Here is a 53,560-nt window from a genome sequence, read left to right as displayed (position 1 = left end):
CGCGATGAGCCTCTCCAACCTCGGGCCGGGCGGCTTTCAGTCGCCGCTGTGGCGGTGGCTGATCGAGCGCGTCTGGCGCCTGGAGCACGCGTTCGAACGCTCGCGCGCCGCCGCCAAGCCGGAAGACGACACGCGCATCCGCATCTTCCTGGTGATGGGCTTCTTCTCGCTGTGCTTCGTCGGCGTGGCCGTGGGCGCGACCTGGGCGGCGCTGTTTTCGCACGCGGGGCAAGGCAACGGCTATGCCCAGGGCGTGGACGGCGCGCGCGGAGACGTGGTCGACCGGAACGGCAAGCTGCTGGCCGTCGATCTCGCCCACTACGCGCTCTACGTCGATCCCAAGGAGATCTGGGACCTCAGGGAAACCCGCGTCGCCCTGGGCAAGGCCCTGCCGCAGGTGCCCCCTAAGCGCCTCGACAAGGCCGTCTTCGGCGATCACCGCGCCTTCGTGCTGGGCGGTCTGACGCCGGACGAGAAGGACGCGATCTTCAACCTCGGCCTGCCCGGCATTTCGTTCGAGGAGCAGGAGCGGCGGATGTATCCGCTGGGGCCGACGGCCGCGCACGTGATCGGCTTCGTCGACAGCGGCGGCAAGGGCTTGGCCGGCGCCGAACGCGCTCTGGACGATCCGATCACCAAGGCCGCGGCGGGCGAGGGCGGCCCGACCCAGCTGTCGATCGACGTGCGCGTGCAGGCGGCGCTGGAGGACGAACTACGCAAGGCTTGCGAGGAGTTCACGCCCAAGGGCGGCGTCGGGGTGGTCACCAATGTCCACACCGGCGAGGTCCTGGGTCTGGCCAGCTACCCCGACTATGACGCCAACAAGGCCGGCGAGGCCACGGACGAGCAGCGTCTGAACCGCGCGGCGGCGGCCGTCTACGAGATGGGCTCGACCTTCAAGGCCTTCACCGTGGCGATCGGTCTGGACACCGGCGTGGCGACGCCGACCTCGACCTTCGACGCGCGCCAGCCGTTCAAGCTGGGCTACCGGACGATCCACGACTACCACGCGACCCACAAGATCCTGACCCTGATCGAGGTGTTCCAGCACTCGTCGAACATCGGCACCGCGATCCTGGCCGAGAAGATCGGCGGGGAGCGCCTGTCGCGCTACTTCACCGCCCTGGGCCTGACCAAGCCGGCCCAGATCGAGCTGCGGGAGTCGGCGCGACCGCTGACCCCGCGCAAGTGGGACATGGACGCGGTGGCCTCGACCTCGTTCGGTCACGGCATCAATGTCAGTCCGCTGGCCCTGGCCCAGGCGATGGGCGCGTTGCTGAACGGCGGCGAGCTCTTGCCGCTGACCATCAAGAAGATGCCGCCCGGCGTGCGTCCCCAGGGGCCGCGCGCGATCTCCGAGGCGACCTCGACCGAGATGCTGAAGATCATGCGCGCCAACGTCCTGCCCGGCGGCAGCGGCGGCAAGGCCAATGTCCCAGGGCTGTCGGTCGGCGGCAAGACCGGCACGGGCGAGAAGTATGATCCGGCCATTCGAGGCTATAACCACGACCGGCAGGTTTCCTCGTTCGCGGCCACCTTCCCGACCGAGGCGCCGGTCGAGGCGGATCGTTATTTCGTTCTGATCCTGCTGGACGAGCCGCACCGCGATCCCAAGACCGGCCTGTCCACCGGCGGCTGGGTGGCCGCGCCGGCCGCCGGCCGGGTGATCGAGCGCATCGCTCCGTTCCTGGGCGTCAAGCGCAAGACCGAACTGGTGACCATCGCCGCTCCCACCAAGAACGCCGCTCCGGAGGCGGGCCTATGACCAAGCGTCTGTCCGAACTGTTCAACCGTCCCTTCGCCCACGACCCGGTGATCGCGGGCGTCACCGCCGACAGCCGCAAGGTCACGGCCGGCTGGCTGTTCGCGGCCCTGCCTGGGACCAAGGTCGACGGTCGCGACTTCGCGGAGGGCGCGGTGGCCAAGGGCGCCGCCGCCATCCTGGCCCCCGAGGGCGGGCTGGAAGGCCTGGGCGTGCCGGTGGTGCGTTCCGAAGACGCCCGCCGCGCCTACGCCCTGGCCTCGGCCGCGTTCTGGGGCAAGCAGCCGGCGATGTGCGTGGCCGTGACCGGCACCAACGGCAAGACCTCGGTCGCCGGCTTCTGCCGCCAGATCTTCGCCCAACTGGGCCACAAGGCCGCCAGCATGGGCACGCTCGGCGTGGTGGTCAGCGAGGCGGGCCAGCCCGACCAGCAGCTGACCCCGCCGGGCCTGACCACGCCGGACGCTGGCGACGTCGCCGAAATGGTGGCGCGCCTGGCCGACATGGGCGTCACGCACCTGGCGCTGGAAGCCAGCTCGCACGGCGTCGACCAGCGCCGCGTCGACGGCGTCAAGCTGCGCGCCGCCGGCTTCACCAACTTCACCCAGGATCACCTCGACTATCACGGCTCGATGGAGGCCTATCGCGCCGCCAAGCTGCGGCTGTTCGACACCCTGACGCCGGGCGGCGCCACGGCCGTGCTGAACGCCGACAGCGAGGCCTTCCCCAACTTCGCCGCCGCCGCCGTCACCTCGGGCCAGAGCGTGTTCTCGGTCGGCGAGGACGGCCAGGGTCTGCGGCTGATCTCGCGGACCCCGACCCCGGCCGGCCAGGACCTCGTCATCGAGGCCGACGACGTCGTCCACCATGTCAAGCTGCCGCTGGCCGGCGCCTTTCAGGCCTCGAACGTGCTGGTCGCCGCTGGCCTTTGCATCGCGGCCGGCGAGGATGTCGGCAGGGTTCTGAAGGCGCTGGAACGGCTGGAGGGCGCGGCCGGGCGGCTTCAGCGCGTCGGTCGCGGCCCCAAGGGCGGCGAGGCCTATGTCGACTACGCCCATACGCCCGATGGCCTGCAAACGGTGCTCGAGGCGCTGCGTCCGCACACGCGCGGCAAGCTGATCGCGGTGTTCGGCGCGGGCGGCGATCGGGATCGCGGCAAGCGTCCTTTGATGGGCGCGATCGGCGCGAAGCTCGCCGACATCGCCATCGTGACCGACGACAATCCGCGCTCGGAAGACCCCGCCTCGATCCGCGCCGCCATTCTCGAAGCCGCGCCGGGCGCGCGCGAGATCGGCGATCGCCGCGCCGCGATCCGCGCCGCCGTGGACCTCATGGGCGAGGGCGATGTGCTGGTGGTGGCCGGCAAGGGCCATGAGCAGGGGCAGATCGTCGCCGGCGTGGTCCACCCGTTCGATGATGTGGCCGAGACGCTGCAAGCGCTGGAGGGCGTGGATGCCTGACGCCCTCTGGACCGCCGAGGAGATCGCGCGAGCCACCCGCGGCAAGGTCGCCGGAGACTTCGCCGTGACCGGCGTCTCGATCGACACCCGCACGGTCGAGGCGGGGGACCTCTTCGTGCCGCTGGTCGGCGCGCGCGACGGTCACGACTTCGTCCAGCAAGCGGTCGCCAATGGCGCGGCCGGCGTGCTGGCGGCCAAGCCGGTCGACGCCCCGGCGGTGATGGTCGAGGACACCTTCAAGGCGCTGGAAGCTCTGGGCGTCGCCGCGCGCGAGCGGGCGCCCCGGTGCAAGCGCGGCGCGGTGACCGGCTCGGTCGGCAAGACCAGCGTCACCCGCGCGATCGAGGCGGGCCTCCGCTTGGCGGGCAAGGCCCACGCCTCGGTCAAGAGCTACAACAACCACATCGGCGTGCCGCTGACCCTGGCGCGGATGCCGCGCGACACCGAACGCGCGGTGTTCGAGGTGGGCATGAACCACGCCGGCGAGATCGTCCCGCTGTCGGGGTTCGTCCAGCCGCACGCGGTGGCGATCACCACGGTCGGGCCGGTCCACATCGAGAACTTCCCGGATGGCGAGGCGGGCGTGGCCCGGGCGAAGGCCGAGATCTTCGCCGGCCTGCGACCGGGTGGCGTCGCGGTGCTTAACGCCGACAATCACTGGTTCGACTTCCTGAAGGGCGAGGCCGAGAAGGCCGGCGCGACGGTCTGGAGCTTCGGGTCTTCGCCCGACTGCACGGCCCAGTTGGTCTCTTTTTCCTCCGACCCTCCCGGCGAATGCCGGGATCCAGACGACAGGGCGGTGAGCGCCCAGGATGGATCCCGGCATTCGCCGGGGAAGTCGGTGGTTAAAGCCGTGATCAAGGGCGAACCCGTCGAATTTTCCCTTCTTCAAACCGGCGTTCACTGGGGCCCCAACAGCCTGTGCGTGCTGCTGATGCTGGAGGCGCTGGACGTGCCGCGCGAGACGGCGCTCGCGGCGCTGGCGGTCTTCGCGCCGATCGAAGGGCGCGGGGCCGAGAAGACGATCCGCATCCCAGGCGGGACCTTTACCCTCGTCGACGAGAGCTACAACGCCAATCCGATCTCGATGCGGGCCGCGCTGAAGACCCTGGGGGGGCGCGCCGTGTCTGGCCGCCGCGTCGTGGCGCTGACCGACATGCTCGAACTGGGCGAGGACAGCGACCGCTTTCACGCTGAGCTTGCGGCGCCGATCGCCGACGCGAACGTCGATGTCGTTTTTGTCGCGGGCGTCCACATGAAATCGCTGTGGGAGGCGCTTCCGCCGACTCGGCGGGGCGGCTACGCGGAGGTTACCGAAAAGTTAATGGCGACGCTGGCGGACGCGATCCGGCCGGGCGACGTGGTGATGGTGAAGGGGTCCAACGGCTCCAAGGCTGGGCGGCTCGCTCAAGCCTTGGCGGCGCTCGACCTTGGGGAACAGGGCTGATGCTGTACTTCCTGTACGAATGGCTGGCGCGCTCCGCCGAGCACGTGCCGCTTCTGAACCTGTTGAAATACCTGACCTTCCGGTCGGGTATGGCCATGCTGACCGCCTATATCGTCGCGGTGGCGATGGGCTCGCGCTTCATTCGCTGGATGAAGACCAAGCAGGGCAAGGGCCAGCCGATCCGCACCGACGGTATCGCCCGCCACGTCACCGAGAAGGCCGGCACGCCCACCATGGGCGGCTTCATGATCCTGGCCGGCCTGTTCGTCGCCGCCCTGCTGTGGGCCGACCTGCGCAACGTCCATGTCTGGGTCGTGCTGCTGGTCACGGGGAGCTACGGCGTTCTGGGCTTCATGGATGACTACGCCAAGGTCACCAAGCAGACCACGGCCGGTCTTTCCAGCGTCCAGAAGCTGGTGGCCCAGTTCATCGTCGCGATCATCGCCACCGTGATCCTGATCGTTTTCGCGCCCAAGTCGCCGATGACGCCGGGCATGGAGACCAGCGTGGTCTTCCCGATCTTCAAGGCGCTGGTGATCAATCTGGGCTGGTTCTACGTGGCCTTCGCGGCCGTGACGATCGCCGGCTTCTCGAACGCCGTGAACCTGACCGACGGCCTCGACGGCCTGGCCATCGTGCCGGTGATGTTCGCCGCCTCGACCTTCGGCCTGATCGCCTACCTCGTGGGGAACTACAAGTTCGCCGACTATCTGAACCTGCACTTCGCGCCCGGCGTCGGCGAGCTGGCGGTGCTGTGCGGCGCGATCATCGGCGGCGGCATGGGCTTCCTCTGGTACAACGCGCCGCCGGCCAAGATCTTCATGGGCGACACGGGCTCGCTGGCTCTGGGCGGCGCGCTGGGCGCGATCGCCGTCTGCGCCAAGCACGAGCTCGTTTTGGGCATCGTCGGCGGCCTGTTCGTGGCCGAGGCGCTCTCGGTGATGATCCAGGTCGCCTACTTCAAGAAGACCGGCAAGCGCGTCTTCCTGATGGCGCCGATCCACCACCATTTCGAGAAGCTGGGCTGGGCTGAATCCACCGTCGTGGTGCGGTTCTGGATCGTTTCGATGATCCTGTCCTTCGTCGGCCTCGCCACCCTGAAGCTGCGCTAGGAGGGGCCAGACCATGATCCCGGTTCGCGGTTTCGAGGACAAGACCGTCGCGGTGTTCGGCCTAGGCCGAACCGGCCTGACGGCGGCGCGCGCCTTGATCGCGGGCGGGGCGAAGGTCGCCCTCTGGGACGAAAAGCCCGCCAGCCGCGAGGCCGCGGCGGCCGAGGGCTTTCCGGTGGTGGACCTGCAGGCCGCCGACTGGCGCCAGTTCGACGCCCTGATGCTGTCGCCGGGCGTGCCGCTGACCCATCCCAAGCCGCACTGGACGGTGGAAAAGGCCAAGGCCGCCGGGGTCGAGATCCTGGGCGACGTCGAGCTCTTCGCCCGCACGGTCAACGCGGCCCCGGTCCACAAGCGTCCGAAGATCATCGCCATCACTGGCACCAACGGCAAGTCGACCACGACCGCCCTGATCGGTCACCTCTGCGCCTCGGCCGGTCGTGACACCCGGATCGGCGGCAATATCGGCCTGGGCGTCCTGGGGCTGGAAGACATGCACGGCGGCGCGGTCTACGTGCTGGAGCTGTCGTCGTACCAGCTGGATTTGACCTCCAGCCTGAAGCCCGACGCGGTGGTGCTGCTGAACATCTCGCCCGACCATCTGGACCGTCACGGCGGCATGGACGGTTATATCGCCGCCAAGCGCCGGATCTTCCTGAACCAGGGCAAGGGCGACACCGCGATCATCGGGGTCGACGATCCCTGGTGCCAGCAGATCTGCACCGAGATCACCGCCGCCAACCGCCGGACCATCTGGCCGATCAGCGCCGGCAAGGCGATGGGCCGGGGCGTCTACGCCCTGCAGGGCGTGCTGTACGACGCCACCGGCGAACGGGTCGTGGAGGTCGCCGACCTGCTGCGCGCCCGCAGCCTGCCGGGCCGCCACAACTGGCAGAACGCCGCCGCCGCCTACGCCGCCGCGCGGGCCATCGGCATCTCGGTCTCCGACGCGGTCGACGGCCTGATGACCTTCCCGGGCCTGGCGCACCGGATGGAGACCGTCGGCAAGCTGGGCAAGGTCCGCTTCGTCAACGACAGCAAGGCCACCAACGCCGACGCCGCCCGCCAGGCGATGTCGAGCTATCCCAAGTTCTATTGGATCGCCGGCGGCGTGGCCAAGGCGGGCGGCATCGAGGACCTGAAGGATCTCTTCCCGCGCATCGCCAAGGCCTATCTGATCGGCGAGGCGGCCAATGTCTTCGCCGTGACCCTGGCCGGCAAGGCCGAGGTCAAGATGAGCGGCACGCTGGATAGGGCCGTGCAGCAGGCCTATGCGGACGCGGCGGCCAGCGGCGAGGACGCCATCGTCCTCCTGTCGCCCGCCTGCGCCTCGTTCGACCAGTTCAGCGACTTCGAGGCCCGAGGCGAAGCCTTCCGGGCCGCGGTCAACGCTCTGGCGGGCGGCGCCGGCAAGGCGGCCGTCGCCTAAGGCGCGCCATGAAGGATCCGCTGGAGACGCCAACCCCGGATCCCTCGAAGCCGACGATCCACAGTTGGCGACGCGTGCTGCGGACCTCGCTGATCGAGAAGGCGGCCTTCCGCAACGCGGGGCGCACGGCGCTGCCGTGGCTGGCCTGGCTGCGCCGGCGCACCCGTTCCTCCGAACTGTGGCTGATCGCCGTCGCCACCGTCGCGGGCCTAGCGGCCGGCGCCCTGGCCGTGACCCAGGCCAAGATCGCCCATGGAACCCAGGTGGCCCTGTTCGGCTTCGATCCCGACGAGCGGCTGAGCGCCCAGACCTTCGTGGCGCCGCTGCGGCTGCTGGCCATTCCGATCGGCGGGCTGGTGCTGGGCCTCTTCACCGCGGCGGTCCTGCGCTTTCGTCCCAACCACGCCGTCGACCCCGTGGAGGCCAACGCCCTGCACGGGGGGCGGCTTTCCTTGCGCGACAGCGCCTTCATCTGCGGTCAGACCCTGATCTCGAACGGCTGCGGCGCCTCGGTGGGACTGGAGGCGGCCTACGCCCAGGCGGGCGGGGCGGCGGCCTCGTGGATGGGGCGCGCCTTGAACCTGCGGCGCGGCGACCTTCGCACCCTGGTGGGCGCGGGGGCCGGGGCGGCGATCGCGGCGGCGTTTGGCGCGCCGCTGACCGGCGCCTTCTACGCGTTCGAGATCGTCATCGGCGCCTATACGGTCGCCAACATCGCGCCTGTCGCGGCGGCGGCCCTGGCCGGGGTGCTGGTGGCCAAGGCGCTGGGCTCGACGCCCTATCTGATCAAGACCTCGGTCGTCGCCATCTCGTCCTGGAGCGACTACCTGCTCTACGGCCTGCTGGGTCTGGTCGCGGCCCTGTTCGGCGTGGCCCTGATGCGGACGGTGGCGGTGGCCGACCGGTGGGCGGCCAAGGCGCCGCTGCCGCGCTGGTCGCGGCCGGCGATCGGCGGGATCGGCCTGGCCTGTCTGGCCCTGTCCACCCCGCAGACCCTCTCCGGCGGACATGGCGCCCTGCACCTGGATCTCAACGCCGATCTCTCGTTGAAGGTGCTGCTGATCCTGCTGCTGATGAAGTCGGCGGCCTCGATCATCTCGCTCAGCTTCGGCTTCCGGGGCGGCCTGTTCTTCGCGGCCCTGTTCCTGGGGGCGCTGATGGGCCAGGCCTTCGCCGATGTCGTGAACCTGATCGCCGAAGCGGAGCGTCTGGATCCCGTCGCCGCCTCGCTGGTCGGCATGGGCGCCCTGGGCGTGGCCATCGTCGGCGGGCCCTTCACCATGTCGTTCCTGGTGCTGGAGGCGACGGGCGACTTCACCATCACCGCCGCGACCTTGGCCGCGTCGCTGATCGCCAGCGCCACGGTGCGCGAGACCTTTGGCTATTCGTTCTCGACCTGGCGGCTGCATCTGCGCGGCGAGACGATCCGCAGCGCCCACGACGTGTCCTGGATGCGCAACCTGACCGCCGGCAAGATGATGCGTCGGGACGTCAAGACCGCGCCCGCCCAGACCGGCCTCGTGGAGTTCCGCCGCCGCTTCCCGCTGGGCTCGACCAAGCGCGTGGTGCTGACCGACGAGACGGGCCGCTACGCCGGCATCGTCGCCACGGCCTCGGCCTACGCCCAGCCGCCCGAGAGGGATGTTCCGTTGTCGACCCTGGCCGTCAATCCCGAGGTGTCCCTGACGCCGGAGCTGTCGATCAAGGCGATCATGACCGCCTTCGACGAAACCGGCGCCGACGAGCTGGCCGTGGTCGATGACGGCGGCGAGGTGATCGGCCTGATCACCGAAGCCCACGTCACCCGCCGCTACGCCGAAGAGCTGGAAAAGGCTCGACGCGAGTTGACGGGCGAGGTGGCCTGACCGGACCTTAAGCGGCCGCCTGGGCGTATCCCAGCTGTTGGTTCAGCTGTTCCAGCAGCTCGATCGCTGCTTCGGCGACGACCGTGCCCGGCGGGAAGATCGCCACGGCGCCGGCGTCGCGCAGGGCCTGGAAGTCCTGGGGCGGGATGACGCCGCCGACGACCATCAGGATGTCGCCGCGTCCCTGCTTTTCCAGCTCGGCCTTGAGCTCTGGCGTCAGGGTGAGGTGGCCGGCGGCCAGCGAGCTGACGCCCACCACGTGGACATTGTTCTCCACCGCCTGGCGGGCGGCTTCGGCGGGCGTCTGGAAGAGAGGTCCGATATCGACGTCGAAGCCGAGATCGGCGAAGGCGGTGGCGATGACCTTCTGGCCGCGATCGTGGCCGTCCTGGCCCATCTTGGCGATCAGGATGCGCGGCGGCCGCCCGTCCGCCTGCTTGAACGCCTCGACCATCGCCTTGGCGCGGGCGGTGGTCGGGTCGGCGCCGGCCTCCTTCATGTAGACGCCCTGGATCGACTTGATCTCGGCGCGGTGGCGGCCGAACACCTTCTCCAAGGCGTAGCTGATTTCGCCGACGGTGGCCTTGGCGCGCGCGGCGTCGACAGCCAGGGCCAGAAGGTTGCCATTGGCGCGCGCGCCAGCCTCCAGGGCGTTCAGCGCCGCCTCGGTCGCGGCCGGATCGCGCTCGGCCTTCAGGCGCGCCAGCTTTTCCAGCTGGGCGGCCCGGACGGCGCTGTTGTCGACCTTGAGCATCGGGATCTCGTCGGCGACCTCGGGCTTGTAGCGATTGACGCCCACCACGCTCTGGCGATTGGAGTCGATGCGCGCCTGGGTCTTGGCGGCGGCTTCCTCGATACGCAGCTTGGGGATGCCTTGCTCGATGGCCTTGGCCATGCCGCCGGCCGCCTCGACCTCCTGGATATGGGCCAGGGCCTTCTGGGCCAGTTCGTAGGTCAGCCGCTCGACATAATAGCTGCCGCCCCAGGGGTCGGCGACGCGGGTCGTGCCGCTTTCCATCTGCAGGAAGAGCTGAGTGTTTCGCGCGATCCGGGCCGAGAAATCGGTCGGCAGGGCCAAGGCTTCGTCCAGTGCGTTGGTGTGCAGGCTCTGAGTCTGGCCGTTGACGGCCGCCATGGCCTCGACACAGGTCCGCGAGACGTTGTTGAACACGTCCTGAGCCGCCAGCGACCAGCCGGAGGTCTGGCTGTGGGTGCGCAGGGAAAGCGAGCGATCGTCCTTCGGATCGAACTCGCGTTTCATCAGGCGGGCCCAGAGCAAGCGCGCGGCGCGCATCTTGGCCACTTCCATGAAATAGTTCATGCCGATGGCCCAGAAGAACGACAGGCGCGGCGCGAACTGGTCGATGCTCATGCCCGCCGCGACGCCGGCGCGGGCGTATTCGATGCCGTCGGCCAGGGTGTAGGCCAGTTCCAGGTCGGCCGTCGCCCCGGCCTCCTGCATGTGATAGCCGCTGATCGAGATCGAATTGAACTTAGGCATGTTCGCCGAGGTGTAGGCGAAGATGTCCGAGATGATCCGCATCGAGGGCGCGGGCGGATAGATGTAGGTGTTCCGCACCATGAACTCTTTGAGGATGTCGTTCTGGATCGTCCCCGAGAGCTTGTCGGGGCTGACTCCCTGCTCCTCGGCCGCGACGATGTAGAGCGCCAGGATCGGCAGCACCGCGCCGTTCATGGTCATGGACACGCTCATCTTGTCGAGCGGAATGCCGGAAAACAGCGTGCGCATGTCCAGGATCGAGTCGATGGCCACGCCCGCCATGCCGACGTCGCCCTTCACCCGCTCGTGGTCGCTGTCATAGCCGCGGTGGGTGGCCAGGTCGAAGGCCACCGACAAGCCCATCTGACCGGCGGCAAGGTTGCGACGGTAGAAGGCGTTGGAGTCCTCGGCCGTCGAGAAGCCCGCGTACTGCCGCACCGTCCACGGGTTGGTGACGTACATGGTAGGGTAGGGGCCGCGCACGAACGGCGCGACGCCGGGATAGCCGCTGGTGAAGTCCAGGCCCGCCACGTCGTCGGCGTCATAGGCCGGCGCGACGGTGACGCCCTCGGGCGTGTTCCAGGCCTCGCCCTCGGGGGCGGGCGTTGACGCGACTTCCGCGAAGTCGATGGTGGTGAAGTCGGGGAACTTGCTCATGATCTCAGGCGCCTTCGAAGGCGGCGGCGAAACGCACGGGCGTCAGGGCCGGGCAGTGGCTGTCGGGTCCGGGCAGGCGGACATCGGGCGCGGCGACGGCGAAGGCGGACGCGTCCGGCGTCTCGACCTCAGGCGTCTTGTCGTCGGCGTTGGGGAAGACCGTGACCCCAAGGATCTTGCGGGATTTGTCGGCGAAGGCCGCTTCCTGGGCGACGCGGGCCTTGGTCACGGCGTCGGCGATCCCGCCGCTTTCCAGCGCCTTGATCAGCCCCCCGGCGGTCTCGATGGCCTGGAAGCCGTTCCAGGCGGCGCGGGCCAGCTGGTCCGTCAGGCTGTCCAGATACCAGGCCCCGCCGGCCGGATCGGCGACGCGGCCCAGATTGCTCTCTTCCATCAAAACGAGCTGGGTGTTGCGGGCCTGGCGGCGGGCGAACGCGGTGGGCAGGCCGACGGCGTCGGTGAAGGCGTCCAGCACGATGGCGTCAGCGCCCCCGACCGCGCCGGCGAACCCAGCCGAGGTCAGGCGCAGCAGGTTCGTCCAGGCGTCGGCCTTGGCCAGCATCCGCCGCGACGAGCGGGCCTCGATCCGGGGCGGGACGGCGACCCCGCAGGCCTGGGTCAGGCGCGCCCACATCGCCTTGGCCGCGCGGACCTTGGCGACGCCGGTGAAGTATTCGCCGTCCAGGCTGACGCCGAGCACGATACGACCGAAGGCGTCTTCCATCGAAAGGCCCGACCGCACCAGGGCCTTGGCGTAGGTCAGGGCGCTGGCGGTCATCATCGCCAGCTCCTCGGTGTTCGAGCCGCCGGCCTCGTGGGCCGCGCGGCCCGTCGCCAGGAACAGGCTGGCCTTGACGTAGGTCTCGGCCAGACGCGACGCGACGGTGGCGGCGTTGAAGACGTGGCTCTCGATCGGACCCGGGCTGGCGCCAGCCTGAGCGAAGGCCGTAAGCGGATCGAGATGGAGGGTCAGGGGCGCGTTGGGCGCCGCCTTGGCCAGGGCGCCCAGCCAGTCCGCGGCCTTGGGGCCCAGGAAACCGGCGTCCAGGGCGACCGGCGCGAGATCCAGCATCACGCCCGATAGCGCCCGCGAAAGATCGTTCGCCGAGCCGATGGCGACGCCGTCGACGCCTGTCGGATCGATCCGCAGCAGAACCGAGGCCGCGCCGTTTTCCAGATCGGTCAGAATCTCCTGGGCGGCGCGTTCGGGATCGGGATGAGCGGCGCGGGTCCGCACGTCCCAGGGACGGTCGATATCGCGGGGCCGCAGGTCGCGGGCCACCGCCACGCCGTCTCGCGCGGTGTAGAGCGGCTGGATGGTCAAGCCATCGGGCGTCGTGACCGTCAGGGCCTCGTCGAAGCTCTGCCCCTTCAAGGTCTTCTCGACCAAGGCCATCCAGCGAGCGCGGGCGGCCTCGTCGCCTTCAGCGCCAAATTCCTCGGCCAGTGGCGTCGCGATGGTCAAGGCGCCTCTCTCCTGCATTGCAGCATTCTTGTCTTTCGCAACGAGATGCGCCGCTGCCGTTGGGGCCGTCAAGCCTCGCGCCGGCGTCGCCGCGCCTTGCATCGAAGCCAAACGCGCGTTTAATCTGATCGCCGTTCATATATTCGGCGTTTCAAGCCGAACTCCAAAGGGGAGCCCCTACATGGCCTTGCCGCCGATCCTGCGCGACCGCCTGCGTCTTCCGGTCATCGCCTCGCCGCTGTTCATCATCAGCAATCCGGACCTGGTGATCGCCCAATGCAAGGCTGGCATCGTCGGGTCCTTCCCGTCGCTGAACGCCCGCCCCATCTCGCAGTTGGACGAGTGGCTGGCCCGGATTACCGAGGAACTGGCGGCCTATGACAAGGCCCATCCGGAGGCGCCGTCGGCGCCGTTCGCCGTCAACCAGATCGTCCACAAGACCAACAACCGGCTCGAGGAGGACATCGAGCTGTGCGTGAAATACAAGGTTCCGGTCATCATCACCTCGCTCGGCGCCCGCGAGGACCTGAACCAGGCGATCCACGCCTATGGCGGGATCACCCTGCATGACGTCATCACCGACCGGTTCGCCCGCAAGGCCATCGAGAAGGGCGCCGACGGCCTGATTCCCGTGGCCGCCGGCGCGGGCGGCCACGCCGGCACCCTGTCGCCGTTCGCCCTGATCCAGGAGATCCGTCAGTGGTTCGACGGCCCGGTGGCGCTGTCCGGCTCGATCGCCTGCGGACGTTCGATCCTGGCCGCCCAGGCCATGGGCGCGGACCTGGCCTATATCGGCTCGGCCTTCATCGCCACCGAGGAGGCCAACGCGGTCGAGGGCTACAAGCGCGCCATCGTCGAGGGGCAGGCCGACGGCATCGTCTATTCGAACCTGTTCACCGGCGTGCACGGCAACTATCTGCGCTCGTCGATCGTCGCCGCGGGCCTCGATCCCGACAACCTGCCCCAGAGCGATCCGTCCAAGATGAGCTTCGGCTCGGGCGGCAACCAGGAGGCCAAGGCCTGGCGCGACATCTGGGGTTCGGGGCAGGGGATCGGCGCGATCAAGGACGTGCTTCCAGCCGCCGAACTCATCGCCAAATTCTCCGCCGAGTACGAGCAGGCCAAGGCCGAACTGGCGGCCAAGACGGCCCTGACGTCCGGAAATCATTTGGCTTTCGCCGCCGAATAGGCGGGCGAACCACGGGGACGGGCGGCCGCCTGTCCCCGGTCTTCGCGGCGGTCGGATGCTGGAGCGATCTCGAACTCGCTCCAGGAGCCGCGCCCCAATGTCCGACCCGATCTTCGACGACGTCACGCCCCGCCTGGGCCTGCCCTATGTGGTCGCCGCCCAGGCCCAGAAACACATCCCGATCAACGAAAGTCTCGCGCGGCTGGACGGGCTGGTGCAGTTGGCCGTCGAGAGCCGTGGCGTCGCTGCCCAGCCTGCCACCCCGGTCGCGGGCGGCGTCTGGATCTTGCCGGCCAGCGCCACGGGCGCGGCCTGGGCCGGCCAGCCCGTTGGAACCCTGATGCGCTTCGAGTCCGGCGCCTGGGAGCCGCTGGCTCCGGCCGAAGGCGTGCTGGCCTGGGTGAAGGACGAGAACCAAATGGTCGTCTTCGACGGATCGGCCTGGACGCCGCTGTCGGCGACGTTTCGAAGCCTGACCGCCGCCCAGACCCCCAATCTCGCCAATACGCGGCTGGAGATCCTGGAACAGGAAGTGACCCTGTCGGGCGCTTCCACCGCGACCAGCATCGCCATTCCCAGCCGCGCCATCGTGCTGGCGGTCTCGACCCGGACCACGGTCGCCGTGACCGGGGCGGCGTCCTACAATTGTGGCGTGTCGGGCGAGACCAGCAAGTTCGGCGGTTCGCTGGGCGTGGCCAGGAATTCCAGCAATGTCGGCGTTGTCGGCCCGACGGCCTATTACGCCGATACGCCGGTGGTGTTGACCGCGGTCGGCGGCAATTTCGTCAGCGGAAAGGTGCGGGTGGCGATCCACCTGATGCGCTTCGACGCGCCCCAATCCGTCTGATCCCTCCCCCTTGATGGGGGAGGGTAGGGTGGGAGTGATCTACGACCTGTGTGGCTGAACCGCCGCATCACCCCCATCCCCCGCCCCTTCCCCCATCAAGGGGGAAGGGAGATTGACCCGGGGATCGCTAGAGGCTAAACGCCGCTCACCTTTGGGGAGTAGCCACCCGCGCCTATCAGCGGGTCCCGTCGTCAACACACTTGGTCTCTTTTCTTTCGAGAGGGAGCCATGGCGCGGGGAAGGGAAGCGGACTTGCAGCTTCCTTGGCGAGACCAATGGCGCCGATCTCTATCCGGGCCGGGTGGGGCATCGACGCTATTGGCATGCGCCCGGCCCGGAGGATTATTTCAGTGGAAGCCCTGCTCGCCTCGACCCTGGTCGTCGCCATCGCCGAGATCGGCGACAAGACCCAGCTGCTGGCCATCATCCTGGCCACGCGTTTCAAGAAGCCCGTTCCGATCATTCTGGGCATCCTGGTCGCCACCCTGTTCAACCACGCCCTGGCCGCCACCGTCGGCTACTGGGTGTCGGACTTCCTCAGCGGCGCCTGGTTCAAATGGGCGCTCGCCGTCTCGTTCATCGCCATGGCCGCCTGGGCCCTGATCCCGGACAAGGCCGATGACGAGGAGCAGAAGGAACCGGGCCGCTACGGCGTCTTCCTGACCACCGCCGTGGCCTTCTTCCTGGTCGAGATGGGCGACAAGACCCAGATCGCCACCGTGGCCCTGGGCGCCAAGTTCCACTCGATCGCCTGGGTCGCCGCCGGCACCACCCTGGGCATGATGCTGGCCAACGTCCCGGCCGTCTATCTGGGCGAGGCCGCGACCAAGATCGTGCCGCTGAAGTATGTCCGCATGGGCGCGGCGGCGATCTTCCTGCTGCTGGGCGTCTGGCAGGTGGCGGAGTTGACGGGGCTGTTGAAGTAGGCGGCCCAGCCGCTATGAGGGGACGGAGCCAAGGAGTTCCGTCCCCTCATGAGCGCCACCGATCAGCAGCCGCGCGGCTGGGAGTTCTGGATCGATCGCGGCGGCACGTTCACCGATATCGTCGCGCGGCGGCCGGATGGATCGCTGGTCACCCACAAGCTGCTGTCGGAAAATCCCGAACGCTACGCCGACGCCGCTGTGGCGGGTGTTCGCGCGCTGCTGCCCGAGGGCGCGCGCGTCGACGCGGTCAAGATGGGCACCACCGTCGCCACCAACGCCCTCCTGGAGCGTAAGGGCGAGCCGACGGTCCTGGCGATCACCGCTGGCCACGCCGACGCCTTGCGGATCGGCTACCAGGCGCGGCCGAAGCTCTTCGAGCGCCATATCGTCAAGCCGGAAGCCCTCTACGACCGTGTGGTCGAGATCGACGAGCGGATCGGCGTCGAGGGACAGGTTCTGCGGCCGCTGGACGAAGCCGCCGCGCGGCGAGACCTCCGGGCCGCCTACGACGCCGGCTTCCGCGCGGTGGCGATCGTGCTGTTGCATGGCTTCCGTTTCACCGACCACGAGGGGCGCGTCGCGGCGATCGCCCGCGAGATCGGCTTCACGCAGGTCTCGGTCAGCCATGAGGTCAGCCCGCTGATGAAGCTGGTCGGGCGTGGGGACACCACGGTCGTGGACGCCTACCTCTCGCCGATCCTGCGGCGGTATGTGGACCAGGTCTCGACCTTGCTGGGCCACGACACGCGGCTGCTGTTCATGCAGTCGAACGGCGGCCTGACCGACGCGCGGGCTTTTCGGGGCAAGGACGCCATCCTGTCCGGTCCGGCCGGCGGCGTGGTCGGCATGGCGCGGACGGCGGCCGAGGCCGGCTTCGAGCGCGTGATCGGCTTCGACATGGGCGGCACCTCGACCGACGTCTGCCACTATGCCGGGGAGTACGAGCGGGCCTTCGAGACGGTGGTCGCCGGCGTGCGGATGCGCGCGCCGATGATGAATATCCACACGGTGGCGGCTGGCGGCGGCTCGATCTGTTCGTTCGACGGCGCGCGCCTGCGCGTGGGGCCGGCCTCGGCCGGCGCGGTCCCAGGACCGGCCGCCTATCGCCGGGGCGGACCGCTGACCGTCACCGACTGCAACGTCATGCTGGGCAAGCTGCGGCCGGAGTTCTTCCCCAAGGTGTTCGGGCCCGACGCCGACCAGCCGCTGGATGTCGACGCCGTGACGCGCGGCTTCGAGGCGATGGCGGGCGAGATCGCGGCGTCGACCGGCAAGGCCATGACGCCTCAGGAAATCGCCGAGGGCTTCGTCACCATCGCCGTCGAGAACATGGCCAAGGCCGTGCGGCAGATCTCGATCCAGCGGGGCTACGACGTCACCCGCTATGTGCTGGCTTGCTTCGGCGGCGCGGGCGGCCAGCACGCCTGCCTCGTCGCCGACGCCCTGGGCATGACCCAGGTGATGATCCATCCGTTCGCGGGCGTTCTCAGCGCCTATGGCATGGGCCTGGCTGACCTGCGCCTGATCCGCGAGGAGACGGTCGAGCGGCCGCTCGACGACGCGGGCGATCTGGCCGCGCGAGCGGCGGTCTTGGCCGGGGAGGCCGAGGCGGCTTTGCGGGCTCAGGAGGTGCCGATCGCTTCGGTGGAGGCGATCGCCAGCCTGCGCGTGAAGTACGCGGGGACCGATACGCCGCTGGTCGTCCCGTTCGATGACATCGCCGCCGTTCGCGCGGCCTTCGAAGATCAGCACCAGCGTCGCTTCGGCTTCACCTCTCCGACAACGCCGCTGGTGGTGGAGACCTTGTCCGTGGAGGCGATCGGCCGCTCGGACGCGGGCTCCGAACCGGATTTTGAGTCCGGCTCGTCAAAGGGAGTCCAGGCGCTCGCGACCGTCGAGGCCCGCATGGCCGGCGCGCTTCACGCGACGCCGGTGTTCGACCGCGAGGCCCTGCCGATCGGCGCTGAAATCCTGGGTCCCGCCATCATCCGTGAAGCCACCGGCACGACCGTGGTCGAGCCGGGCTGGCGCGCGAGCGTCGATCCTCGCCTGAATCTGATCCTCGATCGCGTCGTCGCCTTGCCGGCCCGCAAGGCGATCGGGACCGAGGCCGACCCGGTCATGCTGGAGGTGTTCAACAACCTCTTCATGGCCGTCGCCGAGGAGATGGGCTTCGCCCTGCAGAACACCGCCTATTCCGTGAACATCAAGGAGCGCCTGGACTTTTCCTGCGCCCTGTTCGACCGCGCCGGCAACCTGATCGCCAACGCCCCGCACATGCCGGTCCACCTGGGCTCGATGGGCGACAGCGTGCGGGCCGTCCGCGAGGGACTTGAAGAAAGCGGGCGCGGCTTGAAGCCCGGCGACGTCTACATGCTGAACGCCCCCTACAACGGCGGCACCCACCTGCCGGACGTGACGGTGGTCATGCCGGTCTTCGACCAGAACGCGGCCTTGATGTTCTACGTCGCCGCGCGGGGCCACCAGGGCGACATCGGCGGCGTGACGCCCGGCTCCATGCCGCCGACCAGCAGAACGGTGGAGGAGGAGGGGGTTCTCATCGAGAACTTCCTGCTGGTCGAGGACGGCCGCTTCCGCGAGGCCGAGACCCGGGCTCTGCTGGCCTCGGGCAAGTGGCCGGCGCGCAATCCCGACCAGAACATCGGCGACCTCAAGGCCCAGGTCGCCGCCTGCGCGCGCGGGGCCGAGGCCCTGACCGCCATGGTCGCCGAGTTCGGCCAGGCGGTCGTTGAAGCCTACATGGCCCACGTCCAGGACAACGCCGAGGAGGCGGTGCGCCGCGTGCTGGCGACGATGAAGAGCGGATCGTTCGTCTACGAACTGGACGATGGGGCGGTGGTCCGCGTGTCCATCGACGTGGATCAAGCGGCCAGAACGGTGTGTGTCGACTTCACCGGCACGAGCGACCAGGTCCCGACCAATTTCAACGCGCCGGCCTCGATCTGCCGGGCGGCGGCGCTCTACGTGTTCCGCACCCTCGTCGACGACGAGATCCCGATGAACGACGGCTGCCTGCGGCCGGTCGAACTCATCATTCCCGAGGGCTCGATGCTGCGGCCGCGCTATCCGGCGGCGGTGGTGGCCGGCAATGTCGAGACCAGCCAGGTGGTGGTCGACGCCCTTTACGGCGCTCTGGGCGTCATGGCGGCCGCCCAGGGGACGATGAACAACTTCACCTTCGGCGACGACCGGCGGCAGTACTACGAGACCATCTGCGGCGGCTCGGGCGCGGGACCGGATTTCGCCGGGACCGACGCGGTCCAGACCCACATGACCAACAGCCGCCTGACCGATCCGGAGGTGCTGGAGACGCGCTATCCGGTGCTGGTCGAGGCTTTTTCGATCCGGCGCGGCTCGGGTGGAGCGGGCGCCCGGCGGGGCGGAGATGGCGTCACGCGCAAGATCGGTTTCCGCGAGCCGATGACCGCGACCTTGCTCTCCAACCGTCGGCGCGTCCCGCCCTTCGGGCTGGAGGGCGGCGGGCCCGGCGCGGTGGGCGGGGCCTGGGTCGAGCGCGCCGACGGGACGGTCAAGGCGCTGGCCGCCACCGATCTAGTCGAGGTCGGCGCGGGCGACGCGATCGTCATCGAGACGCCGGGCGGCGGCGGTTGGGGGAGGGCGTGATGGCCAAGGCCGCGGTTCTGTTCGTCTGCCTGGGCAATATCTGTCGCTCTCCCCTGGCCGAGGGCGCCTTTCGGGCCGAGGCCGAGCGATGCGGCCTGGACGTCGTCGTCGATAGCGCCGGCACGGGCGGTTGGCACAAGGGCGAGCCGCCCGATCCGCGCGCCATCGCCGTGGCGCGCCGCCATGGCGTGGATATTGGCGGCTTGAGAGCGCGACAGGTGAAGCCGGACGACTTTCGCGTCTTCACCCACATCTACGCCCTGGACCACGACAATCTGAGCGGGCTGCGTCGGATCGCCCCGGCCGACGCTGCGGCCGAGGTGGATCTGCTTATGAACCTTGTAGCCGGGCGGCAGGGGCGCGCAGTGGCGGATCCATATTATGGCGACGAAGCCGGGTTCGATGTGACCTGGAATGAGGTGAGGACGGCCTCGAGGGCCCTGGCGACGCGGCTGGTCGAAGAGGGCTGGGCGAAGCTCTAATGCAGGGTGGGACGAGCGGGCGTCTCCGGCTCGTCGAACCGCATCGGCAGGGCCATGCCGTCACGGGCCAGGGCCGTGTTCAGGAAGCGCGCCATCACCGTCACGGCCTCGGGCTGGATCAGCATCGCCTCCAGCAGGCGCTGGGCGATCTCGGGCGAGGCGGGGCAGACGCCGCAAGCCGTGATCAGTCGCTGCTCATCCTCGGCATAGTCGCCGCAACCGGGCGAGGACACGCAAAGTGGACGCCGAATCTGGCCTTCCAAGGCGGTCATCATCAGGAGGAAGGCCGTGGCCACGCCGGGCGAAACCAGGGATCCGGCCGTCTTCGACAGGCGCGCCTTGGGCTCCTCGCCCAGCACCCGGGCCGCCACCCACTGGCGCAGCATCCACAGCAGGATCCGCTCGCCCTCGGCCAGGCCAGCGGGGCCGCAGTGAGGGATAGACTGATGGAGGAAAGGATCGGGCCGCACGCCTGAAATCTCCTCGCCGAAGCAGGGGGCCGACACCCGCCGTCGACGAACCGATCTCGGTGAGCGGCCCGATGCGTCTTGCGAACGCTTCGCAATTAAGCGCGAGGTCTAGTTGAGAGTCAATCGCAATTTATCGGTCAGTTCTAACCGCCGAAGCCGCCCTTGAAGCCCCCGCTGGAATAGCTGCGGCCGCCGCCGAACCCGCCGCGCGAGACCACGGAGGTGCGGGTCTGGACCTTGGGCGGCGCGCTGCGAATGGCGTCGGGCGGGTCGATGCTCTCGCGCGTGATGACCGTGCGGCCGGTGCTGTAATCGCGGTCCAGCCGTCCGCCCCAGGTCGAGTAGTAGCCGCCGCCGCCGTAGTCGTCATAGCGGCGATAGAGGCCCGCGCCGTGGTAGCCATCCATCATCCGGCCGATCACGAAACCGGCCAGCAGCGGCGTGAAGACGTCGTGGCCGCCATAGCTGCGCGGCACGCAGTTGCCCGGGCCGTAGACGTCCTCGCAGGTCGAGCGCGCCTCGTAGCGCGGCGCCTTTTCCTGGTCTTCCTTCTGGGCGGCCGCGTAGGAGGTTTCGCACTGCTGGACCGGGACCTCGCCGGCGTCCTTGCACTCCTGCAGGGTCTTGTAGCTGAAGGCCTGGACCTTTTCGCCCTGATTGGGATCCCAGCTGGCCTGCCCGCCATTGTGGTCGTCGCAACCGGCCAGGGTCAGGCTGGCCGCGCCGGCCAGCATGGTGGTGAGCTTGAGCGAAGCCGAGCGCTTGCGTGTGGTCATGCGAGATCTCACGAGGTCATGCAGGCGGCGTTCAGCACGCCGACGGCGATCGCGACACCGGCCAGATAGACGCCGATGGCTATCTCGCCGTTCTCGATCCGGGTCTTGACGTCTGGCAGGGCGATCAGGCGCACGCCGGTGAAGGCGGCGATCTGGATGACGCCGGCCAGGGTCGCCCAGGCCGCGAATTCCGGAAGGCTGACCGTGTGGGTCAGGGCCGAGCCGAGCGGCAGGACGTAGCCGATCAGCGCGCCGACCAGGGCGACGGAGGCGGCGGTGTTGCCGCTCCGGATCAGGGCCTTCTCGTCATAGGGCGTCGCCCATTGATAGACGGCCTTGAAGACGATGGTGAACAGGCCGGCCACGACGAAGGCCAGCAGGAAGGCGAGGGCGCCATCCTTGAAGCCGATGAAGTCGAGCATCTTCTCTCCCTAGGCCTTGAACTCGCCCACCGACAGCGGCAGGCCGATCATCGTCTCGTGCGTGACCTCGCCATCCTCGGGCTCGAGGGTCAGCGCCAACAGCAGTTCGCGGCCGTCGGCCGGAAGGTCGCGGTGGAACAGCATGGTGGTCTGGAAGAGCCGTTTGTCCGGCTCCTGGGACTCGCGATCGTAATAGACGTTTTCCCACAGGGTCACGGGGTCCTGCTCGACCGCGTCCTCGCCGAACCAGAAGCGGCGGTATTCGGGCAGGCCGTTGGGCTGGAAAGACCGCGCCCGCAGGCGGGCGTTCCAGGAAAAGCCGCCATCGCCGCTGCCCGGATAGTCGCTGGACCAAGGCAGGAACAGGGTGAAGTCGTTGGCCTTCTCGCCGGCGCGGTCGTCCGAGACGATCTGAAACATCACCTCGTCGTCGGTATAGAACCGATGGACGAAGACCCCGTCGCTCAGTTCGATCAGGCCTTGGGCGGTGATCTCCAGCGTGTCGCGGTCCAGGGCGAAGCGGGTCTCGGCCCCGAAGCGTCGCCAGGCCAGCGGGTCCAGCACGACGGTGCGGCCGATCGTGACGTTGCGAATGACCGGCAGGATGGAGCGGGGCTCCTCCGCCTTGCCGCCGAACAGTTTTCCGAACATCGAAGAATTCGCTCCCGCGAGCCCTCTAGCAACCCTTCCGCGTCTTCTAGCCGAAGAACGACGCGGCGTCCCCCAAGACCGCGCTTGCCCTCGGGTGAACTCGGTCGCAGGATGACGTCGGTCGGCGCCTTGTCAAGCGTACATGTTATGCGTACATGTAACGGATGCCTGCCAAGATCACCAGGGGCGCTCAGGCCGCCGAAAGAACCCGCGCGTGGCGTGAAGCCCGCCGGCAAGCCGGCTTCGTGAAGATCGAGGTCTGGGCTCCGGCGGCGTGCAAGCCCGACATCCTTTCGGCCGTCCAGGCGATCGTCGTGGAGTCGGTCCGCGGACCGGCCTTGCGGGCCAATCCCAATCCTCCCCGAGGCGTCAGACACATGGATTCCGTTATCGACACCGCCTGGACGATCAAGAGCCTGCGCGACGCGCTGGTCGAGACCAACCTGGTGCGCGAAGGCGAGATGAGCGCCGCGATCATCGAGGGCGTCGAGCCTGTCCTGCTGGTCACCATGCACGAGTTCGGCGATCTGCCGGTCTATGTCAGCGGCGGAGCGTTGCAGATGGTGGCGTCGACCATCCTGTGGCCCTGCGACGAGCAGAACGACCGCTCTGCCTTCAATGAGTTCCTGCTGAAGGCCCAGAAGGTCGTGCCCCTGTCGAACTTCGGCATTACCACCATCGACGGTCGTGACTATTACGAGCTGATGGGCGAGATTTCGTCCAAGACCACCCTGCAGACGCTGGTGATCGAGCTGCGCACCCTGGCGGCCAACGCCATCGCCGCCGCCAGCGACCTGCGTGAAACCTTCGAGAAGAGCCGCGTCGCGGCCGCCTGAAAGACAGAAGACCGGAGACTGACCTGATGTCGATGTGGAGCAAGCTCTCGGCCCTGTTCCGAGGTTCCGTTCACGACGGCGCCCAGACGGTGGTGGACGCCAACGCGCTGCGGATCCTGGACCAGGAGATCCGAGACGCCGACGCCGCCCAAGGCAAGGCTCGCGACGAGTTGGCCAAGATGGTGGCGCGCCGCCGCGCCCTGGAGACCGAGGTCGGCCAGCTGAACGATCAGGTGCGCAAGTACGAGGCCTCGGCCCGCGCCGCCCTGGCCAAGGGCGATCAAGCGCTCGCGCTCGAAGTCGCCCAGCGGATCGCCGATCTCGAAAAGGAGTCGACCCAGAAGGGCGGCCAGATGACCGAGCTGCGCGCCGCCGAGGACAAGATGCGCGGAGTCATCACCCAGACCGACACCAAGATCGAGGCGCTGCGGCGCGAGATCGACATGGTCAAGGTCAACGAGAGCGTCCAGAAGGCCCAGTCGGCGGTGATCTCGCGTTCGGGTTCGGCCAGCGGCGTCGTCGGTTCGGCCGCCGACAGCCTCAAGCGCATCAAGGAGCGCCAGGCCGTCCGCGAGGAGCAGTTCCGCCTGCACAACGAGTCCGAGGATCGCCGGACCGGCGCTGATCTCGACGCCAAGCTGGCGGCGGCGGGCATTCTGCCGGGCGGCGGCGGAGCCGAGGACGTGCTGGCTCGCCTGATGGCGCCCAAGGACGAGGCCCTGCCGCCGCCGGCCCTGGCCATCGAAGACAAGGCCAAGGTCGCCAAAGACGGCTCGAACGCCTGATGCGTCGCATCGACCTGACCCCTCGGCCCGACTGGAAGTCCAAGGCCGAGGCGGTCGGCTTTACCTGGCACCACGCCGACGGCCGCCGTTACTGGGACGAGCGGGCGGCCTACGCCTTCACGCTGGCTCAGATCGAGGACCACATCGAGCTGGCGACGCAGGCGTTGCACGCCCTGTGCCTCGACCTCGTGGACGAGGCGGCGACCAGCGACGCCCTGATGGCCCGGCTGAAGATTCCCGAGGCCGCGCGCGATGTCGTCGCAGCCTCGTGGAAGGCCCGCGACCCATCGCTGTATGGCCGCTTCGACTTCTTCTACGACGGAACCGAGCCGCCCAAGCTCTACGAATACAATGCCGACACCCCGACCAGCCTCTATGAGGCGGGCGTCTTCCAGTGGCTTTGGCTGGAGGACCTGATCGCCCAGGGGCGGCTTCCGGAAGACACCGACCAGTTCAACAGCATCCACGAGCGGCTGGCCGATCGCTTCCGCGCGATCTTCCCGGACGGCGGTTTCGTGCACTTCGCCAGCGACGCCGACTTCGTCGAGGATCGCCAGACGGTGCGTTTCCTCGAAGACATGGCCAGCCTGGCGGGGCTTGAGCCCAAGTTCGTCCCGACCACCCAGATCGGTCTCGACGCCGACGGGCGGTTCGTCGACCAGGACAACTACATCATCGGCGCGCTGTTCAAGCTGCACCCCTGGGAAGACATGCTGCGCGAGCCCTACGCGGCCAATATCGCCGGGTCGAGGACGCTGTTCCTGGAGCCGCCGTGGAAGGCGATCCTGTCGAACAAGGCGTTGCTGCCGCTGCTGTGGGAACGCCATCCGGGGCACCCGAACCTGCTCGAGAGCTATTTCGAGGACGATCCCAAGAGCGAGCGTCTCGGCGCCAGCTACGCCCGCAAGCCGCTGTTCAGCCGCGAGGGCGCGAACATCGAGCTCTGGAAGAACGGCCGCAAGGGCAGGGTGCTGGACCAGGGCTATGGCGAGGAAGGCTGGATCCGACAGGCCTTGAAGCCGCCGCCCAGGTTCGGATCGAACTATCCGGTCATCGGCTCGTGGGTGATCGGCGACCAGCCGGCGGGGATCGGGATCCGCGAGGATCACGGTCGCGTCACGCGCGATCGCTCGCGTTTCGTGCCGCATATCATTCAGGGATGAGACGACCGCTCCCAAGCGCCACAAGAACGCCCGTTTTCTAATTTTAGGAAACCGGTATCATTTTGGGTGAGGGCGTCCGCGCCGTGACGCTCCAGGGGAGAAACGCTCACATGTCCAAGCGCGCCGCCGCCATCGGCCTTTTCCTGTCCGCCAGTCTGTTGGCCGCGCCGGCCCTGGCGGGCGTCATCGGCCAGAACGTGCCGGCCCTGCCGATCACCGCCGAGCGGATCGCCCAATTGCCCGCCGACCAGCAACCGGCCTGGAAAGCCTATCTCGCGCGCTCGCAAGCCCAGATGCAGGCCGATCGCGCCGCCCTGGCCGCCGAACTGAAGCCGGGCGAAACCGCGCCGCCGCCGCTTCCCGCCACCGCCCACGGCGACGGCGGCATGGCGTTGCACAAGGCTCCGGCCTGGTACGCCTCGCCCGAGGCGCGCCACATCGCCGACGTCATCGTCAGCTTCCAGACCCCGGCCGGCGGCTGGAGCAAGAACCAGGACCGTCGCGGCGCGCTCCGCCTTCCGGGCCAGCCTTGGGCCTCGGACAATAGCTCTCAGCACCTGGGCAAGGACGATTTCGACGCCCCCCACAGTCCGCGTTGGAGCTATGTCGGCACGCTGGACAACAACGCCACCATCACCGAGATGCGCTTCCTGGCGAAGGTGGCGACGCAGGCCCCCGGCCCGGAAGGCGACGCCTATCGTCAGAGCTTCCTGAAGGGCGTCCATTACCTGTTGGCCGCCCAGTTCCCGAACGGCGGCTGGCCGCAGGTCTGGCCGCTGGAGGGCGGCTATCACGACGCGATCACCTATAACGACAACGCCGTCTCCGAGGCGGCGGCCCTGCTGACGGAAGTGTCGGAGGCCAAGGCCGAATTCGCCTTCGTGCCGGCGGATCTGCGCGCCAAGGCCGCCGAGGCCGCCAAGTGGGGGCGGCTGTGCATCGTCGCCACCCAGATCCGCGTGAACGGTAAGCTGACCCTGTGGGGGCAGCAGGCGGACCCCTTCACGCTCGAACCCGTGGGCGCGCGCAACTTCGAGCCGCCGGCCCTGGCGACCAGCGAGAGCGCCGACCTGCTGCTCTATCTGATGAGCCTGCCGGACCCGACGCCTCAGGAGGTGCGGGCGGTGCACTGGGGCGTGGCCTGGCTGAACCATCACGCCATCATGGGCAAGGAATGGACCGGCAAGGGCCAGACCGATGGCCGCCACCTGATCGACAAGACCGGCGCCGGCCCGATCTGGGCGCGCTACTATGATCGCAAGACCGAGAAGCCGATCTTCGGTGATCGCGACAAGTCGCTGCATGACAATGTCGACGACATTTCCCAGGAACGCCGCGACGGCTATTCCTGGTTCGGCGCGCAGCCGCTGAAGGTGTTCAAGGTCTATGGCGACTGGGTCAAGACGCACCCGCCGGGCCAGTAAGCCTTCAGGCTAAAGGCTCTAGAGCTGGCGCAGCACGCGGACAAGGTCCTCGACGATCTCGCGCCGCGTGTCGCGGGCCCCATCGGGCGTGAAGCCCAGCTCATAGGCGCGCGAGCCGTGATCGACACCGGGGAGCGGCGCGCTGCACGAGCCGTGGACCTCGGTGACGCGGGTGCGGGCGATCACCTCGGCGGCGTTGGCCGGATTGATCCCGCCGCCGGCCAGGATGGCGATGCGACCCCGGGCCCGCGCCGCCAGCTGGGCGATCCGCGCCGCGCCGGCCATGGCGTTCTGGGCCCCGCCCGAGGTCAGCACGCGCTCGAAGCCCAGGTCGATGGCCAATTCCAGCCCGGCCTCGAAATCGGGGACGAGGTCGAAGGCGCGGTGCAGGGTTACGCCCAGCCCCTCGGACTGCGCGATCAACGGCGCCAGCACATCGGCGTCCAGCTCGCCGTTGTCGCGATTGGCCCCGAACACCACGCCGGCCAGGCCCGCGTCGCGCGCGGCGTCAATGTCGCGACGCATGGCGTCCAGCTCGACCGCGTCGTAGCGAAAGTCGCCCTGGCGCGGGCGGATCATCGCGTAGATCGGAATCGGCGCCTTGCTCGCCTGGGCGATCAGGCCCGGCGCGGGGGTCAGGCCTTGCTGCCCAAGCGCCGCGCACAGTTCGATGCGATCGGCCCCGCCGGCGATCGCCGTCGCCAGTCCGGCGGGCGTGTCGACGCAGACTTCCAGCAGGATGCGATCGGCGGTCATCGTCTTCTCCAGGCCATGCTACGGAATCCGGGCGAACCTCTTGGAGCATACGTGGATGATGAATCGTAGAGGCCTGATCGGCGCTTCCCTGGTCGGATCGGCGCTGATCGGCGCCAAGGCGTCGGCCGCCGAGACCGTGACGCGGCTGGACGGGCCGTGCGTGATCTCGACCTGGGACTTCGGCGTCGCCGCCAACCAGGCGGCCTGGGCGGTGCTCTCGAAGGGCGGTCGCGCGCTGGACGCGGTCGAGGCCGGCGCCCGTGTGCCCGAGCAGGATCTGAAGAACCACAGCGTCGGCCGCGCCGGCTATCCCGACCGGGACGGCCATGTCTCGCTGGACGCCTGCATCATGGACGAGCTGGGCAACTGCGGCGCGGTGGCGGCGCTGGAACACATCGCCCACCCGATCTCGGTGGCGCGCAAGGTGATGGAGAAGACTCCCCACGTGATGCTGGTCGGCGCCGGCGCGCTGCAGTTCGCGCTGGAGCAGGGCTTCCAGTACGAGGAACTGCTGACGCCGGACTCCAAGGCCGCCTGGGAGGCCTGGAAGAAGGACGCCAAGTACCAGCCCAAGGCCAATAGCGAGGTCGGCGACTACGGCAAGACGACCGGGCAGCTCGGGACGCCGGGCGGCAAGGGCAACCACGATACGATCGGCATGTTGGCGATCGACGCCAAGGGGAATATCGCCGGGGCCTGCACGACCAGCGGCATGGCTTGGAAGATGCGGGGCCGAGTGGGTGACAGCCCGATCATCGGCGCGGGTCTCTATGTCGATAACGACGTCGGCGGCGCGACCTCGACCGGCGTCGGCGAGGAGGTGATCCGCAACGTCGGCAGCTTCCTGGTCGTGGAGCTGATGCGCCAGGGCCGCTCGCCGGAGGCCGCCTGCCGGGAAGCCGTCGAGCGGATCCTGAAGAAGAAGCCCCAGGCCAAGGACATTCAGGTCGGCTTTCTGGCCGTCAACAAGAGGGGCGAGGTCGGGGCCTGGGCGATCCAGAGCGGCTTCAGCTACGCCCTGTGCGACGGCCGCAAGCAGGACACGCTGCTGCCCGGCAAGGCCACCTATCCAGTGTCCGCGTGAAGAGGGTAGGCGAACGCGCGAGGCGGTTATAGCGTTCGCGTCCAAAGCTCAGGGAGACCGCCATGTGCGATGACGATATCCACCCCGGCCTCGTTCACGATCCGCGCCTCTCGCGCCGCGCCTTCGGTCTGATGACCGTCGCCGCCACCGGGATCGCCACGGTCGCGCGCGCCGACGACAAGGTCGAGGAAAAGGACGTCACGGTGAAGACCGCCGACGGCGTCGCCGACGCGGCGCTGTTCTACCCGAAGGGGAAGGGCAAGTGGCCGGCGGTGCTGCTGTGGCCCGACATCATGAGCCTGCGCCCGGTGTTCCGCGACATGGGCCGGCGCCTGGCCGAGGCTGGCTATGTGGTGCTGGTCCCAAACCTCTATTACCGCGTCCGCAAGGCGCCGGTCATCGACGGGACGTTCGACTTCTCCAAGCCCGACGACCGGGCCAAGCTGATGACGCTGCGACCCTCGGTGACGCCGGCCGGCACGGCCCGGGACGCCGAGGCCTATGTCGCCTTCCTGGACGCTCAGCCCCAGACCGACAAGAGCAAGAAGATCGGGACGCAGGGCTACTGCATGGGCGGCCCGCTGGCCTTCTATACGGCGGGTGTGGCGCCGGGGCGCATCGGCGCCGTCGCGACCTTCCACGGCGGCGGACTGGTCTCGAAGGACGCCGACAGCCCGCATCTGCTGATCCCCAAGACCCACGCCGAATATCTGATCGAGATCGCCGGCAACGACGACCAGCGGGAGCCGGACGTGAAGGACCAGCTGAAGGCGGCGTTCGCGTCGGCCAAACGCCCGGCCCAGGTCGAGGTGTTCGGCGGCTCGAACCACGGTTGGACCGTCAAGGGCAGCCAGGTCTACGACGAGCCCGCCGCCGAGCGAGCGTGGAGCAATCTGCTGGCGCTCTACAAGCGCGCGCTGGGTTAGGGCGCCGCCGTCTTTTTGGTCGAAACCAAGGCCGTCGCGGGGAACCGGCGACGGCCTTTTCGCGTCTTGAACCGGATCGTCCCATCGCGCGCCGGGTTGCGTTGAAATCGGTAGGATGCTATCTAAATTAAATAGGAAGCTACCTATCTAATTGATCGACGTTCCATGACCACTGCTCGCACCCTCGACGAACGCACCTTCGCCCAGGCCATTCTGCGCCTCGCGCGGGTCTATCGGCGCGAAGTCAATCGCGCCCTGGCCGCGCATGGCCTGTCGGACGCTCGGGCCATGCCGGTGCTGACCATCGCCCGCGCGGGCAACGGGATGCGCCAAGGCGTTCTGGCCGAGGAGCTGGGCGTGGAAGGGCCGTCGCTGGTCCGCATTCTGGATCAGCTTTGCCTCGGTGGTCTGGTCGAGCGTCGCGACGACCCCACCGACAAGCGGGCCAAGACCTTGCACCTGACCGCCGAGGGCCAGGCCCTCGCGGCCGTCATCGAGGACGCCGTGCAAGTGGTCCGCGCCCAGATGCTGGCCGCGGTCGGCGACGAGGACCTGGCCGCCGCGCTCAGGACCTTCGCCGCCTTCGAGGCCGCCCTGGACGCCGCGGCCAGAGAGGGCCTCTAGCGCCGTGCTCCCCAAATTCGATCGATGGACGATGCTGTTCTCGCTGAACAGCTTCGCGGCGGCGATGCTCGCCCTCTATATCGGCTTCGCCCTGGGCCTGCCGCGCCCCTACTGGGCGATGACGACGGCCTATATCGTTAGCCAGCCGCTCTCGGGCGCGGTGCGGTCCAAGGCGCTGTATCGCGTTCTGGGCACCATCCTTGGCGCCTCGGCGGCGGTGGTCCTCGTGCCGAACCTCGTCAACGCGCCCTGGCTGCTATCGCTGGCCCTGTCGTTGTGGGTCGGCGGCTGCCTGGCCGTCTCGCTGCTGGACCGCACCCCGCGAAGCTATCTGCTGATGCTGGCCGGCTATACGGCGGCGATCATCGGCTTTCCCAGCGTGTCCCAGCCGGGAGCGATCTTCGACGTCGCCGTATCGCGGGTGATCGAGATCGGACTGGGCATCCTCTGCGCGACCCTGGTGCATAGCCTGGTTTTCCCGCGGCCGGTCGGCGCGGTGCTGCGCCAACGGGTCTCGACCTGGCTGGGCGAGGCCGACCACTGGGCGCTGGACGTTCTGCGCGGCGAGGACGCCGAGGCGATCGCCCGTGACCGTCGCCATCTGGCCGCAGCCGCCAGCGAGATCCAGCTGCTGTCCGTCCACCTGCCGTTCGACACCTCGCGCCTGCGCGAGACCAGCGGCGTCGTGCGCGCCCTGCACGAGCGGATGCTACTGCTGATCCCGCTGCTGTCGGGGCTGGCGGACCGAATGGGCGCCCTGCGCGACGTCAAGGACAACCGTGTCCGCGCCGCCCTGAACACGGTCGTCGCCTGGATCGAGGCCGGCTCGCCGCGCGACGAGGGCCTGGCGCTGATCGCGCGGCTGGAAGAGTTGGCGGCCCGGCGTCGCGACTCGGCCTGGACAAGTCTGCTGATCGAAAGCCTGCTGGTGCGCCTTTCCGAGGCCGTCCGCGCCCTCGCCGAGAGCCATGCCCTGATGCGACGCCTTGACGATCCCGACGCGCCGCTGTCGCCGGGTCTGGAGGCCTCGGCCCGCGCCCGCGGGCGGACCCCGATGCACGCCGACCTGCCGCTGGCCCTGCTGTCGGGCGCGGCGGCCGCGATCGCGATCATGCTGTCCTGCGCGACCTGGATCCTGGCCGGCTGGGGCGACGGCGCGGCCGCGCCGATCATGGCGGCGGTGTTCTGTTGCTTCTTCGCGGCGATGGACGACCCGGTGCCGGCCATCAAGAATTTCGGCCTGTTCTCGCTGGTCTCTCTGCCGCTGGCCGCTCTCTACATGTTCGCCGTGCTGCCGGCGATCGACGGCTTTCCGATGTTGGTCGCCACCATGGCGCCGGTGCTGCTGTTCCTGGGCCTCTATATCCCCGACCCCAAGCGGGCCGGATCGGCCCTGGCCGTGCTGATGGGCTTCTGCAACGCCCTGGCCCTGCAGGAGACGTTCAGCGCCGACTTCGCCAGCTTCCTGAACAGCAATCTGGGCCAGTTCGTCGGGCTGATCTTCGCGATCCTGGTCACGGCCAGTCTGCGCTCGATGGGCGTGGACGCTAGCGCCAAGCGGCTTCTGAAGCGGACCTGGCGCGGCATCGCCCGCCTGGCGCGCGCCCGCCAGGCGCCGGAGCCGGCGGCCTTCGCCGCGATTCTGGTCGATCGGCTGGGAATCCTCACGCCCAAGCTGGCCCAGACGGGCGAGCGTCATGACTTCGTCGGCGTCGACACCCTGCGCGATCTGCGGATCGGGATGAATCTCGTCACGGTCCAGGCCGCCCGCGCCGACCTTCCGCCCGAGGGGCGCGTTTGCCTGGACGTCGCGCTGGAAGGCGTCGGCCAGCACTTCGCCGCCTTGGCCGCCGGTCGCCGCCAGCCGCCGGTCGCCGAGCTGCTCGCCCGCATCGACTCGGCCCTGCGGGGCCTTTCCGCCGCCCGCGCCGCCTCGGCGGTGCAAGGCGTTTCGGCCCTGGTGGGTCTGCGCCGCAACCTGTTCCCGGAGGCGCCCGCCTTCGTTCCGGAGATCGCTGAATGACCGGTGAAATCGATTTGAACGGCGTCTTCCTGTCGTCCGTCCTGGTCTCGGCCCTGATCGCCTTGGCCGCCTCGTTCGTGCTGCGTCGGCTGCTCTCTTGGGTCGGGGCCTACCGCTTCGTCTGGCACCCCGCGCTCTTCGACACGGCGGTCTTCGTCATCCTTTGGGCGGCCGTCGTCGCCTCGCCCGTCCTCAAGTTCTAGAGCCCCCGAAGTTTCGATCATGCCCCCCCTGAAAACCATCCTGCTGACCACCGTCCGCGTCGCCGTCACCGGCGCCGTCGTGATCGCCGCCCTGGTGGGCGGCAAGGCGCTGTGGACCCACTATCAGGTCGATCCCTGGACCCGTGACGGCCGCGTGCGCGCCGACGTGGTCCAGGTCGCTCCGGACGTTTCCGGCCTGGTCACGCGGGTCGACGCCGTCAATGACCAGACGGTCAAGGCGGGCCAGCCGCTGTTCTATGTCGACCGCGAACGCTACGCCCTGGCCCTGCGCCAGGCCGACGCCGCGGTGCAGGCCCAGCAGGCGACCTTGGCTCAGGCCCGGCGCGAGCTGGCGCGCAACCGCGCCCTCGGCGAGCTGGTCGCCGCCGAGGTGACCGAGCAGAGCCGGTCGAAGGTCGAGCAGTCGCAGGCCGCCCTGTCCCAGGCCGAGGCCGCCCGCGACGTCGCCGCCTTGAACCTTAAGCGCACCGTGGTGCTGGCCCCGGCCGACGGCTTCCTGTCGGACCTGACCCTGCGCACCGGCGACTATGTCACCGCCGGCAAGCCGGTGCTGGCCCTGATCGACAGCCGCTCGTTCCGCGTCGAGGGCTATTTCGAGGAGACCAAGCTTTCCGGCCTGCGTCTGGGGCAGCCGGTCACGGTCAAGGTGATGGGCGAGGACAAGCCCCTGAAGGGCCACATCCAGTCGATCGCCGCCGGCATCGAGGATCGTGACCGCGCGGCCAGCGGCAATCTGCTGCCCAACGTCAATCCCACGTTCAGCTGGGTGCGCCTGGCGCAGCGGGTGCCGGTGCGGGTGGCGCTGGACCAGACGCCGAACGACTTGCGCCTGATCGCCGGACGCACCGCCACCGTCTCGGTCGACATGATCAAGGGAGCGGCCAAGTGAACGCGCTGCGCGCCCTGGCCATGGCCGGCTCGTTGCTGGCCCTGGCCGCCTGTTCGACCGTCGGCCCGAACTACACGCTGCCCGCCGAAGCCAAGATCAACGCTCCGACGGCGCGGGGTCCCTTCATGGGCGCGAACGCGCCGGCGGTCAGCCAGGCCCCGCTGCCGGCCGGCTGGTGGAAACTCTATGACGATCCGGTGCTGAACGACCTCGTCCAGCAGGCCTTGGCCGCCAACACCGACCTGCGCGTCGCCGCCGCCAATCTGGCGCGGACCCAGGCCATCGTCAGCGAGGCCGACGACGCCGGCGGCTTCAAGACCGGCGTCTCGGCCGCCGCCCTGCATTCGCGGGAATCCGGCGAGCAGTACCTGCTCAGCGAGCAGCTGCCGGTCGAGAACCTCGCCGATGTCGGGGTGAAGGTCTCCTACCAGGTCGATCTGGTCGGCCGTCTGAAACGCGCCGCCGAGGCCGCTCGCGCCGACGCCGAGGCCAGCGAAGCGGCCCTGGACCTCGCCCGCGTCAGCGTCGCGGCCGACGTCGCTCGCGCCTATGTCGACGCCTGCGCCAATGGCCACGAATTGGCCGTCGCCCGCCATACGGTCGATCTGCAGGCCAAGAGCCTGGCCGCGACCCAGGCCCTGGTGAAGGCCGGTCGCGGCGCGGTCATGGATGTCACCCGCTCGCGGGCTCTGCTGGATCAGTCGCGCGCGGCTCTGCCGGGGTTCGAGAGCCGCAGGCGCGCGGCGCTGTACAAGCTGGCCACGCTGACCGGCAAGCCGCCCGCCGAGTTTCCCAAGGCGGTCGAGGCCTGCGTGGCGCCGCCCACGCTGAAGCAGCCGATCCCGGTCGGCGACGGCGCGGCCTTGCTAAAGCGCCGCCCCGACGTGCGCCAGGCCGAGCGGACTCTGGCCGGCGCGACGGCGCGGATCGGCGTGGCGACGGCCGCCCTCTATCCGAACGTGACCCTGGGCTTCGGCGCCGGGTCGACCGGCCTTCTGGCCGACATCGGCCAACCGGCCGCCAATCGCTGGGGCCTGTCGTCGCTGATCAGCTGGACGATCCCGGGCCAGGGGGAGCGGGCTCGGATCCGCCAGAGCGAGGCCGGCGCCGACGCGGCCCTGGCTCGGTTCGACGGCGTGGTGCTGACCGCCCTGCGGGAGACCGAGACCAGCCTCGACGCCTACGTCCAGGACCTGCGGCGCAACGCCGCGCTCAAGGCGGCGCGAGACCAGGCGGCCCTGGCGGAGACCCAGACGCGCGCCCTCTACCGCGCCGGTCGCAGCCCCTACCTGGTCGGTCTCGACGCTCAGCGCACGTTGGCCAGCGCGGAGGCGGCCCTGGCGGCGTCGGACAGTCAGGTCGCCGCCGATCAAGTGACGCTATTTCTGGCCCTAGGCGGCGGCTGGGAGCGTTGATCTAGATCACGGCGAGACATCGCCTCGGCGCGCACGATCACCGCGCCGAGGAGATGCTCATGACCGCCCAGCCCGTCGTTTCACGCCACGATCTGCTGACCCGCTACGATAGCCGCGCGCCGCGCTACACCAGCTATCCGACCGCCCTGCAGTTCTCGAACGCGGTCGACGCCGACGTCTATGGCGATTGGCTGAGCGCGTTGGATCCGGCCGAGCCGGTCTCGCTCTACGCCCATATCCCGTTCTGCGATCGGCTGTGCTGGTACTGCGGCTGCAACACCCGGGTGGTGAACAAGCCGGCGCTGATCAGCGACTATGTCGATCACCTGATCGATGAGCTGATCCTGGTCGAAAAGCGGCTGCCTGGGCGGATCAAGGCGGGCGCGGTGCATCTGGGCGGCGGGACGCCGAACATGCTGAGCCGCGACGATCTGGTTCGCCTGTTCGGCGCGATGCGGCACGTGTTTCCCTTCGCGCCGGGCGTCGAGATCTCGGCCGAGCTGGACCCCGCCGTCCTGACGGAGGGTTGGGTGAAGGCCGCCGCCTTCCACGGGCTGAACCGGGCCAGCCTGGGCGTCCAGGACCTGGCGCCGCACGTTCAGGAAGCCGTCAATCGGATCGAGCCGTTCGACGTGGTGGCCCGGGCCGTCCATTGGCTGCGCCAGGCCGAGGTGGCCTCGATCAATCTCGACCTGATGTACGGCCTGCCCCGGCAGACGACCGCGGATGTGGTGGCGACGCTGGACAAGGTGCTGGCCTTGCGGCCCGAGCGGATCGCTCTGTTCGGCTACGCGCATGTGCCGTGGGCCCGGCCGCATCAGAAGCTGATTCTCGACGAGGACCTGGCCGACGCGGCGGGGCGCCTGGAGCAGAGCCAGGCCGCCGCCGAGCGTCTGGTCCGCGCGGGCTACGTGGCTATCGGCCTCGATCACTTCGCCCTGCCGAGCGACAGCTTGGCGCTGGGCCTGGCCTCGGGAACGCTGCGGCGGAACTTCCAAGGCTACACGACCGATCCGCATCCGACGCTGATCGGGCTGGGGGCCTCGTCGATCGGGCGATTGCCGCAAGGCTATGCGCAGAACCAGAGCAGCGAAGTGATGTGGCGCGCGGCGATCGCGGCGGGCCGGCTGCCGGTGGCGCGGGGTGTGGCCCTGACCGACGACGACCGGCTTCGGGCCGACGTGATCGAGCGCCTGATGTGCGACTTCGCGGTGGACCTGGGCGTGGTGGCGGCGCGGCACGGAGTGTCGGCCGGTGTGTTCGTCGACGACATCGCCAAGCTGGAAAGCCTTCGCGCCGACGGTCTGGCGCGTGTCGATGGCGACGTCATCCGCCTGACCGAAGAGGGGCGTCCCTTCGTTCGGCTGGTCGCTCAGGCCTTCGACCGTCGTTCCGAGCCGCAAGAACGCTTTTCGCGCGCCATATAGTTTTTTTCGAAACTGACCGAGATCAAGGAAGTCAAGATCGGGTTCTGTAGACTTCATTGTGGCGACAAACAAAGAGGGTCGCCAGTTCTGGGGATAGACCTATGAAAAAGTTTGTTGTCGCTTCTGTTGCCTTTGCTGCTCTTCTCGGCGGCGCCGCGCAAGCGCAAGAGTTTTCGCCTAACGCCAAGGGCGACTTCATCGTCCACGCCCGCATCACCCAGGTCGCCCCGGACAAGGACGCCGCGATCCTGACGGCGGCCGGCGCGTCCACCGGGCTGAAGGCCCACGTCGCCAACGACGTGAAGCCGACCTTGGGCTTCACCTACTTCCTGACCGACAAGGTCGCCGTCGAAGCCATCCTGGGCACGACGCAGCACGATATCCGCGCTCAAGGACCGGGGACCGACGTTCTGGTCCACACCGCCTGGGTGCTGCCGCCGGTCGTCACGCTGCAATATCACCCGCTGCCCGCCGCGCGCGTCAGCCCCTATGTCGGCGCCGGCGTGAACTACATGCTGTTCTATAGCAGCAAGGACAAGAACGGCTTCACCGTGAAGCTCGACGACGGCTTCGGCTACGCCCTGCAAGCTGGCGTGAACGTCAAGCTGAAGGGCCCCTGGCTCCTGAACGCCGACGTCAAGAAGGTGTGGTTCAACACCGACGCCAAGATCAATGGCGGCGCGCTGAAGAGCTCGGTCGATCTGGACCCGCTGGTCTCGTCGATCGGCGTCAGCCGCAAGTTCTGATCTAGACCCTAGACCTCGCCGCCGATGCGTTCGACCTCGGCGGCGAGGGCCGGGACATTCAGCACGTGCAGGGTGCGACCGTTCTGGCGCACGATGTCCAGGCTGGCCAAGCGGTTCAGTTCACGTGTCACCGGTTCGCGCTGGCTGCCCAACAGGGCGGCCAGTTCGGCATGGGTGGGGCAGGGGCGGATCACCGCCGTCTGGCCGTCGCCGCCCGTCGCCGCCGCCATGCGAAGAAGCTCGATATCGACCCGGCAGGCCACCGAGATGGCGGTCAGCTCGAACAGGCGGTCGGTGAGGGATCGGGTCAGGCTGGCCATGTCCTCCAGCAACGCGCGCATGAAGCCGGTCGATTCGTGAAACAGGCGACGCACGAGGACTTGAGGCAGGCGGGCGATCCGCGCGTCCTCCATCGCGATGACGTTGACCGACCGGGGCAGGCCGTCGATGGCCGAGATCTCGCCGAAGTAGCCGCCCGCGACGATGCGCCGATAGCCCACCTCGCGCCCCGACTTGGCGTACTGGTTGGCCAGCAGCGCGCCGTCCAGCAACAGATAGACGCCTCCGTCCTGATCATGGCGCTGCAGGATCATCTCGCCCTTGCCAAAACGCAGGTGCTCGATCGCCGACGAAAGGGAGTCGACCTCGTCACGGCTCATGTGCCGGAACAACTTGTTGGCGCGATATTCTTTGGACAGCGGTTCGATCGCGGTAAGGCTCGAAGCGCGAAGGGGCGACGGCGGAATCACTGTCATCTGTTACGCTCCTGCTGTCGATCGGGGGACGACATATGGATAGTCGACAGCGGTACCGCGCCTTTATCAGCTATAGTCATCGGGATCGCAAAACCGCCGCTTGGCTGCATCGCGCGCTGGAGACCTACCGCGCGCCGAAACAGCTCCGGAGCGAGGGCGGAGAAGCGCTCGCGGGCGGCTTACGGCCGATTTTCCGTGATCGGGACGACCTCAGCGCCGCCGCCGATCTCAGCGGGGCGATCCGCGAAGCCCTGGACCGTTCGGACGCTCTGATCGTGCTGTGCTCGCCGGCCTCGGCGGCGTCGCGCTGGGTCGACCAGGAGCTGGCCTATTTCCTCGCGACGCGGGGTCCAGGGCAGGTGATTTGCGTGATCACCCCGTCCACGCCGCTCGCGACTCCGCTGGACGAGCTGCTGACCCCGGCTCTGCGCGCCGCCTTGCCCGTGGGCGTCGAACCCTTGGCCGTGGACTTGCGGCCCGGCGCCGACGGCCGGCGCCTGGCGCGTCTGAAGATCGCCGCGCGGCTGCTCCGGGTCAGTCTGGACCAGCTGGTTCAGCGCGACGCCCGCCGTCGTCTGCGGCTGATGTCCGCCTTCACCGCCCTGGCCCTCGCCGTCACCGTCGGCATGGGCGCGATGACCGTCTTGACCCTTCAGTCCCGCCAGATCGCGCGGGAGCAGCGCGACGAGACCGAAGCCCTGGTCGCCTACATGCTGGGCGATCTGCGCCAGCAGCTCGAACCGGTCGGCCGCCTGGATGTGCTGGACGGCGTCAGCGCCAAGGTGCTGGCCTATTACGCCAAGGCGCGGGACGACAGGCTGGACGACAAGGCCCTGGCCCAGCGCGCCAAGGCTCAGACCCTGCTGGGGACGATCCGCGAGCAACGCGGCGATCTGGTCGGCGCCGAGGACGCCTTCGGGCAGGCGGCGACCACGACGCGAACATTGGCCGAGCGGGATCCCAAGGATGGCCAGCGCATCTTCGATGAGGCGCAGAACGTTTTCTGGCTTGGCTATGTTCAGTGGCGGCGCGGCGACGTCGCCGGCGCCGAGCGTGGCTTCAAGCAATATGACGCCTTGGCGCGTCGGTTGGTCCAGCTGGATCCTCGCCGGGCCGAGTGGCGGGTCGAGGTGGCCTACGCCAACAACAACCTCGGCACGCTGCTGTTCGAGCAAGGCCGGCCCGAGGAAGCCGCGGCCGCGTTCCGCAAGGCGCTGGCCGTGTTCGAGGCCGAACGGGCCCGAGCGCCCAAGGCCAAGGTCAACCTGGTCGGCGCCGCGAACTCCCGCGCCTGGCTCGCCGATTGCCTGGTCCGTCTGGGCCGTTTGCGCGAGGCCCTGGCCGAGCGCGAGGCCGTCAGCGCGCTGTTGGCCGAGGCCGCGGCTGGCGCGCGCGACGACAAGCGGCTTCTGGCGCGGAGCGTCGCGGCGGAGTCGGCGCTGCTCCGGCTGAGGTTCGACCTGGGAGAGGCCATCGCCTCTCGGCAGGCTTTCGAAGCGGCGACCCGCCGGCTCAACGAGCTGGCCGCTCTGGACCCCTCCAATGCCCGCTGGCGCGAGTATCAGGTAATCTCGCAGATGGACGCCGTGGACCGCATCGCCTGGACGGGCCCCGCCGGTCTGGCGAAGGCCAAGGCGCTGCATGTGGCCGCGGCCGCCAGTCTGGCCAAGCTGCGCGCGACCGGCGACGCCAACATCTGGGCCCCGGATCTGGATGGCCGGATGGCGATGCAGGCCATCGTCTTGGCTCAGTGCGCCGGCGACCAGCCCACAGCCAAGAGCTTGGCCGAGGCCCTGCTTGAACGCTTGCGGATACTCTCCGACAAGCGGGAAGGGGAGGGCGATCGGTCGGCCCTGCGAGGCTTCGCGCAACTGGCCGCGGGGGATCCGCAAGCGGCGATCTCGACGCTGTCGCCGCGCCGGGGATCGTTGTCTCCGGCGGTCATGGACACCCTGGCGCGCGCCTATCGGATGAGCGGCCGACGCGACGAGGCGGCGGCCATCGTGGAGGCCTTGGGGAAAGGCGGCTACGCCTCACCATCTTTCCTTGCCTTTTGGGGCGATTCCCTTCCTGGTGGTGTTGTTAGTCGGGAGGCAAGCACGTGACTGAACCCACGCCCCAAAAGGTTGTCGATCTGGTCATCGGCCTGGACGAGAACTTCAATTTCATGAACTACGCGGATCCGGCCAAGCCCACGCGCCTGACCATGGATCTGAGCGAACGCAGCCTGATGGTCTTCACGCTCAGCGATCAGCTGATCAAGGCGGGCTGGACGTTCCAACGCCGGCCGATCGAAATTCAGCGCGATTATGGCGTCAATTTCTCCAGCTATGCCTGGATGGAACATCACTATGAGGGCAAGCCAGCCCCGTTCACGCGCTTCAAGATCATCTATGAATGCGCGCGGATGGGCATCTACAGCTACAGCCTGATGATGACCGACTCCCACGGCCAGAAGATCGATCTGGATCCGGACGTCGAGAACGGCATGGGTCACGGTTGATCGATCGGGCGACGTTCGGTCGGGAGCAGGTCGCCGCGTTGATACAGCGCGGTGAGATCCTAGCCGCCTACGACATCGCCCGCGCCGCCCTCGAGGCGGGAGAGACCTCGCGCGAAGTCGCCTATGTCGCCGTGCTTTGTCTGGCGCGGGCCGGCGCGGCGGACTTCGCGAGAGCCGAATATGTCCGCCTGGGCCTGGCCCAGGCGGACGACTATCCCGAAGCTGTCGCGTTGGGCGCGCGCCTTCTGAAAGATGTGGCCCTGGCCTCGCTGGGGGCGCGGCGGGTTGCTTTCGCCAAGGCGTCGCGTCGCCGGTACGACGCGCTCCATCGACGTTTCGGCGGCCTTTACGGGGCGATCAACGCCGCCAGCTTGAGCCTCCTGGCCGGCGATAGGGTCGGCGCCAGAGCGCGCGCCGCGGCCGTCCTGGCGACGCCTCCGATCTCGGATACAAGGGACGAAGCGGGCTATTACGAATTGGCCAGCCGAGCCGAGGCCTGCTTGCTGACGGGCGACCTGGGCGCGGCGCGGGCGTTCCTGACCGAGGCGCTGGCGAGATCTCCGCACGCCTATGCGGCGCGGGCCTCCACCTTGCGCCAGCTTGAGATTCTGTGCGGTGAGTTGGGCGTCGATCCGACCTGGCTGGCCCCTTTCCGCCCGCCCGCCTGCGCGCATTTCACCGGCCACATCACCGATCTCACGGGCGAGCGGGCCTTGGATGGGGCGGGGCTAAGGCGGGACATCGACGCGGCGCTGAAGGACCAGCGGGTCGGCTTCGCCTATGGCGGCCTCGCCGCCGGCGCCGACATCGTCTTCGCCGAGGCCGTCCTGGACGCCGGGGCCGAACTGCATGTGGTGTTGCCGGCGAGCCTGGCCTCGTTCGTCGCGGTGTCGGTGGCGCCGTTCGGCGAGGCATGGATCGAACGGTTCGAGCGCTGCATGGCCCGCGCCACGTCGATCCGTTACGCCGCGCGCGATCCCTATCTGGGGGACGAGCAGGTCTTCGCCTATTCCAGCCAGTTCGCCATGGGCTGCGCGGTGCTGCGGGCCCAGACTCTATCGACGCAAGCCGTGCAACTGGCGGTCTGGGACGGCCACGTCGCGCCCGGGCCGGCGGGCGTTTCGGCCGATCTCGCCTATTGGGCGCGGGGAGGGCGGCCCGCCGTCACCATCGCGGTCCAGCGGCCGGCGCTGGGTCCTCGGGGCGCGATCATCCCTGAACCGGCGTCCGACAGGCGGGCCATGAGGGCCATGCTCTTCGCCGACGTGCAGGGCTTTGGCGGGTTGCGCGACGAACAGATCCCCGCCTTCATCGAGGGCGTGCTCGGGCGAATGGCCGATACGGTCGAAAGCCTGCGGACGCCGCCCACCCATGTCGAGACCTGGGGCGATGGCCTGTTTCTCGTCTTCGAGCGGCCGATCGAAGCGGCCTTGGCGGCCCTGGCTCTTCTGGAGGCGCATCGGAAATTGGATCTGGCGAGCCTGGGTCTGCCGCGCGGCCTTGGCCTGAGGATCGCCGGACACTATGGACCGGTGCATCTGCGAACCAATCCGCTGACCAAGGCGCCGGCGGTGATGGGCGCTCACGTGGTCGTGGCGGCGCGGATCGAGCCCGACGTGGCCCCCGGCTCGGCCTATGTCAGCGAAGCCCTGGCTGGCGCCTTGGCCACGCTGCACGGCGATCAGGTGCGCTGCGGCTATGTCGGTCGAACCCAGGCGCGGAAGGGGCTTCCGGCCATGCCGATCTTCAGCTTGTCGCGCGCCTACAGGGCCTCGTCCAGGACATCGTAGCGCCGCCGATGTGCAAATCCGCACATCCAGAACCGAGCTCCAGTGAACATGTTATGGCGTCGACCGCGACGGCCAAGCGCTGACTGGACCAGGGTTCGTCGCCGGCCGCGTGAACCGACTGGGACCCGGCCGTCCGCCGGTCGGGTCCTCCTTTTTGAGCGCGCGTCCAGAGTCCCCGCGACTTTTGGCGCCTTGTCAGGAGCCAAGTCCGTGCCCTTCGACGACGAAATCTCTTCTTCGGATCCGGAAGCCACCACGACGCTGCTGCGCCATGTGATCAAGGCCTGGGGGCGCGAGCACGGCATTGCCGACGCTCAATTGCCGAACCTGGTTCACGACGTGCTCGGCTACGTCAACGGCGTCTTGCGCGACGGCCGGTTCGCCGCCAGCGCGCAGAGCGTGGCGTCGAGCGCGAACGGCTAAGCTGCTTTGGCCGCGGGTCAGCGTCCGCGCCCTCGAGGAGCGCCGCGCGGTGGGGAGAGGCGAGCCATGAAGATTGTCGTGCAGAGCCTACTGGATAGCGGCGGGGTCGCCGTCTTGGCGGAGATTCTCGCGATCGCGCTTTTGCCGGTGATCGCTTTTCTGGTCGGTCGCCTGTTCGCGGTCGAGGCGCAGTTGGCCCGGGCGCGCGAGCGCGTGGTCGACGCCCTGGCCGAGATCGACCAGGTGCGAAACGAGTTGAGGCTCGCGCGAGATCGCCTGGACCAGACGCGCCAAGTCGCCATCCGAGCCCTCGCCGAAGAGCGCGACGTCCTGTTCGTGGCCTCGCGGAGCGCGATCCAACCCTTTGGCGAGGGACGTTGCGACCTCGTCGGCCGCAAGCTGACCGAGGCTTTGCACCGGCTCGCCTGACGGGGCCTTAGAGCGCGTTAGGTTTAAGTGTGAGCGGTTAAACCGCTCGAACGCGCTCTAAATGTTTGAATTTAGGGCCTGTTATCCGTTTCAAATGATGCCATTTGAAACGGACAGGCTCTAGCGGGGGGCGAACGGGAAGGGCGACAGCGACTTGCTGGTTTCCTCGACCAGCAGGGTGCGGTTGATCGGCGCCGCGGCGCGTTGCGGACAGGCGGGACGCTCGCAGATCCGGCAGGAGGGGCCGATTTCCACCGCGATCGGATTGGCTATGTCGAGGCCCCGCGCTTGCACCAGCTTGCTGGCGTATTTCAGTTCGCAGCCCAGGCCGACGACCAATTCGTCCTCCAGCCCCGCTTGCAGGCCCGAGGTGCGCCGGACGGTGCGGGACAGGGTGAAATAACGCTCGCCATCGGGGGTCTCGATCACCTGGGTGACGATGCGGCCCGGCGTCTTGAAGCTGTCGTGGACGTTCCAGCGCGGACAGGCGCCGCCAAAGCGGGAGAACGGGAAGGGGCCGGCGGCGAAGCGCTTGGAGATGTTACCCGCCGCGTCCAGCCGCATCATGAAGAACGGCACCCCGCGCGAGCCGGAGCGGCCCAGGGTGGTCAGGCGCTGGGCGGCCTGTTCGTAGCTGATGCCAAAACGCGGCCGCACCCGTTCGATGTCGTAGCCGCTGGTCTCCATGGCGGCTAGGAACGGCTCGTAGGGCATCATGATCGCGGCGGCGAGATAGCTGTCCAGGAACACTTTCAGCAGCTGGCGCGTGGCGCGGTCGGGGGCCTTGAAGCGATCGGTCAGGTCCGACAGCAACTCGCCGCCTTCCATAAGGCCCAACTGATAGCACATGCCGAAGGTTCTGCTGGCGTGGGCCAGGGTTTCGGACAGCATCAGGCGCTTGCGGTGGTGGTCGTAGCGGCGCAGCGAGCCGGTCATGACCTCGGCCGGCATGATCCGGGTCTGGACGCCGAAGCGGCTCTGGAGACGCTCGCGCACGGCCGGACCCAGATCCTGGGGATCGGCCTTCAGCTGGGCGACGATGGCCTCGGCGAGGGTTTCCAGCTCGGCGAAGTGGTTGCGCTGGGCGCCGACCAGATCCCGAACCCAGTCGGTCGGGGAGGCCTGATCCGACGCGGGGCCCGCGCCGTCGGGCCTTTCGAAGGCGCCCAGGTCGATCAGCCGGCCGCGATCTAGATAGGCGCGATAAAGGCGGGTCATGGCCTCGGCCAGGCCCGGCGACAGCTCGGCGACCTCGGCCGCCTCGTGGCGCGAGACGCCCAGGTCGGCGAACATCTTGTCGGCCAGCACCTCGTCCAGCCCGGCGCCGCCGCCCGGATCGTCGGCCGACAGGCTGCGCAGGTCCAGATCATAGGCGTCGGCCAAGCGCAGCAGGATCTGAGCCGTCACCGGCCGCTGGTTGCGCTCCAGCAGGTTCAGATAGCTGGCGGAAACGCCCAGGTCCTCGGCCATCCGCGCCTGGGTCACGCCCAGGTCGCGCCGCAGCCGCTTCAGCCGCCCGCCTAGAAAAAGCTTTTTGTCATTCGTCGCCATCCGGTCAATTTGTCATGACTTTACAGAAATTACAAAGTCGATCTTTGACAAATTGCCTTCAATAGGTTCGACCGATCCCGCGGCGCGGCGTTAGCTCACCACGACGAGTTTTCCTTGGCCAGCAAGGCTTCGCGCCACTGGCCTCCGAAGTGGGATTGATGATCATGACGCAGCGCAAGACCTATGCCGAACACCGCGACGCCCTGCTGGCGCGCTATCCCCAGGGCGTCACCCCGGGCGGCGTGGACATCGACGACATCATCCAGCTGAAGCTGCAGAACACCTTCAACACCCACCTGGACATCGCGCGCGCCATGGCGCCGGTTATGAGGGCCGACATGGCCGAGTATGACCGCGACAGCAGCAAGTTCACCCAGTCGCTGGGTTGCTGGTCGGGCTTCCACGCTCAGCAGATGATCAAGGCGGTCAAGCGCCTGCGCGGCACGACCAAGGGCGCCTATGTCTATCTGTCGGGCTGGATGGTCGCGGGCCTTCGCAACCGCTTCGGTCACCTGCCGGATCAGTCGATGCACGAGAAGACCTCGGTCGTCGATCTGATCGAGGAGATCTACGTCTCGCTGCGCCAGGCCGACGAAGTGGCGATCAACGACCTGTTCAAGACGCTGAGCGCCGCGCGCAAGGCTGGCGACCAGATCGCCGAGCAGGCCGCGATCAAGGCGATCGACAATTTCGAGACCCACGTCGTGCCGATCATCGCCGACATCGACGCCGGCTTCGGCAACGAGCACGCGACCTATCTGCTGGCCAAGGAGATGATCAAGGCCGGCGCCTGCTGCCTGCAGATCGAGAACCAGGTCAGCGACGCCAAGCAGTGCGGACACCAGGACGGCAAGGTCACGGTGCCGCGCGAGGACTTCATCGAGAAGCTGCGCGCCTGCCGCCTGGCCTTCGAGGAACTGGGCGTCGACGATGGCGTCATCGTCGCCCGCACCGACAGCCTGGGCGCGGGCCTGACCCAGAAGATCCCGGTCAGCCAGGAGCCCGGCGATCTGGCCAGCGACTACATCAAGTGGCTGAAGACCGAGCCCGTCACGCCGCAGAACCCGTTGAAGGACGGCGAACTGGCGATCATGAAGGACGGCGCCTTCGTCAAGCCGGTGCGGATGCCCAACGGCCTGTTCGCCTTCCAGGAAGGCACCGGCCGCCAGCGCGTCATCGAGGACTGCATCGCCAACCTGACGCAAGGCGGCGCCGACCTGCTGTGGATCGAGACCGACACGCCGAACGTCGACGAGATCGCCTCGATGGTGGCCGAGATCCGCAAGGTCGTGCCGAACGCCAAGCTGACCTACAACAACTCGCCGTCGTTCAACTGGACGCTCAATCTGCGCAAGCAGGTGCGCGAGCAGTGGATCGCGGAAGGCAAGATCCACAAGGACAGCTATCCGGACGGCGCGGCCCTGATGTCGGCCGAGTACGACAAGAGCGACCTCGGCCGCGAGGCCGACGAGCGCCTGGCCCGCTTCCAGGTCGATATCGCGGCGCGCGCCGGGGTGTTCCACAACCTGATCACCCTGCCGACGTTCCACCTCACCGCCAAGAGCGTCGACGAGCTGTCGCGCGGCTACTTCGGCGAGGATCGGATGCAGGCCTATGTCAACACGGTGCAGCGCGAGGAAATCCGCCGCGGCGTGTCGGCGGTGAAGCACCAGCATGAGGTCGGCTCGGATCTGGGCGACACCTTCAAGGAAATGGTCGCCGGCGAGCGCGCCCTAAAAGCCGGCGGCCACGCCAACACCATGAACCAGTTCGCGGCCGAGTAGGCCGCGAACCCCACCCTTTCGACCGAGGAGCAAAGCCATGACCGCCACGCAATTCGCCCCCGCCGCCATGCCGGACACCGACGCCCAGAAGCGGGCGGTGGATCGCGTGGCCGAGGCCGCCCACCGTCTCAATGACGCCGTGCAGCGCGCCATCGCCGCCGGCTACTCGGTGGAACTGGTGCGCACCTCGCGCCATCACGACGGTTCGGGCAACTGGGGCGACCAGATCGTTCCGACGGTCCGCGAAAAAGGCGCCGAAAAGAGCGCTTAAGGCCGAGAAAGTCCGGCGTCGGTGCGTGGTCCTCGCCCTTCGATACGTGGAGGGTGAGGACCATTGCGAACGTCGCGAAGAGACGTCCAGTTCAAACGCTTGCAGTAGAAACGGCCGCAAGAGAAACCTCGTCCCGAGCTTGTCGAAGGACGAGGTTTCGGCCCCACAAGCCTACCCACGGAAAGCTTCCCATGCCGCTCGATATCGCCGCCAACATCCAGGTCACCGGTCCCGTCGAGGGGCGCGCGGTAGAGGTGCTGACCCCCGAGGCGCTGGCCTTCGTGGCTGACCTGCATCGCCGCTTCGAGCCCCGCCGTCGCGAGCTGCTGGCGGCCCGCCAGGCGCGTCAGCGCCGTTTCGACGCCGGCGAACTGCCCGACTTCCTGCCGGAGACCGCGCTGGTCCGCGCCGCGGATTGGAGTGTCGCGCCGGTCCCCGCCGACCTGCTGGACCGCCGCGTCGAGATCACCGGGCCGGTCGATCGGAAGATGATCATCAATGCTCTGAACTGCGGGGCCAAGGTGTTCATGGCCGACTTCGAGGACGCCACGGCCCCGACCTGGGCCAATGTCGTCGAGGGGCAGATCAATCTGAAGGATCGCTGGCACGGGGAACTGACCCACGTCGACGCCAAGTCCGGCAAGGCCTACGCCTTGGGGCCGAACCCGGCGGTGCTGAAGATCCGCCCGCGCGGCTGGCACCTGATGGAGCGCAATCTCGAGGTCGACGGCCAGATCGTCGCCGGCGCCCTGTTCGACTTCGGTCTCTATGCCTTCCATAACGCCAGGGCGACGCTGGAGCGGGGCTCGGGCCCTTACTTCTATTTGCCCAAGCTGGAGAGCCATCTCGAGGCGCGCCTGTGGAACGACGTCTTCGTCCGAGCCCAGGAAGCGCTGGGCCTGCCGGTCGGCACGATCAAGGCCACGGTGCTGATCGAGACGATCCCGGCCGCCTTCGAGATGGACGAGATCCTGTTCGAGCTGAAGGATCACATCGTCGGCCTGAACTGCGGCCGCTGGGACTACATCTTCTCGTTCATCAAGCGCCTGGGCCGTCGCGCCGAATTCCTCACCCCCGACCGCTCGGCGATGGTCATGGGCAAGGCCTTCCTGGGCGCCTATTCGCTGAAGCTGATCCAGACCTGCCACCGTCGCGGCGCGTTCGCCATGGGCGGCATGGCGGCCCAGATCCCGGTCAAGGGCGACGACGCGGCCAACCAGGCGGCCTTCGCCAAGGTCAAGGCCGACAAGGAGCGCGAGGCCGGCGCGGGCCATGACGGCACCTGGGTGGCCCACCCCGACCTCGTGCCAGTGGCCATGGAAGTGTTCGATCGGCTGATGCCCACGCCGAACCAGCGCGACAAGACGCTGGCGGACCTGGAAATCACCCAGGCCCAGATGCTGGAACTGCACGACGGCGTGCGCACCGAGGCCGGGGTTCGCGAAAACATCCGCGTCGGCGTTCGCTATACCCAGGCCTGGCTGGAAGGTCGCGGGGCCGTGCCGCTCTACAACCTGATGGAAGACGCCGCGACGGCCGAGATCTGCCGCACCCAGCTATGGCAGTGGGTCCGTCTGGCCGCGACGCTGGACGACGGCCGGGTGCTGACCTCGGAGCTGTTCGTCAGCCTCTTCACCCAGGAGATGGCCGACCTGCGCCGCGACTTCGGCTCGCCGCGCCTGGAGGAGGCCGCGCATCTGTTCACCCAGATGGTGCTGTCCGACACGCTGGAAGAGTTCCTGACCCTGCCGGCCTACGAACTGATTTCCTGATCAAAAAGAAAGGGCGGGCCACTGGCCCGCCCTTCGACTGTACATCTAGCTCGCCGCCCGCGCCGGGAGCTTCCAGCCCGGCCGGATGAAGTGGCAGGTGTAGCCGTTGGGAATGCGCTCCAGATAGTCCTGGTGCTCCGGCTCGGCCTCCCAGAAGGTGCTGGCGGGCGTCACCTCGGTGACCACCTTGCCCGGCCACAGGCCCGAGGCGTCGACATCGGCGATGGTGTCCAGCGCGACCTCCTTCTGTGCTTCGCTGGTGTAGAAGATCGCCGAGCGATAGCTGTCGCCGATATCGTTGCCCTGACGGTTCAGCGTCGTCGGGTCGTGGATCTGGAAGAAGAACTCCAGCAGCTGGCGATAGCTGATCAGCGCGGGATCGAAGATGATCTCGATGGCTTCGGCGTGGCCGCGGTGGTTGCGGTAGGTGGCGTTGGCGACCTCGCCGCCGGTATAGCCGACGCGGGTTTTCAGAACGCCCGTATAGCGGCGCAGCAGATCCTGGACGCCCCAGAAGCAGCCCCCGGCGAGGATCGCGGTTTCGGTGGTTTCGGCCATGGCTCCAATTCCTTGCTAGGGCTTCGATGTAGGTCATCCCGCGACGTCGACAAGCCTTTTCGAAAGCGGGGGCGCCGGCTGCGTCGCGCTTTATGTCTCCCTCGACCCCGTCCGGGCTAGATCCCGTCGCCGACGCGGGCGGCCAGGGTTCGCGCCAGGTTCGGCGTCGCGGCGATCAGTTCGGCGGTGTACGGATGCTTCGGCGCCGCGAACACCTCGGCGGTGGGGCCGCTTTCGATGATCCGCCCCCGCTGCATCACCAGCACCCGATCGGTCAGGCCGCGCGCCAGGCTCATGTCATGGGTCACGAACAGGTAGGCCACCCCCAGCTCGTCGGAGAGCTTGGCCAGCAGGTCCAACACCTCGGCGCGGACGGTGACGTCGAGGGCCGAGACCGCTTCGTCCAGCGCGATGACGGCCGGCTCGACGATCAGGGCGCGGGCGATGGCGATGCGCTGGCGCTGACCGCCGCTGAACTGGTGCGGATAGCGGTCGGCCGCCTCGGGCGGCAGGGCGACCTGGGCCAGGACCGCCTCGACCCGAGCGCGACGGGCTTGGGCGGACAGGCGGGCGTCCAGCAGGCGCAGCGGCTCGGCCACCAGCCGATCGACGGTCCAGCGCGGATCGAGACTGCCCTGGGGGTCTTGGAAAACGATCTGTATGGCCCGACGTCGCCGGGGGGGCGAGGCCGGCGTGAAGGGCTCGCCGGCCAGGCGCACCTGTCCGCCCTGGACCGGGTCCAGCGCCAGGAGGGCGCGCAGCAGGGTCGACTTGCCGCTGCCGGACTCGCCGACCAGACCGACGATCTCGCCCGGCCGGATGGTCAGCGACACGTTCGACAGGGCGCGGAAGGCGGGGGCGCGACGCAGCCCTCGGCGGGGACCGGGAAAGTCGCGGACCAGGTCGCGGGCTTCCAGAACGGCTGGCGCGGCGGGATCGGGCTTTCGAACCCGCGTCGGCGCGTGCTCGGCATGGGCGACGAGGGCGCGCGTATAGGGATGGGAGAGGGCGGTCAGCAGGGCGCCGGTCTCGCCCTGTTCGACGATCTGGCCATCCTTCATCACGGCCAGGCGGTCGGCCGCCTGGGCTACCAGGGCCAGGTCGTGGCTTATCAGGATCAGGGCCGCGCCGTCCTCGCGCACCAGGCGCAGAAGCAGGTCCATGATCTGAGCCTGGGTGGTGACGTCCAGCGCCGTGGTCGGCTCGTCGGCGATCAGCAGGCGAGGCGAGCAGACGACGGCGATGGCGATGGCGACCCGCTGGCGCTGGCCGCCCGACAGCTCGTGCGGATAGCGGCTCAGCGGGATGCCCTTCAGGCCCACGCGGTCCAGGCTTTCGCGGGCGGCGGCTCGGGCTTGGGCGTGGGAAGCCTTGCGATGCAGGCGCGCGACCTCGGCCACTTGGTCGCCGATGGTCATCACCGGGTTCAGCGCCGTCATCGGCTCTTGGAACACCATGCCGAAGCGGTCGCCCCGCAGGCCGGACAGCACGGCGTCTGAAAGGCCGACGAGATCTCGCCCCTCGAACCGGATCGCGCCCTCGATCCGCGCGCCGGTCGGCGGCAGGCCCAGGATCGAAAGGGCGGTCATCGACTTGCCGCTGCCGGATTCGCCGACGACGCCCAGCACCTCGCCGGCGTCCAGCGACAGGGACAGGCCGTTCAGGATCGGCTTGCCGCCGATGGCGACCTTGAGCGCCTCGATCTCCAGCAGGGCCATCAGGGCTCTCCGTCGAGGCGGGGGTCCAGGCGATCGCGCAGGCCGTCGCCCAGCAGGTTCAGGCCCAACACGGTGATCACGATGGCCAGGCCGGGGAAGACCGCCTGCAGCGGCGCGATGGCCGCCAGGGTCTGGGCGTCGGCCAGCATCTTGCCCCAGCTGGCGGCCGGCGGCTGGACGCCCAGGCCGACATACGAAAGTCCGGCCTCGGCGATCACGCCCAGCGAGAACTGCAAGGTCGCCTGGACGATCAGCACGCTGGCCAGGCCCGGCGCGATGTGCTCCAGCGAAATCCGCGCCGGACCCTTGCCCGCCGCGCGGGCCGCCAGGACGTAGTCGCGGGTCCACAGCGAAAGGGCCGAGCCGCGAGTCAGTCGCGCGAAGACCGGCACGTTGAAGACCCCGATGGCGATGATCGCGTTGATCGCGCCAGGACCCAGGGCGGCGGTGATCAGGATGGCCAGGATCAGGGCCGGGAAGGCGAAGACGACGTCCGTGGCGCGCATGACCAGCTCGTCGACGAGGCCGCGTCGGGCCGCGGCCAGCAGGCCCAGAGGGACGCCGATTCCGGCGCCCAGCAGCACCGCCACCAGCGACACCGACAGCGCGTTGCCCGCGCCGACGAGGATCATCGACAACACGTCGCGGCCAAAGTGATCCAGGCCCAGCCAGTGGGCCGCCGAGGGGCCTTGCAGCCGATGGTCGATGTCGAAGGCCGCGACGTCGTAGGGCGTCCAGATCCGCGACAGCAGGGCGGCGGCGATAAAGCCGCTGGTGATGACCCCACCGGCGACGAGAGCGAGAGGGCGACGCGCGCGGCTCATCGGGCGTGGCTCCGCAGGCGCGGATCGACCAGGAGATAGGCCAGGTCGACCAGGAAGTTGGCGGACACCACGACGAAGACCAACAGCATCACCACGCCCTGCGCCACGATCAGGTCGCGCTGGGTGACGGCTTGCAGGACCAGCCGCCCCAGGCCCGGCAGGAAGAAGACGTTCTCGATGATCACCCCGCCGGCCAGCAGGAAGGGAAACTGCAGGCCAAGGATGGTCAGTACGGGGATCAGGGCGTTGGGCAGGCCGTGACGCCACAGCGCCTGTCCCGCCGTCAGGCCCTTGGCGCGAGCGGTGCGCATCCAGTCCTCGGTCAGGGTGTCGATCAGGGCCGAGCGAACCACGCGGGCGATGATCGCCGCCTGGGGCGCGGCCAGGGCGATCGCGGGCAGGGCCAAGGCCTTCAGCGCCGGAACCAGACCCGCCTCCCAGCCGGGGAAACCTCCGGCCGAGACCCACTTCAGACCGATCGAGAACACCATGACCAGCAGCACCGCGAACCAGAAGTTCGGAATGGCGACGCCGATCTGGGTCAGGCCCATGACCAGCGTGTCGGCCGCCTTGCCGCGCCGCGCCGCCGCCAGGGCGCCGATCGGCGCGCCGACGATGATCGACAGCGCCATGGCCAGTCCGGCCAGCGGCAGCGAGACGCCGATGCGCTCGGCGATCAGCGCCGCGACCGGCGTCTGATAGGTGTAGCTGACGCCGAAGTCGCCATGGAGCAGGCCAAGAAGCCAGGCCAGGTAACGCTGAGCCGCGGGGCCTTCGAGACCCATCTGGTGGCGCAGGTTGGCGATCGCTTCGGGGCTGGCGTTCAGGCCCAGCATGTAGGCGGCCGGGTCTCCGGGCGCGACCTGGATGATGGTGAAGACCACGAGGCTGGCGACCAGCAGGGTCAGGAGCATGACCGCCGCCCGGCCCGCCAGATAGGCCGCGCCGAAGCGGACCGCGACCAGGGCGAGACCGCCCGCGACGGCCAGGGCCAGGACCCCGCCGACGATCGCGCCCGCCGCTCCGCTGGTCGTCTGGGTGGAGGCTTCCGCCCCGCCCGCGCCGCCGAACGACGCCGCGCGCAGGTCGATGGTCTGGGTCGGGGTGTTGAGCCAGAAGTCCCTGAGCCGCGCGTCGAACACCCCCAGGCGCGGGAACTGGAACAGGAAGCCATTGACCGCGTCCTGGGCGATCTGGCGCTGGATCTGGCCCAGGATCGCCGTGCGCTGGCCCTCGTCGGTGGCGGCCTCCAGCGCCTGCATCAGCCGGTGGAACGCCGCGCTGTGATAGCCGAAATAGTAGTCGTCCTTGTCGTAGATGCCGTAGTCCATCGGCTCGGCGTGGCTGACGATGGTCAGGTCGAAGACGTGACGGCCATAGACCTGATCCAGCCACTGGGCCCACTCGAGGGTCTCGATCTTCACGCGGATCCCCGCCTTGGCCAGCTGGGCGGCGACGATCTCGCCGCTGCGGCGGGCGTAGTTGGGCGGCGGCAGCTTCAGGGTCAGGTCGAGCCCGTTGGGATAGCCGGCCTGAGCCAGCAGCGCCTTGGCCTTGGCGACATCGTGCGGATAGAGGCCGGTGAGGTCGACATAGGCGGCGTTCTGGGGCGGGAAATGGCTGCCGATCGGCGTTCCGTATCCGTACATCGCCCCGTCGATGATCGCCCGGCGGTCCAGCGCGTGCTGGATGGCCCGGCGCACCCGGACGTCGGCCAGCGGCCCGACCCGCTCGTTGATGGCCAGGATCACCTCGCCCTCGCTGGAGCCGGTGATCACCTTCAGCGCCGGATCGGCGCGCAGCTGGGCCAGATTCTCCGGAGCCGGATAGTCGGGGAAGGCGTCGATCTCGTGGGTCTTGATCGCCGCGAAGGCCGCCGCCGGGTCGCCGATGAACCGAAAGCGCACCGTCTTCAGCTTGGCGGGCTGGCCCCAGTAGCCGTCGTTACGGACCAGGGTGATCGCGTCGCCGCGCCGCCAGCCGACGAACCTGAACGGACCAGTGCCGACCGGCGCGGTCGCCAGGGTCGCGACCGACTTCGGCGAGACCATGACGCTGTCGCCCCAGGCCAGGGTGTAGAGGAGGTCGCTGTAGGGGGCGGAGAGATGCAGGCGCACGGTGCGCGGATCCACGACCTCGACTTGTCGGATCACGCTCAGCGCCTGCTTCTGGACGTTGGTCGAGCCCGGCGCGATGGCGCGCTCCAGGTTGAACTTGACGATGCTGGTGTCGAACGGAGTCCCGTCCTGGAACTTCACCCCGTCGCGCAGGTGGAAGGTGTAGGTCAGGCCGTCGGGCGCGATCTCCCACCAGGTCGCCAGCAGCGGCTTGACCGCGCCCTGGGCGTCGAGCCGCACCAGGCCCTCGAACACCGCGCCATACACGACCTCGTCCACCGCCACGGCCGCGCCGGAGGTCGGGTCGAGGTTCGGCGGCTCCAGTTGCAGGGCGACCGTCACCGTGTCCTTCGGCGCGGCCTGAGCGACCGGCGCGAAGGCCAGCAGGCAGGCCGCCGCCAGACCAAGAAACGCGCTGACCTTCACGCCAGGCGAGCCCAAGCCTTGGCGGCCTCGGCGGGGAGGTCCAGGCGATCGTAGATCTCGGCCAGGGCGCGGTTCAGGGGCACGCCATCGGGATCGAAGCCGCGCCGCAGTTCCAGCGCCTGCTGCGCCTCCGACAGGCGCCCGGCGCGGATCAGGGCGTTCAGGATCAGCTGGTCGAACAGGTCGCGCTGGGCGTGGCTGCCGCCGATCT

The 53,560-nt window shown here is 68.7% G+C and carries 45 protein-coding genes and 1 pseudogene; 32 read left to right on the top strand and 14 right to left on the bottom strand.

All coding sequences use genetic code 11. The features are described 5' to 3' along the window. The first annotated feature begins 4 nt into the window (after positions 1 to 4). The 6 genes from FCU40_RS10425 to FCU40_RS10400 are packed head-to-tail and all read left to right on the top strand — an operon-like array spanning position 5 to position 9,075. Positions 5 to 1,765 (top strand): penicillin-binding protein 2, encoded by a 1,761-nt coding sequence (locus FCU40_RS10425; protein WP_168074757.1) that lies wholly within the window; start codon positions 5 to 7, stop codon positions 1,763 to 1,765. Further along, a complete protein-coding gene (locus tag FCU40_RS10420; protein ID WP_168074749.1) occupies positions 1,762 to 3,222 on the top strand; it encodes a UDP-N-acetylmuramoyl-L-alanyl-D-glutamate--2,6-diaminopimelate ligase in 1,461 nt (486 codons plus the stop codon). Before FCU40_RS10425 ends, FCU40_RS10420 begins: the two co-directional genes overlap by 4 nt. Next, positions 3,215 to 4,669, top strand: coding sequence for a UDP-N-acetylmuramoyl-tripeptide--D-alanyl-D-alanine ligase (murF, locus tag FCU40_RS10415; RefSeq protein ID WP_168074747.1), 1,455 nt, complete (start codon positions 3,215 to 3,217; stop codon positions 4,667 to 4,669). Before FCU40_RS10420 ends, murF begins: the two co-directional genes overlap by 8 nt. Next, entirely contained in the window at positions 4,669 to 5,781 is a 1,113-nt protein-coding gene (gene mraY / locus FCU40_RS10410) for a phospho-N-acetylmuramoyl-pentapeptide-transferase (protein ID WP_004617837.1), read from the top strand. The genes murF and mraY overlap by 1 nt, the downstream gene beginning before the upstream one ends. A gap of 13 nt (positions 5,782 to 5,794) precedes the next feature. After that, positions 5,795 to 7,210 carry a UDP-N-acetylmuramoyl-L-alanine--D-glutamate ligase gene (gene murD, locus FCU40_RS10405; RefSeq protein WP_168074745.1) on the top strand — a complete coding sequence of 472 codons (1,416 nt, stop codon included), beginning with the start codon at positions 5,795 to 5,797 and terminating at the stop codon, positions 7,208 to 7,210. 8 nt (positions 7,211 to 7,218) lie between these two features. Next, a complete protein-coding gene (locus tag FCU40_RS10400) occupies positions 7,219 to 9,075 on the top strand; it encodes a chloride channel protein (RefSeq protein WP_168074743.1) in 1,857 nt (618 codons plus the stop codon). A gap of 7 nt (positions 9,076 to 9,082) precedes the next feature. Here FCU40_RS10400 and scpA read toward each other — a convergent pair whose 3' ends face one another. Together scpA and FCU40_RS10390 are read right to left on the bottom strand one after the other, a co-directional pair. Continuing rightward, positions 9,083 to 11,233, bottom strand: coding sequence for a methylmalonyl-CoA mutase (gene scpA, locus FCU40_RS10395; RefSeq protein ID WP_168074741.1), 2,151 nt, complete (start codon positions 11,231 to 11,233; stop codon positions 9,083 to 9,085). A gap of 4 nt (positions 11,234 to 11,237) precedes the next feature. Further along, positions 11,238 to 12,716 carry a methylmalonyl-CoA mutase subunit beta gene (locus tag FCU40_RS10390; protein ID WP_168074739.1) on the bottom strand — a complete coding sequence of 493 codons (1,479 nt, stop codon included), beginning with the start codon at positions 12,714 to 12,716 and terminating at the stop codon, positions 11,238 to 11,240. A gap of 163 nt (positions 12,717 to 12,879) precedes the next feature. Here FCU40_RS10390 and FCU40_RS10385 point away from each other — a divergent pair, with 163 nt between their 5' ends. The 5 genes from FCU40_RS10385 to FCU40_RS10365 all read left to right on the top strand — a co-directional run bounded on the left by FCU40_RS10385 (position 12,880) and on the right by FCU40_RS10365 (position 19,787). Continuing rightward, positions 12,880 to 13,887 carry a nitronate monooxygenase family protein gene (locus FCU40_RS10385; RefSeq protein WP_168074737.1) on the top strand — a complete coding sequence of 336 codons (1,008 nt, stop codon included), beginning with the start codon at positions 12,880 to 12,882 and terminating at the stop codon, positions 13,885 to 13,887. 109 nt (positions 13,888 to 13,996) lie between these two features. Further along, entirely contained in the window at positions 13,997 to 14,734 is a 738-nt protein-coding gene (locus FCU40_RS10380) for a DUF2793 domain-containing protein (RefSeq protein ID WP_168074755.1), read from the top strand. A gap of 350 nt (positions 14,735 to 15,084) precedes the next feature. Then, entirely contained in the window at positions 15,085 to 15,660 is a 576-nt protein-coding gene (locus tag FCU40_RS10375; protein WP_168074735.1) for a TMEM165/GDT1 family protein, read from the top strand. A 48-nt stretch (positions 15,661 to 15,708) separates the two neighbouring features. Next, the gene (locus FCU40_RS10370; protein ID WP_168074734.1) at positions 15,709 to 19,305 is read left to right on the top strand and encodes a hydantoinase B/oxoprolinase family protein; all 3,597 of its coding nucleotides are present in this window, start codon (positions 15,709 to 15,711) and stop codon (positions 19,303 to 19,305) included. Further along, the gene (locus tag FCU40_RS10365) at positions 19,290 to 19,787 is read left to right on the top strand and encodes a low molecular weight protein-tyrosine-phosphatase (RefSeq protein ID WP_168074733.1); all 498 of its coding nucleotides are present in this window, start codon (positions 19,290 to 19,292) and stop codon (positions 19,785 to 19,787) included. The genes FCU40_RS10370 and FCU40_RS10365 overlap by 16 nt, the downstream gene beginning before the upstream one ends. Here FCU40_RS10365 and FCU40_RS10360 read toward each other — a convergent pair. From FCU40_RS10360 to FCU40_RS10345, 4 genes are all read right to left on the bottom strand, one after another. Then, on the bottom strand, positions 19,784 to 20,257 hold the full coding sequence (locus FCU40_RS10360) for a hypothetical protein (protein WP_168074732.1): 474 nt from the start codon (positions 20,255 to 20,257) through the stop codon (positions 19,784 to 19,786). The two genes, FCU40_RS10365 and FCU40_RS10360, sit on opposite strands and share 4 nt — an antisense overlap. A gap of 143 nt (positions 20,258 to 20,400) precedes the next feature. Continuing rightward, positions 20,401 to 21,033: a DUF1190 domain-containing protein gene (locus FCU40_RS10355; protein ID WP_168074731.1), complete on the bottom strand. Its 633-nt coding sequence runs from the start codon at positions 21,031 to 21,033 to the stop codon at positions 20,401 to 20,403. A gap of 8 nt (positions 21,034 to 21,041) precedes the next feature. After that, entirely contained in the window at positions 21,042 to 21,455 is a 414-nt protein-coding gene (locus tag FCU40_RS10350) for a DUF350 domain-containing protein (RefSeq protein WP_004617812.1), read from the bottom strand. A 9-nt stretch (positions 21,456 to 21,464) separates the two neighbouring features. Beyond that, complete coding sequence (locus FCU40_RS10345; protein ID WP_168074730.1) at positions 21,465 to 22,106, bottom strand: DUF2491 family protein; 642 nt, start codon at positions 22,104 to 22,106, stop codon at positions 21,465 to 21,467. 164 nt (positions 22,107 to 22,270) lie between these two features. Here FCU40_RS10345 and FCU40_RS10340 point away from each other — a divergent pair, with 164 nt between their 5' ends. The 4 genes from FCU40_RS10340 (at position 22,271) to pelA (ending at position 26,314) form a co-directional block, all read left to right on the top strand. Beyond that, positions 22,271 to 22,942 carry a DUF2170 family protein gene (locus tag FCU40_RS10340; protein ID WP_168074729.1) on the top strand — a complete coding sequence of 224 codons (672 nt, stop codon included), beginning with the start codon at positions 22,271 to 22,273 and terminating at the stop codon, positions 22,940 to 22,942. 26 nt (positions 22,943 to 22,968) lie between these two features. Next, positions 22,969 to 23,727 (top strand): PspA/IM30 family protein, encoded by a 759-nt coding sequence (locus tag FCU40_RS10335; protein WP_004617806.1) that lies wholly within the window; start codon positions 22,969 to 22,971, stop codon positions 23,725 to 23,727. Further along, entirely contained in the window at positions 23,727 to 24,890 is a 1,164-nt protein-coding gene (locus FCU40_RS10330; RefSeq protein WP_168074726.1) for a glutathionylspermidine synthase family protein, read from the top strand. Before FCU40_RS10335 ends, FCU40_RS10330 begins: the two co-directional genes overlap by 1 nt. A 110-nt stretch (positions 24,891 to 25,000) precedes the next feature. Further along, entirely contained in the window at positions 25,001 to 26,314 is a 1,314-nt protein-coding gene (gene pelA / locus FCU40_RS10325) for a pectate lyase (RefSeq protein WP_168074725.1), read from the top strand. Between the two features lie 18 nt (positions 26,315 to 26,332). Here pelA and FCU40_RS10320 read toward each other — a convergent pair whose 3' ends face one another. Continuing rightward, positions 26,333 to 27,070 carry a copper homeostasis protein CutC gene (locus FCU40_RS10320; protein ID WP_168074724.1) on the bottom strand — a complete coding sequence of 246 codons (738 nt, stop codon included), beginning with the start codon at positions 27,068 to 27,070 and terminating at the stop codon, positions 26,333 to 26,335. Positions 27,071 to 27,125: 55 nt separating this feature from the next. On the opposite strand from FCU40_RS10320, the gene FCU40_RS10315 reads away from it, so the two are divergent. From FCU40_RS10315 to FCU40_RS10275, 9 genes are all read left to right on the top strand, one after another. Beyond that, the gene (locus FCU40_RS10315) at positions 27,126 to 28,154 is read left to right on the top strand and encodes a N(4)-(beta-N-acetylglucosaminyl)-L-asparaginase (RefSeq protein WP_168074723.1); all 1,029 of its coding nucleotides are present in this window, start codon (positions 27,126 to 27,128) and stop codon (positions 28,152 to 28,154) included. Between the two features lie 62 nt (positions 28,155 to 28,216). Beyond that, positions 28,217 to 29,080 (top strand): dienelactone hydrolase family protein, encoded by an 864-nt coding sequence (locus FCU40_RS10310; protein WP_168074722.1) that lies wholly within the window; start codon positions 28,217 to 28,219, stop codon positions 29,078 to 29,080. A 165-nt stretch (positions 29,081 to 29,245) separates the two neighbouring features. Beyond that, positions 29,246 to 29,704: a MarR family transcriptional regulator gene (locus FCU40_RS10305; RefSeq protein ID WP_168074721.1), complete on the top strand. Its 459-nt coding sequence runs from the start codon at positions 29,246 to 29,248 to the stop codon at positions 29,702 to 29,704. 31 nt (positions 29,705 to 29,735) lie between these two features. Then, positions 29,736 to 31,727, top strand: a complete 1,992-nt coding sequence (locus FCU40_RS10300; RefSeq protein WP_168074720.1) for an FUSC family protein — start codon at positions 29,736 to 29,738, stop codon at positions 31,725 to 31,727. Further along, positions 31,724 to 31,930 (top strand): DUF1656 domain-containing protein, encoded by a 207-nt coding sequence (locus FCU40_RS10295; RefSeq protein WP_004617794.1) that lies wholly within the window; start codon positions 31,724 to 31,726, stop codon positions 31,928 to 31,930. Before FCU40_RS10300 ends, FCU40_RS10295 begins: the two co-directional genes overlap by 4 nt. 19 nt (positions 31,931 to 31,949) lie before the next feature. Further along, positions 31,950 to 32,840 (top strand): efflux RND transporter periplasmic adaptor subunit, encoded by an 891-nt coding sequence (locus tag FCU40_RS10290; protein ID WP_168074718.1) that lies wholly within the window; start codon positions 31,950 to 31,952, stop codon positions 32,838 to 32,840. Further along, positions 32,837 to 34,255 (top strand): efflux transporter outer membrane subunit, encoded by a 1,419-nt coding sequence (locus FCU40_RS10285; protein WP_206677325.1) that lies wholly within the window; start codon positions 32,837 to 32,839, stop codon positions 34,253 to 34,255. The genes FCU40_RS10290 and FCU40_RS10285 overlap by 4 nt, the downstream gene beginning before the upstream one ends. Positions 34,256 to 34,314: 59 nt before the next feature. After that, positions 34,315 to 35,682, top strand: a complete 1,368-nt coding sequence (hemN, locus tag FCU40_RS10280; RefSeq protein WP_168074717.1) for an oxygen-independent coproporphyrinogen III oxidase — start codon at positions 34,315 to 34,317, stop codon at positions 35,680 to 35,682. A gap of 101 nt (positions 35,683 to 35,783) precedes the next feature. Continuing rightward, positions 35,784 to 36,428: an OmpW family outer membrane protein gene (locus FCU40_RS10275; RefSeq protein WP_004617788.1), complete on the top strand. Its 645-nt coding sequence runs from the start codon at positions 35,784 to 35,786 to the stop codon at positions 36,426 to 36,428. 8 nt (positions 36,429 to 36,436) lie between these two features. Here FCU40_RS10275 and FCU40_RS10270 read toward each other — a convergent pair whose 3' ends face one another. Next, on the bottom strand, positions 36,437 to 37,087 hold the full coding sequence (locus FCU40_RS10270; protein WP_241693587.1) for a Crp/Fnr family transcriptional regulator: 651 nt from the start codon (positions 37,085 to 37,087) through the stop codon (positions 36,437 to 36,439). 131 nt (positions 37,088 to 37,218) lie between these two features. Here FCU40_RS10270 and FCU40_RS10265 point away from each other — a divergent pair, with 131 nt between their 5' ends. From FCU40_RS10265 to FCU40_RS10245, 5 genes are all read left to right on the top strand, one after another. Then, complete coding sequence (locus tag FCU40_RS10265) at positions 37,219 to 39,288, top strand: toll/interleukin-1 receptor domain-containing protein (RefSeq protein ID WP_168074715.1); 2,070 nt, start codon at positions 37,219 to 37,221, stop codon at positions 39,286 to 39,288. Beyond that, positions 39,285 to 39,686, top strand: coding sequence for a hypothetical protein (locus FCU40_RS10260; protein ID WP_004617782.1), 402 nt, complete (start codon positions 39,285 to 39,287; stop codon positions 39,684 to 39,686). Before FCU40_RS10265 ends, FCU40_RS10260 begins: the two co-directional genes overlap by 4 nt. A gap of 38 nt (positions 39,687 to 39,724) precedes the next feature. Further along, positions 39,725 to 41,476, top strand: a complete 1,752-nt coding sequence (locus FCU40_RS10255; RefSeq protein ID WP_241693586.1) for an adenylate/guanylate cyclase domain-containing protein — start codon at positions 39,725 to 39,727, stop codon at positions 41,474 to 41,476. Between the two features lie 210 nt (positions 41,477 to 41,686). Then, a complete protein-coding gene (locus tag FCU40_RS10250; protein WP_004617780.1) occupies positions 41,687 to 41,899 on the top strand; it encodes a hypothetical protein in 213 nt (70 codons plus the stop codon). Positions 41,900 to 41,965: 66 nt separating this feature from the next. After that, positions 41,966 to 42,328, top strand: a complete 363-nt coding sequence (locus FCU40_RS10245) for a hypothetical protein (protein ID WP_004617778.1) — start codon at positions 41,966 to 41,968, stop codon at positions 42,326 to 42,328. A gap of 120 nt (positions 42,329 to 42,448) precedes the next feature. Here FCU40_RS10245 and FCU40_RS10240 read toward each other — a convergent pair whose 3' ends face one another. Further along, positions 42,449 to 43,879, bottom strand: coding sequence for an XRE family transcriptional regulator (locus FCU40_RS10240; RefSeq protein WP_168074713.1), 1,431 nt, complete (start codon positions 43,877 to 43,879; stop codon positions 42,449 to 42,451). 164 nt (positions 43,880 to 44,043) lie between these two features. On the opposite strand from FCU40_RS10240, the gene FCU40_RS10235 reads away from it, so the two are divergent. The 3 genes from FCU40_RS10235 to aceB all read left to right on the top strand — a co-directional run bounded on the left by FCU40_RS10235 (position 44,044) and on the right by aceB (position 47,706). After that, entirely contained in the window at positions 44,044 to 45,663 is a 1,620-nt protein-coding gene (locus tag FCU40_RS10235) for an isocitrate lyase (protein WP_004617773.1), read from the top strand. Positions 45,664 to 45,700: 37 nt separating this feature from the next. Further along, positions 45,701 to 45,934, top strand: coding sequence for a hypothetical protein (locus tag FCU40_RS10230; RefSeq protein WP_004617771.1), 234 nt, complete (start codon positions 45,701 to 45,703; stop codon positions 45,932 to 45,934). 191 nt (positions 45,935 to 46,125) lie between these two features. Continuing rightward, a complete protein-coding gene (gene aceB / locus FCU40_RS10225) occupies positions 46,126 to 47,706 on the top strand; it encodes a malate synthase A (protein WP_168074712.1) in 1,581 nt (526 codons plus the stop codon). A gap of 45 nt (positions 47,707 to 47,751) precedes the next feature. Here aceB and msrA read toward each other — a convergent pair whose 3' ends face one another. The 5 genes and pseudogenes from msrA to FCU40_RS10200 form a co-directional block, all read right to left on the bottom strand. Further along, on the bottom strand, positions 47,752 to 48,264 hold the full coding sequence (gene msrA, locus FCU40_RS10220; protein ID WP_004617767.1) for a peptide-methionine (S)-S-oxide reductase MsrA: 513 nt from the start codon (positions 48,262 to 48,264) through the stop codon (positions 47,752 to 47,754). Positions 48,265 to 48,380: 116 nt separating this feature from the next. Continuing rightward, on the bottom strand, positions 48,381 to 49,982 hold the full coding sequence (locus FCU40_RS10215) for a dipeptide ABC transporter ATP-binding protein (RefSeq protein WP_168074711.1): 1,602 nt from the start codon (positions 49,980 to 49,982) through the stop codon (positions 48,381 to 48,383). Continuing rightward, entirely contained in the window at positions 49,982 to 50,806 is an 825-nt protein-coding gene (locus FCU40_RS10210; protein ID WP_168074709.1) for an ABC transporter permease, read from the bottom strand. Before FCU40_RS10210 ends, FCU40_RS10215 begins: the two co-directional genes overlap by 1 nt. Next, the gene (locus FCU40_RS10205; protein ID WP_175582071.1) at positions 50,803 to 53,349 is read right to left on the bottom strand and encodes an ABC transporter substrate-binding protein; all 2,547 of its coding nucleotides are present in this window, start codon (positions 53,347 to 53,349) and stop codon (positions 50,803 to 50,805) included. The genes FCU40_RS10210 and FCU40_RS10205 overlap by 4 nt, the downstream gene beginning before the upstream one ends. Beyond that, a pseudogene (locus tag FCU40_RS10200) lies at positions 53,346 to 53,560 on the bottom strand (tetratricopeptide repeat protein); the annotation flags it as partial. The pseudogene FCU40_RS10200 and the gene FCU40_RS10205, both read right to left, overlap by 4 nt.

It is taken from the genome of Caulobacter sp. SSI4214 (assembly GCF_012184455.1).
Lineage (GTDB): Bacteria > Pseudomonadota > Alphaproteobacteria > Caulobacterales > Caulobacteraceae > Caulobacter > Caulobacter vibrioides_E.
The sequence above is the reverse complement of the archived record's forward strand: the minus strand, read 5'-3'. Positions and strand labels throughout refer to the sequence as shown.

Excerpts from the sequence above, each read along its gene's own strand:
- FCU40_RS10420 (WP_168074749.1), top strand. The coding sequence starts at position 1,762 with ATGACCAAGCGTCTGTCCGAACTGTTCAACCGTCCCTTCGCCCACGAC.
- FCU40_RS10275 (WP_004617788.1), top strand. The coding sequence starts at position 35,784 with ATGAAAAAGTTTGTTGTCGCTTCTGTTGCCTTTGCTGCTCTTCTCGGC.
- FCU40_RS10320 (WP_168074724.1), bottom strand. The coding sequence starts at position 27,070 with ATGACCGCCGATCGCATCCTGCTGGAAGTCTGCGTCGACACGCCCGCC.
- FCU40_RS10400 (WP_168074743.1), top strand. The coding sequence starts at position 7,219 with ATGAAGGATCCGCTGGAGACGCCAACCCCGGATCCCTCGAAGCCGACG.
- FCU40_RS10295 (WP_004617794.1), top strand. The coding sequence starts at position 31,724 with ATGACCGGTGAAATCGATTTGAACGGCGTCTTCCTGTCGTCCGTCCTG.
- FCU40_RS10350 (WP_004617812.1), bottom strand. The coding sequence starts at position 21,455 with ATGCTCGACTTCATCGGCTTCAAGGATGGCGCCCTCGCCTTCCTGCTG.
- FCU40_RS10210 (WP_168074709.1), bottom strand. The coding sequence starts at position 50,806 with ATGAGCCGCGCGCGTCGCCCTCTCGCTCTCGTCGCCGGTGGGGTCATC.
- FCU40_RS10215 (WP_168074711.1), bottom strand. The coding sequence starts at position 49,982 with ATGGCCCTGCTGGAGATCGAGGCGCTCAAGGTCGCCATCGGCGGCAAG.
- FCU40_RS10310 (WP_168074722.1), top strand. The coding sequence starts at position 28,217 with ATGTGCGATGACGATATCCACCCCGGCCTCGTTCACGATCCGCGCCTC.
- FCU40_RS10230 (WP_004617771.1), top strand. The coding sequence starts at position 45,701 with ATGACCGCCACGCAATTCGCCCCCGCCGCCATGCCGGACACCGACGCC.
- FCU40_RS10370 (WP_168074734.1), top strand. The coding sequence starts at position 15,709 with ATGAGCGCCACCGATCAGCAGCCGCGCGGCTGGGAGTTCTGGATCGAT.
- FCU40_RS10265 (WP_168074715.1), top strand. The coding sequence starts at position 37,219 with ATGGATAGTCGACAGCGGTACCGCGCCTTTATCAGCTATAGTCATCGG.
- msrA (WP_004617767.1), bottom strand. The coding sequence starts at position 48,264 with ATGGCCGAAACCACCGAAACCGCGATCCTCGCCGGGGGCTGCTTCTGG.
- FCU40_RS10385 (WP_168074737.1), top strand. The coding sequence starts at position 12,880 with ATGGCCTTGCCGCCGATCCTGCGCGACCGCCTGCGTCTTCCGGTCATC.
- FCU40_RS10355 (WP_168074731.1), bottom strand. The coding sequence starts at position 21,033 with ATGACCACACGCAAGCGCTCGGCTTCGCTCAAGCTCACCACCATGCTG.
- scpA (WP_168074741.1), bottom strand. The coding sequence starts at position 11,233 with ATGAGCAAGTTCCCCGACTTCACCACCATCGACTTCGCGGAAGTCGCG.
- hemN (WP_168074717.1), top strand. The coding sequence starts at position 34,315 with ATGACCGCCCAGCCCGTCGTTTCACGCCACGATCTGCTGACCCGCTAC.
- FCU40_RS10305 (WP_168074721.1), top strand. The coding sequence starts at position 29,246 with ATGACCACTGCTCGCACCCTCGACGAACGCACCTTCGCCCAGGCCATT.
- FCU40_RS10335 (WP_004617806.1), top strand. The coding sequence starts at position 22,969 with ATGTCGATGTGGAGCAAGCTCTCGGCCCTGTTCCGAGGTTCCGTTCAC.
- murD (WP_168074745.1), top strand. The coding sequence starts at position 5,795 with ATGATCCCGGTTCGCGGTTTCGAGGACAAGACCGTCGCGGTGTTCGGC.
- aceB (WP_168074712.1), top strand. The coding sequence starts at position 46,126 with ATGCCGCTCGATATCGCCGCCAACATCCAGGTCACCGGTCCCGTCGAG.
- FCU40_RS10240 (WP_168074713.1), bottom strand. The coding sequence starts at position 43,879 with ATGGCGACGAATGACAAAAAGCTTTTTCTAGGCGGGCGGCTGAAGCGG.
- pelA (WP_168074725.1), top strand. The coding sequence starts at position 25,001 with ATGTCCAAGCGCGCCGCCGCCATCGGCCTTTTCCTGTCCGCCAGTCTG.
- FCU40_RS10245 (WP_004617778.1), top strand. The coding sequence starts at position 41,966 with ATGAAGATTGTCGTGCAGAGCCTACTGGATAGCGGCGGGGTCGCCGTC.
- FCU40_RS10390 (WP_168074739.1), bottom strand. The coding sequence starts at position 12,716 with ATGCAGGAGAGAGGCGCCTTGACCATCGCGACGCCACTGGCCGAGGAA.
- FCU40_RS10425 (WP_168074757.1), top strand. The coding sequence starts at position 5 with ATGAGCCTCTCCAACCTCGGGCCGGGCGGCTTTCAGTCGCCGCTGTGG.
- mraY (WP_004617837.1), top strand. The coding sequence starts at position 4,669 with ATGCTGTACTTCCTGTACGAATGGCTGGCGCGCTCCGCCGAGCACGTG.
- FCU40_RS10270 (WP_241693587.1), bottom strand. The coding sequence starts at position 37,087 with ATGAGCCGTGACGAGGTCGACTCCCTTTCGTCGGCGATCGAGCACCTG.
- FCU40_RS10235 (WP_004617773.1), top strand. The coding sequence starts at position 44,044 with ATGACGCAGCGCAAGACCTATGCCGAACACCGCGACGCCCTGCTGGCG.
- murF (WP_168074747.1), top strand. The coding sequence starts at position 3,215 with ATGCCTGACGCCCTCTGGACCGCCGAGGAGATCGCGCGAGCCACCCGC.
- FCU40_RS10330 (WP_168074726.1), top strand. The coding sequence starts at position 23,727 with ATGCGTCGCATCGACCTGACCCCTCGGCCCGACTGGAAGTCCAAGGCC.
- FCU40_RS10290 (WP_168074718.1), top strand. The coding sequence starts at position 31,950 with ATGCCCCCCCTGAAAACCATCCTGCTGACCACCGTCCGCGTCGCCGTC.
- FCU40_RS10315 (WP_168074723.1), top strand. The coding sequence starts at position 27,126 with ATGATGAATCGTAGAGGCCTGATCGGCGCTTCCCTGGTCGGATCGGCG.
- FCU40_RS10345 (WP_168074730.1), bottom strand. The coding sequence starts at position 22,106 with ATGTTCGGAAAACTGTTCGGCGGCAAGGCGGAGGAGCCCCGCTCCATC.
- FCU40_RS10340 (WP_168074729.1), top strand. The coding sequence starts at position 22,271 with ATGCCTGCCAAGATCACCAGGGGCGCTCAGGCCGCCGAAAGAACCCGC.
- FCU40_RS10300 (WP_168074720.1), top strand. The coding sequence starts at position 29,736 with ATGCTGTTCTCGCTGAACAGCTTCGCGGCGGCGATGCTCGCCCTCTAT.